This is a genomic window from Streptomyces sp. NRRL WC-3742, from assembly GCF_000720635.1.
GTDB lineage: Bacteria > Actinomycetota > Actinomycetes > Streptomycetales > Streptomycetaceae > Kitasatospora.
The window spans coordinates 1-57,671 of the sequence record NZ_JOCF01000065.1; the positions used below are offsets into that span (position 1 = coordinate 1).

The following is a 57,671-nucleotide window of genomic DNA, read 5'->3' on the forward strand; positions in this document are numbered from 1 at the left end:
CGCCACCCCGCCGCCACCCGGAGCCCCGCATGAGCCTGTGCCTGCCCCCGTCCAGCGTCGCCGTCGTCCTCGGCACCCGCCCCGAGCTGGTCAAGCTCGCCCCGCTGATCCACGAGCTCGGCGACGCCACCCGCCTGGTGCACACCGGCCAGCACTGGGACGAGGCGATGTCCGGCCGCTTCCTGCGGGACCTCGGCCTGCCCCGGCCCGAGCTGCTCACCGGCGTCGGCGGCCGCCCCCGCGCCGGCCAGATCGCCCAGTCCCTCGGCCAGCTGGACGCCGCCTTCGCCGAGGACCGCCCCGTCGCCGTCGTCGTCCAGGGCGACACCAACGCCACCCTCGCCGGCGCGCTGGCCGCCAACGCCCGCGAGATCCCGCTGGTGCACGTCGAGGCCGGGCTGCGCAGCCACGACCGCGCGATGCCCGAGGAGCACAACCGGGTGATGGTCGACCACGTCTCCGACCTGCTCTGCGCCGCCACCGAGGACAACGCGGCCAACCTGCGCGCCGAGGCCCTCGCCGAGGAGCGCATCGAGCTCACCGGCAACACCGTCGTCGAGGTCGTGCGCCGCCGGCTGCCCGACGAGGCCACCCGCGCCGCGCTGCTCGCCGCGCACGGGCTCGCGCCCGACGCGTACGTGCTGGCCACCGTCCACCGCCCGGAGAACACCGACACGGCCGAGGCCCTCGGCGCCGTCCTCGCCGAGCTGGACCGCATCGCCCGCGCCGGCACGCCCGTCCTGTTCCCGATGCACCCGCGCACCCGGGCCGCCGTCGAGCGCTTCGGCCTGGAGGGCCTGCTGGAGCGCCTCGCCGTCACCGGCCCGGTCGGCTACGGCGACTTCCTGGGCCTGGCGCGCCACGCCGCCCTGCTGGTCTCCGACTCCGGCGGCGTCCAGGAGGAGTGCACCGTGCTCGGCCGCCCCCTGCTGGTGGTGCGCCGCTCCACCGAGCGCCCCGAGGCGGTGACGGCCGGGTTCGCCGCGCTGGTGCGGCCCGGCGAGGAGCTGGGCGCGCTCGCCCGCGAGTGGCTGGCCGACGCCCCCGAGCGCCTCGCCCGCCTCGCGGCCACCCCGAGCCCGTACGGCGACGGCCTCGCCTCGGCCCGCATCGCCGCGCTGACCGCCGCGCTCGCCGATCAGCGGCAGGAGTTGCCGCAGGCCGCGTAGCGGCCCTCTTGACAGCAGAATTGGTCTACTCCATTTTGTGAGGCAAGTCTCCTTTCCCGACAGGGACTTGAGTTGTCGGTAGCTCCCGCAAGCGCACCATCGACACCCCGGACGGCGCTCCACCCCCACGAGGACGCCGCCGGGCCTCCCCCACTGGAGATGGAGTCATGCCTCCTGCCCGACACCGGCGCCCACGCGCCGTCCACTCCCTGCTGGCCGGGGCGAGCGCGCTCGCCATCGGCCTGGCCGGGCTCGTCGTCGCCGACACCGGCGCCCACGCCGCCGACGGCGAACTGATCACCAACGGCGGCTTCGAGACCGGCGGCCTGAGCGGCTGGACCTGCACCGCCGGCACCGTCCAGAGCGCCACCGCGCACACCGGCACGTACGCCCTGCAGTCCACCCCGGGCAACAGCGACACCGGCGAGTGCACCCAGACCGTCGCCGTGAAGCCCTCCTCCACCTACGACCTGAGCGCCTGGGTGCAGGGCAGCTACGTCTACCTCGGCGCCCGCGGCACCGGCGGCGGCGAGCCCAGCACCTGGACGCCCTCGGGCGGCTGGAGCCGGCTGAGCACCGGCTTCACCACCGGCCCGAGCACCACCAGCATCACCGTCTACGTGCACGGCTGGTACGGGCAGCCGGCCTTCCTCGCCGACGACGTCTCGCTCGTCGGCCCCGGCGGCACCCCACCCTCCCCCGGCCCGACCGCGACGGACACCGCCTCCCCCAGCCCGTCCCCGACCGCCACCGACACGGGCACCGGCTCGCCCAGCCCGACCGCGACCTCGACCTCCACCAAGCCGCCGGGCCTGCCCAAGCACGTGCTCACCGGCTACTGGCAGAACTTCGACAACGGCGCCGCCGTCCAGAGGATCAGCGACGTCCCCGCCGCGTACGACATCATCGCGGTCGCCTTCGCCGACGCCACCGCCACCCGCGGGGGGCTCGGCTTCACCCTCGACCCGAAGCTCTCCTCCCGGCTCGGCGGCTACACCGACGCCCAGTTCAAGGCCGACATCGCGGCCAAGAAGGCCGCCGGGAAGAAGGTCGTGCTCTCCATCGGCGGGCAGAACGGCACGGTCTGGGTGGGCGACTCCTCCTCGGCCGCCGCCTTCACCGACAGCGCCTGGTCGCTGATCCGGTCCTACGGCTTCGACGGGATCGACATCGACCTGGAGAACGGGATCAGCTCCACCTACATGGGCCAGGCCCTGCACGCGCTGGCGGCGCGGGCCGGCAGCGGGTTCGTCCTCACCATGGCGCCGCAGACCATCGACATGCAGTCCACCGGCATGGAGTACTTCAAGCTGGCGCTGAACGTGAAGGACATCCTCACCATCGTCAACATGCAGTACTACAACTCCGGTGCGATGAACGGCTGCGACGGCAACGTCTACTCGCAGGGCACCGAGAACTTCCTCACCGCCCTGGCCTGCATCCAGCTCAAGGGCGGACTGCGGCCCGACCAGGTGGGCCTCGGGATCCCGGCCTCCACCAGCGCGGCGGGTGGCGGCTACGTCGGCGCCGGCGTGGTGAACTCCGCGCTGGACTGCCTGGCGAGGGGTACCGACTGCGGCTCCTACAAGCCCGACACCACCTGGCCGGGCATCGGCGGCGCGATGACCTGGTCCACCAACTGGGACGCCAGTGCCGGGAACCCGGTCTCCGGCAGCATCGGCAGCCATCTGCACGCCATGCCGTAACCCCGGCGGGAAGGGGGCTCCGGGCCGGTCAGTTCCCGGCCCGGGCCTCCGGCACCTGGCCGCAGCCGCCGCCGTGGCGGCGGCGCAACTCGGCGGTGATCTCGGCCAGTTCGCCCTCGGGCAGCAGCGGCAGCATCATCGCCACGCCCTGCAGCAGCCCGCCGAGCAGGTAGGTGGTGTCCGCCGTCGCGGCGACCAGGGAGCGCACCTCGGCCACCTCGCCGACCGCCACCGCCTCGATCAACTGGGCGGCGTGGGCCGTCTCCTCGTCCACCAGGACCTCGCCCGCCTCGGCCGGGGCCCGGCGGGCCATCGCCCGCAACACCTTGTCGCCGACCTCGGGGGCGTACGCCTTGCGGACGGCCTCGGCCGCGATCCAGGTGAGCAGGGTGGTCACCTCGCGCGCGGCGTGGTCGGCGAGCAGCAGGTCCAGCTCGTGGTCGAACGCGAGCTGGTTGCCGTGCCGGAAGGCGAGCAGCAGCGTCGCCGCCCTGGCCTTGGCCTCCTCGACCGCCTCGGCAGGCAGTTCGTCGACCAATTCCTCGGTGACCACCACGCCGTGCCCTCCCGTCCGTCGCTCGGCAGAACGCTCCGCGAAATCCCACCGCGGAAACCCTCCGCGGAAACTCCGTGCACACCGTACACATCCGTCCTGCAAACTTCCGCGAACGCGCGCGGGCAAGACCGGAATCGATTCGAGCGGAATTGGACCTCACCCGATCCAGGATGAATATTCGCCGGAAGGGAGCAATGTTGCTGCTCTATTAGGCGTAGCCGTGGGTGCGACGAAAAATCCGCGCCCCCGAAAGCGCCCGAGGGGCCGCCCTCCGCTCGTCGCGGAAAGCGGCCCCTCGGGGCGGTTCGTACGGGCTCAGCCCTGCGGCAGCGCCGCGAGCTGGGCGGTGATCCGGGCGATGTCGGCCTCGGCGGCCTCCAGACGGCCCCGGATCTTGGCGACGACCGCGTCCGGCGCCTTGGCGAGGAACGCCTCGTTGCCGAGCTTGGCCGTGCTCTGGGCCTTCTCCTTCTCGGCGGCCGCGAGGTCCTTGGCCAGGCGCTTGCGCTCGGCCGCGACGTCGATGGTGCCGGAGAGGTCCAGGGCGACGGTGGCACCGGCCACCGGCAGCGAGGCGCTGGCCGCGAAGCCCTCCCCGGCGGGGGTCAGCCACAGCAGCGAGCGGATGGCGCCCTCGTGGGCGGCCAGCGCGGTGCCGTCCAGCTCCAGGACGGCCGGGACGCGCTGGCGGTCCTGGAGGCCCTGGTCGATGCGGAAGCGGCGGACCTCGGTGACCACCTGCTGCACCGTGGCGATCTCGCCCTCGGCCGCGGCGTCGCGGAAGCCGCTGTCCTTCGGCCACTCGGCCACGACCAGGGACTCGGCGCCGGTGAGCCTGGTCCACAGGGTCTCGGTGACGAACGGGACGACCGGGTGCAGCAGCCGCAGGGTGAGGTCCAGGACCTCGCCGAGGACCCGGCGCGAGGCGTCGGCCTGCGCGCCACCGGCCGCCAGGGTGGTCTTGGACAGCTCGACGTACCAGTCGAAGACCTCGTCCCACGCGAAGTGGAACAGCGCGTCCGAGACCTTGGCGAACTCGTAGCCGTCGTACAGCGCGTCCGCCTGGGCGACGGTGGCGTTCAGCCGGGACAGGATCCAGCGGTCGGCCGCCGTCATCTCCTCCGGCGAGGGCAGCGGGCCCTCGACGGTGGCGCCGTTCATCAGCGCGAAGCGGGTCGCGTTCCAGATCTTGTTGCAGAAGTTGCGCGAGCCCTTGACCCAGTCCTCGCCGATCGGCACGTCGGCGCCGGGGTTGGCGCCGCGGGCCAGGGTGAAGCGGACGGCGTCGGCGCCGTAGGCGTCCATCCAGTCCAGCGGGTCGACGGCGGTGCCGGAGGACTTCGACATCTTCTTGCCGAACTCGTCACGCACCAGACCGGTCAGGGCGACGGTCTTGAACGGCGCCTCGCCGTCCATCGCGTACAGACCGAACATCATCATCCGGGCGACCCAGAAGAAGATGATGTCGTGGCCCGTCAGCAGGACGTCGGTCGGGTAGAACTTCTCCAGGTCGGCGGTCTTCTCCGGCCAGCCGAGCGTGGAGAACGGCCACAGGCCGGAGGAGAACCAGGTGTCCAGGACGTCCGGGTCCTGGTGCCAGCCCTCGCCGGTGGGCGGCTGCTCGTCGGGGCCGACGCAGACGACCTCGCCGTCGGGGCCGTACCAGACCGGGATCCGGTGGCCCCACCAGAGCTGGCGCGAGATGCACCAGTCGAACATGTTGTCGACCCAGTCGAAGTAGCGGCGCTCCAGCTCCTTCGGGTGGATCTCCACCTTGCCGTCGCGCACGGCGTCGCCGGCGGCCTTGGCCAGCGGCTCGACCTTGACCCACCACTGCAGCGACAGCCGCGGCTCGACCACGGTGTGGCAGCGGGAGCAGTGGCCGACGGCGTGCATGTACGGGCGCTTCTCGGCGACGATGCGGCCCTGCTCGCGCAGCGCGCCGACGACGGCCGAGCGGGCCTCCAGCCGGTCCATGCCGAGGAAGGGGCCGTGCACGGTGATGGCGCCGTGCTCGTCCATGACCGTCAGGTTGGGCAGGTCGTGGCGCTGGCCGATGGCGAAGTCGTTCGGGTCGTGCGCCGGGGTCACCTTGACGGCGCCGGTGCCGAACTCCGGGTCCACGTGCTCGTCGGCGACGACCGGGATCTCACGGTCGGTCAGCGGCAGCTTGATGGTCCGGCCGACGAGGTGGCGGTAGCGCTCGTCCTCGGGGTGGACGGCGACGGCGGTGTCGCCCAGCATCGTCTCGGCGCGGGTGGTGGCCACGACGATCGAGTCCTCGCCGTCGCCGTAGCGGATCGAGACCAGCTCGCCCGGGGTGTCCTCGTGCTCCACCTCGATGTCGGACAGCGCGGTCAGACAGCGCGGGCACCAGTTGATGATGCGCTCGGCGCGGTAGATCAGGCCGTCGTCGAAGAGGCGCTTGAAGATGGTCTGGACGGCCTGGGAGAGGCCCTCGTCCATGGTGAAGCGCTCGCGCGACCAGTCGACGCCCTCGCCCAGGCGACGCATCTGGCCGAGGATGCGGCCGCCGTAGTTGCGCTTCCACTCCCAGACCTTCTCGACGAACGCCTCGCGGCCCAGGTCGTGGCGGGAGAGCCCCGACTCGGCGAGCTGCTGCTCGACCTTGTTCTGGGTGGCGATGCCCGCGTGGTCCATGCCCGGCAGCCAGAGCGTCTCGTAGCCCTGCATGCGCTTGCGGCGGGTCAGCGCGTCCATCAGCGTGTGCTGGAAGGCGTGGCCCAGGTGCAGGGCGCCGGTGACGTTCGGCGGCGGGATGACGATGGTGTAGGCGGGCTTGTCGCTCGTCGCGTCCGCGGTGAAGTAGCCACGGTCCACCCAGCGCTCGTACAGCTCGCCCTCTACGTCCGCGGGGGTGTAGGTCGTCGGGAGGGTTGCCGCATCGTCCCCGGCAAAGGTGCTCACGGGGCGCTGGTTCGTCGTGTCGGTCACGACGCACAGTTTACGTAACGGAGGCGTGGGTCACGAACCGCTTTCGGTACGGTCCGGAGCCCGGCACGAGCGGCTCCGCCGTCGCCCCCGTGCGATAACGTGCCGTGCGCACTGGTCCGATCATCGGGAAGTGTACGGAACTATTCGCGACCGCGGAGGGCCGCGCGAGCGGCGGGGGGGCACGGGCAGATGTACGGGCAGGGGCAGCAGTATCCGCCGGGGCAACCGCCCTACGGCGGCCAGCCTCCGTACGGGGGCCAGCCCCCGTACGGCCAGCCGCAGCCCCAGCCCGGCTACGGAGGCGGCTACCCGCAGCAGCCTCCGTACGGCCCGCCCCAGTACCCGGGCCAGCCCGGCTACCCCGCCCAGCCCGGCTACCCGGGCTACCCGCCGCCGCCCCGCAAGGGCAGGGGCGGCCTGGTCGTGGGGCTGGTCATCGGCGCGCTGGTGCTCGGCGGCGGAGGGTTCGCGGCCTGGAAGTACCTCGGCGGCGGCGCGGACGACAAGCCCGGCACGTACAAGCTCGTCGCGCCCCAGACCATCGGCAACGGCTACGACCGCGGCCTGGTCAAGGAGGACAGCACCGACGTCAGCAAACCCGAGGTGGCGGTGTACGGCAAGAACCTGCACACCCTCGGCGTCGCCTTCGACAAGGGCTCCGACAAGAGCGACTACATCGTGGTGGCGGGCCTCTTCGGCGAGCTCAACGACCCGGACGTGGTCATGGACGAGGCCAAGAGGAGCGCCGGCTCCCTCACCTGGACCACGTCCCTGACGGACTACCCCGCGCGGGACGGCCGGAGCTCCTCCGCACGCCTCGCCTGCGGCGCCACCAACTCCCTCGGCAAGCCCGGTCCGGTCGTCTGCGTCTGGGCCGACCACTCCACGTACGGCCGGGTCAGTTTCATGTCAGGCGCCACCCAAGGGCTCACCCCCTCCCAGGCGGCCGACAAGACCCGGGCGATACGCGACCTCATGAAGGTCGCGAAGTAATCCCGTCATTCCCCAGAAAGGGACTCGCGTGTCCGACCAGAACCCCTACGGCGCCCCGCAGCAGCCGGGCTACCCCGCTGGCACCCCCCAGCCGGGCCACGGCGCCCCCCAGCCGGGTTACGGCGAGCCCCAGCCGCAGCCCGGCTACCCCGGTGCCCCGGGTGCCCCCGGCGCCGAGGCTTACCCCGGCTACGGCGGCGCGTACGCCCCCGTGCCGCCGCAGAAGAAGTCCCGCAAGGGCCTGTGGATCGCCCTCGGCATCGGCGGCGCCGTCGTCCTCCTGGGCGGCGGCGGCGTGGCCTACTTCGCCTACGACGCCGTCAGCAACGCCGGCACCCAGAAGGTCGTCCTCCCGGCCGCCTTCAAGGACATGAAGCGCAACGACGACTCCCCCGTCACCGCCGCCATGGAGAAGGCGATGACGGACAGCCTCGGCAAGGGCGACGGCAACTGGTCCCCCACCGGCGTGGCCGCCCTGTACGAGGACGCCCAGTCCCAGCCGAAGATGATCGTGGCCGGCGCCTACGGCAAGATCCTCAACCCGAAGGACCAGCTCAACCAGGCGTTCGACGGCGTGGCCGCCAAGGGTTCCACCATCGAGGGCCGCCACAGCGTGGACGCCGGCCCCAAGGGCGGCGACATGGAGTGCGGCACCCTCGTCGAGAACGGCGACACCAAGATCGGCATCTGCGCCTGGGCCGACACCAGCAGCCTCGTCATGGTGATGAACACGGACGCCGAGAACGGCGTCAACCCGAACCTCGACACGCTCGCCGCGGACACCCGCGACCTGCGCGCGACCGCCGAGATCGCGAAGTAACGGACGAACGGAAGGGGCCCCGCACCGGTCGGTGCGGGGCCCTTTCCACGTGCTGCCACGTGCTTCCACGTGGGGGGAGCGTCAGGCGCTCTTGTCCCGGCGCTCGCGCTTGATCATGTCGCGCGGGACCAGGGTCGGGATCGCGTGCTTGGAGACGACGTCCCCGGTGACCACCACGCGGGCGACGTCCTGGCGCGAGGGGACCTCGTACATCACGGACATCAGCACCTCCTCCATGATGGCCCGCAGGCCGCGCGCGCCGGTGCCGCGCAGGATCGCCTGGTCGGCGATCGCCTCCAGCGCGTCCCGCGAGAACTCCAGCTCCACGCCGTCGAGTTCGAACAGCTTGCGGTACTGCTTCACCAGCGCGTTGCGCGGCTCGGTGAGGATCTGCAGCAGCGCCTCGCGGTCCAGGTTGTGCACGCTGGTGATCACCGGCAGACGGCCGATGAACTCGGGGATCATGCCGAACTTCACCAGGTCCTCGGGCATGACCTGGCGGAAGTGGTCGCTGGCGTCCGACTCCCGCTTGGAGCGGATGTTGGCGCCGAAGCCGATGCCCTTGGCGCCCGCGCGGCCCTCGATGATCCGCTCCAGGCCCGCGAACGCGCCGCCGACGATGAACAGCACGTTGGTGGTGTCGATCTGGATGAACTCCTGGTGCGGGTGCTTGCGGCCCCCCTGCGGCGGCACCGAGGCGGTGGTGCCCTCCAGGATCTTCAGCAGCGCCTGCTGCACGCCCTCGCCGGAGACGTCCCGGGTGATCGACGGGTTCTCGCTCTTGCGGGCGACCTTGTCGATCTCGTCGATGTAGATGATCCCGGTCTCGGCCTTCTTGACGTCGTAGTCGGCCGCCTGGATCAGCTTGAGCAGGATGTTCTCGACGTCCTCGCCGACGTACCCGGCCTCCGTGAGCGCCGTGGCGTCCGCGATCGCGAACGGCACGTTCAGCATCCGGGCCAGGGTCTGCGCCAGCAGGGTCTTGCCGGAGCCGGTGGGGCCCAGCAGCAGGATGTTCGACTTGGCCAGCTCGATGGCGTCCTCGCGGCCGTTGCCACCGCTGCGGCCCGCCTCGCCGGCCTGGACGCGCTTGTAGTGGTTGTAGACCGCGACCGACAGCGCCTTCTTGGCCAGGTCCTGGCCGACCACGTACTGGTCGAGGAACTCGTAGATCTCACGCGGCTTCGGGAGCTCTTCGAAGCGCACCTCGGAGGTCTCGGCGAGTTCCTCCTCGATGATCTCGTTGCACAGGTCGATGCACTCGTCGCAGATGTACACGCCTGGGCCGGCGATCAGCTTCTTCACCTGCTTCTGCGACTTGCCGCAGAATGAGCACTTGAGCAGGTCACCACCGTCTCCGATGCGTGCCACGAGGTGCTTCCCCTTCGCCAGGGGCCCCGCAGGGGTTCCGGGGCCTGGTGCTGTGGACCGTCGACGCCCGACGGCGATCGGTCTCGCTATCCGAAGGTACTCTGCCGGGCCCGGGATTCCGTCCTCTTCGCCGGGTCTGCCCTACGCCCTGGGCGAATTGATACCGAACAGATGCCGTCTGCAGAGTCCGTCCGAACCGCGGCGGGGCGCACACCAGGGTGCGCGCCCCTTCGCGGAAGGTGCTGACGTTCAGGAGGTCAGCGAGGTCTTGCGGGTCGAGATGATCTGGTCGACCAGGCCGTACTCCACGGCCTCCTCGGCGGTGAGGATCTTGTCGCGCTCGATGTCGTCGCGCACCTGCTCCACCGACTTGTTGGAGTGCTTGGAGAGCATCTCCTCCAGCTGCTCGCGCATCCGGAAGATCTCCCTGGCCTGGATCTCCAGGTCCGACACCTGACCGCGGCCGGTCTCGGTGTACGGCTGGTGGATCAGGATACGGGCGTTCGGCAGCGCCATCCGCTTGCCGGGGGTGCCGGCGGCGAGCAGCACGGCAGCGGCGGAGGCCGCCTGGCCCATGCAGACCGTGGTGATGTCCGGCTTGACGTACTGCATGGTGTCGTAGATGGCCGTCAGGGCCGTGAACGAGCCGCCGGGCGAGTTGATGTACATCTGGATCTCGCGGTCCGGGTCCATCGACTCCAGGCACAGCAGCTGCGCCATGATGTCGTTCGCCGAGACGTCGTCGACCTGCGAGCCGAGGAAGATGATGCGCTCCTCGAACAGCTTCGCGTACGGGTCGTACTCGCGGATGCCCTGCGTGGTGCGCTCGACGAAACGCGGGACGATGTAGCGGCCCTCGGCGCGCATGTCCTCGACGCGGGCCTTGGCGGCCGACAGGCTGGGGATGTTCATGGGGGTCCTTGTCCTCCGGGGCGTTGGGACGGTGGTGTCGTGGGCCGGGCCGAGGCTCAGGCGCCCGTGCCGCCGCCGCCGGGGACGTCCGCGGCGCTGTGCATGATGTCGTCGATCAGACCGTAAGCCTTGGCCTCCTCCGGCGTGAACCAGCGGTCGCGGTCGGAGTCCTGGGTGATCTGCTCGAAGGTCTGGCCGCTGTGGTGCGCGATCAGCTCGGACATGCGCTTCTTGGTCCGGAGCAGCTGCTCGGCCTGGATGCGGATGTCCGTCGCGGAGCCGCCGAGGCCCGCGGAGGGCTGGTGCATCAGGATGTTGGCGTTCGGCAGCGAGAAGCGCTTGCCGGGGGTGCCCGCCGTCAGCAGGAACTGGCCCATCGAGGCGGCCATGCCCATCGCGATGGTGACGACGTCGTTCTTGATGTACTGCATGGTGTCGTAGATCGCCATGCCGGCCGAGATCGAGCCGCCCGGAGAGTTGATGTAGAGGAAGATGTCCTTGTCCGGGTCCGCGGCCAGCAGGAGCAGCTGGGCGGTGATCTTGTTGGCGATGTCGTCGTCGACCTGCTGGCCGAGGAAGATGATCCGCTCGCCCAGCAGCCGGTTGTAGACCTGGTCGCCAAGGCCGCCGAGCACGTCACCAGCGGCGGCGTGCGGCGCCAGCGGGCCAGGCATCTGCATCTGCGGGAACGTCACTTAGGCACCTGCTCAGTCGATTTGGGGAGCCGCTCGGCGGCTCCCGCGGTGTCGCACAGCTTCCGGGTATCACGTCGTGATTGTTGCTGTCCAAGGACCCTAACGCGCAGGCGGGGCCGCAGAATCCCTCACGCAGAACTGTTCGCTGTGAGCGCAGGGTCGCACGCGCGGGGTGGGACGGCAGCGGGCCCGGACACCGTACGGCGTCCGGGCCCGCTGTGAGCCTCGGGGGCTACCGGGGCACTCAGCCCTCGGTCTTCTCCTCGGCGGCGTCCTCGACCTCGGCGGTCTCGGCCTCGGCGGGGGCCTCGACGGTCTCGGCCGTCTCGTCCTCGTCGTCGAAGTTGATCTCGTTGCCCTCGGTGTCGACGACCTTGGCGGCCTCGACCACGGTGGCGAGCGCCTTGCCGCGGGCGACCTCGCCGACCAGCATCGGCACCTGGCCGCCCTGGACGACCTGCTGCGCGAACTGGTCCGGGGTGAGGCCCGAGCCGGCGGCGCGGCGGATGAGGTGCTCGGTGAGCTCCTCCTGGTTAACACCCAGCTCCTCGTCGGCGACGATCTGGTCCAGGACGAACTGGGTCTTGATGCCCTTCTTCGCCTGCTCCTCGATCTCCGCGTCCCACTCCTCGCGGGACTTGCCCTGGGTCTCCAGGTAGGTGTCGAGGTTCAGGCCCATCGGCTCCAGCTGGTGGTGCTCCAGGTTGTGCTTGCGGGTCTGGATCTCGTCCGCGAGCAGCTTCTCCGGGAACTCGATCTCGACCAGGGCGAGCAGGGCGTCGAGCACCTTCTCCTGGGCCTGGGTGGCCTGGTCGTACTCCTTCATGCGCTCGAGGCGCTTGCGGGAGTCGGCGCGCAGGTCCTCGAGGGTGTCGAACTCGCTGGCCAGCTGGGCGAACTCGTCGTCCAGCTCCGGCAGCTCCTTCTCCTGGACGGCCGTCACGGTGACGGTGACCTCGGAGGTCTGGCCCGCCTGGGTGCCGCCCTTGAGCTCGGTCTCGAAGGTCTTCTCCTCGCCGGCCGACAGGCCGACGACGGCCTCGTCGATGCCGTCGATCAGACGGCCCGAGCCGATCTCGTAGCTCACGCCGGTGGCGGTGCCGTCCTCCGGCACCTCGCCGTCGACCTTGGCCACCAGGTCGACGACCACGACGTCGCCCTCGGCGGCGGCGCGCTCGACGTCCTTGACCGAGGAGAAGCGCTCGCGCAGCTGCTCCAGCGACTTCTCGATGTCCTCGTCGGCGACGACGATCGGGTCGACGGTCACCTCGATGGAGGAGAAGTCCGGCAGGGTGATCTCCGGGCGGACGTCGACCTCGGCGGTGAACTTGAGGTCACCGCCGTCGGCGAGCTTCTCGACACCCTCGATGTTGGTGATGTCGGGCTGTCCGAGGACCTCGATCTTGCCCTCGTCGACGGCCTGCGTGTAGAAGCGCGGCAGGGCGTCGTTGACGGCCTCCTCCAGCACGGCGCCACGGCCGAAGCGCTGGTCGATGACACGGTTCGGGATCTTGCCCTTGCGGAAGCCCGGGACCGAGACCTGCTGGTTGATCTTCTTGTACGCCGCGTCGAGGCTGGGCTTGAGCTCCTCGAAGGGCACCTCGACGGTGAGTCGAACCCGGGTCGGGTTCAGAGTCTCGACGGCGCTCTTCACGGTTAGGTCTCCTAGGGGCTTGCGGTCGGGTTGTCTACGCCCGCTCCCGCCGCACGGCCGGAGCCGGTACGGGAGGGTCGGACGAGACGGGCGATGGGCGGTTGGAGCTGCATCTCCCGTGGGGGTGGACGGTGAGCTTGACTCCTCGCCCTCGTGCGGTTGACCTGGGTGGACGCCACAGGGACTACCGCCAGCGCCCCATCCTACCGGTACCACGAAAGGCGGACGCCAGGCGCCACCGTACCCGCCGTCGTACCGTCGTCGTGGAGCGCCCACACAGAACAGGGCCCCGCCCCGGACGGACGAGACCCTGCCGCACTGTCGGGGTGGCCGGATTCGAACCGACGGCCTTCCGCTCCCAAAGCGGACGCGCTACCAAACTGCGCCACACCCCGTGGTGCCGAGAGGAAGCGTACACGCCGGGTAGGGACGGCTCGTGGACTTATTCCGGGGTGGGCCGGGGCGGCATTCGCGCAAATGCGGTGTGCACGAGGGCGGTGGGACCAGGTACGCTGTCCCAGACCTTCCGGGCGGTGACGCCTGGTGGATCGTGCGGGCGTAGCTCAATGGTAGAGCCCTAGTCTTCCAAACTAGTCACGCGAGTTCGATTCTCGTCGCCCGCTCCACCCGACGGCCCCGGTGCACTTCGCACCGGGGCCGTTCGCGTTCGCGAACGCGGTCACAGCCCCAGCCAGGCCGCGCGGGCGGCCGTGCGGTCGAGCAGCTGGTGGACGTCGGCCTGCCGGGTGGCGGGGTGGTCGTTGTAGGCGTCCGGGGAGGCCACCGGGTGGCCGGTGGCGTGCAGCACCTCCATCAGCTGCGCCCGGGCGGTGCGCACCACGGCCGGGGTGCCGTAGCCGTGGGCCAGGACAGCGGCCTGCGCTCCGAGGAGGCAGACCCGGCCGCGCTCGTCCCACATCGCGCCCTGCAGCCATCCGTGGGCCACGAGGTAGCGGGAGGCGAGCCGCAGGTGGTCGGCGGCGGTGACGGGCACCGGGCGGGGCGGGCGGCGCAGGGCCCGGTCCAGCAGGGTGGCGCGGGGCTGCGCGTGGCCGGCCCACCAGGGCTGCGGCGCGCTGCCGTACGGGCAGACGTACGGCGCGGCAAAGGGCGCCGCGTAGGGCGCCGGGGCGCGCGCGGGGGCGGGCAGCGAGGCCAGGTACGCCTCGATCTCGGCGACCAGGCCGGAGCCGTCCGGGCGGACGAGCGGCGCGGGGGGTGCTGGGGCGGTGCGGGGCATGTCGCTCTCCGGGCGGGCCGTGGTGCGGGGTTCCGCTCCCCAAATTGGGGCATAACGGACACTTTCGCGACCGGAGGCCGCTGGTGGCCGTGTGGTTTCCCGGCGGGGGTCCGGGCCGATAGCCTCGGCCCGTTCGAGTGCGGTTCGAACGGGCCTGGACCCGCCGCGCTCCCTAGGTGGAGGAGTCCCGGTGCGTCCCGAGGAGCGACTGGCCGTCATACAGCGCTGTGTGGTGCGGGAGATGGCGCGCCTGGGCCAGGAGTTCACGGTGGACGGCGAGGTGGTGCGCGGCCCCGGCACCACGGCGGTGGCGGTGCGCGAGCACCCGGGCGACGACGGCGCCGGGCACGTCGACCTCGGCTTCGTGCTGCACCTGGGGCGGGCGGACGCGCCCGTGGTCTGGGACTGCGCGGCCGGCCTCGGCAAGACCGAGGAGGAGAAGCTCGCCAACGCGGTGAAGATGTGGGCGACCACCACCGCCTCGGTGCTGGTCGAACTCGCCGACGGGCGCGGGGTGCACGCCGATCACACGGACGTGCCCGAACTGCCGGGCTGGCACGCGGTGCAGGGGCCGGCGGCGGTGTTCGGCTTCGGCAACGAGCACCTGGCGACCTGGCTCGCCGAGAACCGGGTGCTGCCGGCGCTGGCGCCCGCGCTGCGGGCGGAGATCGCCGGGCCGGGGCCGGTGGGGGTCAAGCTCTTCCTGGGCGGGAAGGCGGGCGACGACGTGGCCGAGGTCAGGGTGGGCGGCGAGGTCTCGGAGGCCGCGTCGGCGGCGCTGCGCGCGCTGGACTGGCCGCGCGGTGAACGGCTGTGCTGGGCACGGCTGTTCGTGCTGCTGACGGCCGATCGGGCAACGCCGGAGGAGCCCGTCGCCCCGGCCGCGGTCGCGCGGCCGTCGGTCGTGACGGCCCCGGCGGTACGCCCCCGGGGCCTGTTCGCGCGCTGGCGGGAGACCAGACGGGCCGGCCGGTAGACACGCCCTGACCCCCGTCCCCCTGGGGTCCGGGCGCGGTCCGACCCGGCCGTCAGCCTCCGGTGATGTTGGAGATGCTGTGCGACAGGTTCTGCAGCAGTGATGTGATCGAGCCCGCGACCGTGGTCTCGTGCAGCATGAAGCCGAACAGGGCGGCCACGATGCCGTGCGCGATCTTCATCTGCTTGTTGCGGATGAAGATGATGCACAGGATCGCGAACAGGACCAGCGCGGAGACGGAGAGTGCCACCCGGACTCACTTCCTCGATTTCATAGCGTGGTGCCACCGCCCGGCGACACCTGCGAATGCCGGACCCCGGCCGATCCGACGGTCCCGAGGCGGAATCGCGGACCGTCCGGCGCACCGCCGGTGCGAGAGGCCACGCCCAACCGTCTTCTGCCCTGTCGCACGTGTCACCCCCCACCCCCCGAATCCTGAACAGTCCCGCCCGGACTCAGTGTGGTCGACCGTGCCGATTGCGTAAAGGTCTGACAGTCAGCCCAACGCCGACATCCTGCGATGCGAGACGAGTTTCCGCCGACCGGGACGATAGCCGGTCCGTTCTGACGAATCGTCGGCGGGGCGGTCTGAGCGGCCCCGGAGCGGTGACGGGCGGGGAGCGGAAGCCACTGGTCCGGTCCGCCGACGGCCCGTCCGATTTGGCCGAAGATCGGCCAAGGGGCTTGACAACTGCCGATGGCACATGCGATTACTCGCCCGCTCGCCTCCGGGACGGGGCGGGACAGGACGGGGAACGGTGCGTCAGTCCCGCCAGAGCAGCAGCACCGCGCGGTCGTCGTTGATGTCCCGGGCGACGGTCTCGATCAGCGCGCCGGCCGCGCCCACGCCGGAGCCGCGACCGGCGCCGGGGACCAGCCGGTCGGCCTCCCCCATCAGGCGGTCCATGCCCTCGGTCAGGTCCCGCCCGGGGGCCTCGACCATGCCGTCGGTGCACAGCATCAGCACGTCGCCGCGGCCCAGCCGGCCGCGCACGCCCTCAAACTTGGCGCCGTCGTAGATGCCCAGCAGCGGGCCCTCGGCCTCCTTGACCTCCCAGCGGCCCTCCCCCGCGAGGCGCTGCATGCCCGGCAGGTGCCCGGCCGAGAGCAGCTCGTACTCGCCGGTGTCGAGGTCCAGCACCAGGTGGACGGCGGTGGCGAAGCCCTCCTCCCAGGACTGGCGCAGCAGGTAGCCGTTGGCGGCGGGCAGGAAGTCGTGCGCGGGCAGCGAGCCGACCAGGCCGCCGAAGGCGCCGGAGAGCAGCAGTGCCCGGGAGCCCGCGTCCATGCCCTTGCCGGAGACGTCCGCGAGGACGACCTCCAGCAGCCGCTGGCCGGGGCCGGTGCGGGCGGCGACCACGAAGTCCCCGGAGAAGGACTGGCCGCCGGCCGGGCGCAGCGCCATGTCCGCGTGCCAGCCGTCGGGCAGCCGGGGCACCCGGCTCTGCACCCGCAGCCGTTCGCGCAGGTCGAAGAGCATGGTGGAGCCGCCCCACCAGGGCACGCCGACGCGGGCGCGGAACTGGGCGAGCAGCAGGCCCCCGACGCCGGCGGCGCCGACGACCAGGGCCGCGCCGGGGGTGACGCCGTAGACGTACGCCTCGGGGTTGTCGCTGGCCACCCGCTGGCCGGTGTGGATCACGGACTCGGCGGAGAGGCCGAGCGCGGCCAGCGCGTACAGGACCACCAGGCTGCCGGGGCGCAGCAGCAGGGCGCCGGCCAGGATCGGCAGGACCAGGGCGGTGGGCGGGGCCCAGTCCGGGAGCCAGATGTTGAGCAGGATCATCAGGGGGACGAGCAGGGCGAGCGCGCAGAGCACGGGCCAGTCGGCGGCGCCGCCGCGGAAGTAGTCGACCCCGGCCGTGCGCAGCCTTCGGCGGGCCCGGCGCAGCGTCCTGCGCAACCGGGCCGTCACGGACTCGGACGCCTTGGCGGCGCCGGGCCTCGTCGCAGTCGTCTGGGGCGGTGCGCCCGGCGGTCTGCCAGCCATGGGGTCCGACCCTATCCACGGTGCGGCTCCGCGTCGACGGGCCGGGGGCGGGCGGACGGACGGGGGCCCGGGGAGCTCAGCCGGTTTCGGCCGTTCGCCGTGGTGGCGGGCGCCCCGTCAGGAAGCGTGCGCCGGTTGGCCGTACGGAGCTCGCGGGCCCCGTGCGCGCCCGGCGTGCGGGGGCGTGCGCCGGACGGTCCCTGTGTCCGATCCCACAGGAACGGCGACGGCCGGCCGCACGGGGTGCGGCCGGCCGGGGTGGACGGGGGAGGATCAGCCCTGCGGGTGGTGGGCCGGGATGGGCGGCAGTTCGCCGGTGGTCTCGTACTCGGTCAGCATCTCGATCCGGCGGGTGTGCCGGGCCTCGCCGCTGTAGGGGGTGTTGAGGAAGATCTCGACGAACTTGGTGGCCTCGTCCTCGGTGTGCATCCGGCCGCCGATGGAGATCACGTTGGCGTTGTTGTGCTGACGGCCGAGCTCGGCGGTCTGCGCGCTCCAGGCCAGCGCCGCACGGACGCCCTTGACCTTGTTGGCGGCGATCGCCTCGCCGTTGCCCGAGCCGCCGATCACGATGCCCAGCGCCTCCGGGTCGGCGGCGGTGCGCTCGGCGGCGCGCAGGCAGAACGGCGGATAGTCGTCCTCGGCGTCGTAGATGTGCGGCCCGCAGTCGACCGGCTCGTGGCCGGCCCCCTTGAGCCACTCCACGAGGTGGTTCTTCAGTTCGTATCCGGCATGGTCGGAGCCCAGGTACACGCGCATGGCACGAGTGTGGCATGCGCGTGCGCCCGGGCCCGACAAGGGCCGGTGGTTGCTACCGCTTGCCGAGGAGCTTCCAGGCCAGCGGGAGGGCGCCGGCGGCGAAGGCCGCCTTGAGGGCGTCGCCGACCAGGTACGGGTAGAGGCCCAGCTCGGCGGCGCGGGCGAGGGAGACGTGCAGCGACACGGCCAGGTAGGGGACGCCGACCGCGTAGATCGCCAGGCTGCCGAGGGCCATCGTGACGGCCGTGTTCAGCGGGGTGCGGTCGGCGCCGCGGCGGGCCAGCGCGCCGGTGAGGGCGGCGGCGAGGACGAAGCCGAGCACGTAGCCGAGGGAGGGCATGGCCCAGCCGGAGGCGCCCGCGGCGAACCAGGGCAGGCCCGCCATGCCGGCCAGCAGGTAGAGGGCGAGCGAGGCGACGCCGCGGCGGGCGCCGAGCGCGGTGCCGACCAGCAGGGCGGCGAAGGTCTGGCCGGTGACCGGCACCGGCGAGCCGGGCACGTTGACCGACAGCTGGGCGGCGAGGCCCGTCAGCGCGGCGCCGCCGGCCACCAGGGCCAGGTCGCGGGCCTGGGCGCCGAGGCGGGTGGTGGCGGCGGGCAGCAGGTCGGCGAGGACGGCGCGGTGCGGCGTCGGGGTGGCGGCTGTGGCCATCGGGTTTCCTCCGTGGGGCGTGAGGTCCAGGTGAGTGAACACCTGTGAACCTACGCGGTGATCCACTCCCCGAACGGCACGGATTCGGACAAACACGCGACCGCGGGCGTTGTCGGGTCCGGGCCGAAAGGGACGCTCGGCATCCGAACCATCACGGTGCGTGAACGCCCGGTCCGGATGATGGGCCCGGGGGCGAGCTCCTTGGCATGGACAGGGGTGCCCCCGGATATTGGACAACTCATGTCGCATTCCGCACAGTCTGGAAGTTCCACGCCTATGGCCCCCACCACCGCGCCCCCGGCACCCGGGACCACCGACGCCGACCCGGCCTCCGGTGGCCCGCAGCTCGGCCACGGGCTCAAGCAGCGCCACCTGTCGATGATCGCGCTGGGCGGGGTGATCGGCGCCGGCCTGTTCGTCGGCTCCGGCGCGGGCATCGCGGCCGCCGGCCCCGCGATCATCCTGGCCTTCTCCCTCTCCGGCCTGCTGGTCATGCTGATCATGCGGATGCTCGGCGAGATGTCCGCCGCCCGGCCCGCCTCCGGCTCGTTCTCGGTGCACGCCGAGAAGGAGATCGGCCCCTGGGCCGGGATCACCGCCGGCTGGATGTACTGGGTGATGCTCTGCTGCGGCGTCGCCGCCGAGGCCACCGCCGCCGGGAAGATCGTCAACGGCTGGATACCCGGGGTCTCCTCCTGGGTGTGGGTCGCGCTGTTCATGGCCTTCTTCTGCGCCAGCAACCTCACCGCCGTGAAGAACTTCGGCGAGTTCGAGTTCTGGTTCGCCGCGATCAAGGTCACCGCGATCGTCGCCTTCCTCGTCCTCGGGGGCCTCGGCATCGCCGGGGTCATCGGCCCCGGCTCCCCCGGCACCGTCAACCTCACCGGCCAGGGCGGCTTCCTGCCCACCGGCGTCAGCGGACTGATCGTGGGCCTGCTCGCCTCCGTCTTCGCCTACGGGGGCCTGGAGACCGTCACCATCGCCGCCGCCGAGTCCGAGGACCCCAAGCGCAACGTCGCCAACGCGGTGCGCACCGCCGTGTGGCGCATCGCGATCTTCTACATCGGCTCGATGGCCCTGGTCGTCACCCTGGTCTCCTGGAAGGACCCGGCCGTCGCCGCCGACGGCCCGTACGTCACCGTGCTGCGCCACCTCGGGGTGCCCGGGGCCGGGGCGATCATGCAGGCGGTGGTGCTGATCGCGCTGCTGTCCGCGATGAACGCCAACATCTACGGCGCCTCCCGCATGGCGTACTCGCTGGTCGGCCGCGGCCAGGGGCCCCGGGCGCTGGCCAAGGTCTCCGGCGGGGTGCCGCGCCGGGCGGTGCTGGCCTCCTGCCTGTTCGGCTTCGGCGCCGTGCTGGCCGCCAAGTTCTGGCCCGCCACCGTGTTCACCTGGCTGATGAACACCACCGGCGTGGCCATCCTCGTGGTCTGGCTGTTCATCTGCCTCGTCCAGCTGAGGATGCGCCGGCGGCTGGAGCGCGAGAGCCCCGAGCTGATCACCGTGAGGATGTGGGGCTACCCGTACCTCACCTGGGTCGCGCTGGCCGCCGTCGTCGGCATCCTCGCGCTGATGACCACCACCGAGGGCAACCGGGAGCAGCTGTACGCGGCCGCCGTGCTGGTCGCCCTGCTCAGCGCCTTCGGCGTCCTCAAGCAGCGCCGCGACGCGGCCGCCTGACCTGGGGCGCGTCCTTCGGCTCACGCCCCGGGGCCCCCGGAAGCACCGGCTTCCGGGGCCCTCGCGTACGCATGTCCGGGCGGGCCCGCTGCGCGGGCTGTGCAATGGTACCGACGAGGGGGCTCGTGAAAGGATGCCCCTGCGCGCACGGACCACACGACGACACCGCGCGCGGGACCGCACCACCCACCCCCGCACCACCGTGCGAGCCGGACAAAGGAGTACCGCCGTGCCGGGCAAGAACCTGAGCCGTGAGGAAGCCCAGCAGCGGGCTGGCATCCTGGCCGTGGACGGCTACGAGGTCCGCCTCGACGTGACCTCCGCCCCCGATCCGGCGGCCGCCACCTTCCGCTCCACCACCACCGTCAGGTTCCGCTGCTCCCGGCCCGGCGCGAGCACCTTCCTGGACCTGCTCGCCCCCGCCGTCCGCTCCGTCACCCTCAACGGCCGCGCCCTCGACGCCGCCACCGCCTACGACGGCGCCCGGGTGCACGTGGACGGCCTCGCCGCCGAGAACGTCCTCACCGTCGAGGCCGACTGCGCCTACAGCCGCACCGGCGAGGGCCTGCACCGCTTCGTCGACCCGGCCGACGGCGAGACCTACCTCTACACCCACTACGAGCCGGCCGACGCCCGCCGGGTGTTCGCGACCTTCGAACAGCCCGACCTCAAGGCCCCGTTCACCTTCACCGTGACCGCCCCGGCCGAGTGGGACGTGCGGTCCAACGCCGTCCACGGGAACGTCACCGCCGAGGACGGCGCCCGCACCTGGGAGTTCGCGCCCACCAAGCCGATCTCCACCTACCTCACCGCCGTCGTCGCCGGCCCGTACCACGTCGAGCGCGACCACTACAGCCGCGAGCTCGCCGACGGCACCGTGCTGGACATCCCGCTGTCCGCGATGTGCCGCAAGTCCCTCGCCCCGCACTTCGACGCCGACGAGATCCTCGGCGTCACCAAGCTCGGACTCGACTTCTTCCACGAGCAGTTCGGCTACCCGTACCCCTTCGGCAAGTACGACCAGGCGTTCGTGCCCGAGTACAACATCGGCGCGATGGAGAACCCCGGCTGCGTCACCTTCAAGGAGGACTTCGTCTTCCGCTCCAAGGTCACCGACGCCGCCTACGAGAACCGCGCCAACGTCATCCTCCACGAGATGGCGCACATGTGGTTCGGCGACCTCGTCACCCCCCGCTGGTGGGACGACCTGTGGCTCAAGGAGTCCTTCGCCGACTTCATGGGCGCCTACGCCCTGATCGGCGCCAACACCCGCTACTCCTCCGCCTGGGTCACCTTCGCCAACCAGCGCAAGGCGTGGGCCTACCGCCAGGACCAGCTCCCCACCACCCACCCGATCACGGCCGACATCCGCGACCTCGAGGACGCCAAGCTCAACTTCGACGGCATCACCTACGCCAAGGGCGCCGCCGTCCTCAAGCAGCTGGTGGCGTACGTCGGTTCGGACGCCTTCTTCGAGGGCTCCCGCCGCTACTTCCAGCGCCACGCGTTCGGCAACACCGAACTGGCCGACCTGCTCGACGCGCTGGAGGAGACCAGCGGCCGCGACCTCAAGTCCTGGGCCGCCGCCTGGCTCCAGACCGCCGGTGTCAACGCGCTCACCCCGCAGGTCACCACCGACGCCGAGGGCCGGATCACCGAGCTGGCCGTCCTCCAGGACGGCGAGGTGTCGCGCCCGCACCGCATCGCCATCGGCCTCTACGACCGCGACGCCGACGGCACCCTGGTGCGCGCCGGGCGCCTGGAGGTCGACGTCACCGGCGCCCGCACCGTCGTGCCCGAGGCCGCCGGCCGCACCCGCCCCGCGCTCGTCCTGCTCAACGACGAGGACCTGACGTACTGCAAGGTCCGCTTCGACGAGGAGTCCCTCGAGGCCCTGCGCACGGGCCTGGGCGACATCGGCGACGACCTCGCCCGGGCGCTGGCCTGGTCCGCCGTCTGGAACCTCACCCGCGACGCCCTGATGCCCGCCCGCGACTACGTCGCCCTGGTGCTGCGCTTCGCCGGCCAGGAGGGCAACATCGGCGTGCTGCAGTCCCTGCACACCCAGGCCAAGACCGCCGTCGACCTGTACGCCGACCCGGCCTGGCGCGGCGAGGGCGCCCGCCTCCTCGCCGACGGCGCCCTGCGCGAGCTGCGCGCCGCCGTCCCCGGCAGCGACCACCAGCTGGCCTGGGCCCGCTTCCTCGCCCAGACCGCCGGCGGCGCCGAGCACCTCGGCCTGGTGCGGGGCCTGCTGACCGGCAGCGCCCGCATCGACGGCCTGGACGTCGACCAGGAGTTGCGCTGGGCCCTGTGGCTGGCCCTGGCCGCCTCCGGCCAGGCGAGCGACGAGGAGCTGGCCGCCGAGCTCGCCGCCGACAACACCGCCGGCGGCAAGCGCCAGTACACCGTGTGCCTGGCCGCCCGGCCCACCCCCGAGGCCAAGGCTTCCGCCTGGTCGGCCGTGGTGGACTCCGACGAGCTGCCCAACGCCCTCGTCGAGGCCAACATCGCGGGCTTCGCGCTGCCCTCCCACCGGGACCTCACCGCGCTCTACGCGGCGCCGTACTTCAAGCTGCTGGAGCGCATCTGGTCCGAGCGGACCATCGAGATCGCGATCCGCTTCGTCGGCGGGTTCTTCCCCATCGCCCAGACCGACGAGCCGACCCTCGCCGAGGCCGACGCCTGGCTGGACGGGCACCCGCAGGCGGCTCCGGCGCTGCGCCGCCTGGTGCTGGAGCGCCGGGACGACCTGGCCCGGGCGCTGCGGGCGCAGGCTTGCGACCGGGGCTGACGCACTGATCGAGGGGCCCGCCGTACGCGTGTACGGCGGGCCCCTCCTCCGTACGGTGCTTCCCGTGCGGTGCTGCTGAGCGGTGCTTCCGTGCGGTGCTGCTGAGCGGTGCGCGTCAGTCGCGGCGAAGGCCCCGGTCGAGGGCCGCGATCGCGCTGCCGCGCTCGTCGTCGCCGTCCAGCGACCAGACCATCACGCCGCCGAGGTCGTTCCAGCGCACGTAGCGGGCCTTCTGGGTGAGGACGTCGGCGGTGTCGTAGCTGTAGAAGGTGGTGCCGTCGTACTTCCAGGACGCGCCGTGCTCGCGGTCGTAGTAGACCTTGCCGGGCAGGGCCTCGGCCTCCCGGTAGGAGAGGTCGGGGGCGGAGGCGGTGGCCTTCTGGTAGAGGCCGCCGCGCTGGCCGGGGGCGACGCCCGTCCAGCCGTGGCCGTACAGCGGGGCGCCGAGGACGAGCTGCCCGCCGGGCAGGCCCCGCTCCTGGTAGTGCTCGGCGGCCTTGTCGGCGGAACGCTGACGCGGCTCCGGGTCGGAGGGGTCGGAGTAGAGGTTGGCCTGGTGGTTGGCCGGGCCCTTGCCCTCCCAGGGGCCGTGCAGGTCGTAGGTCATGAGGTTGAGCCAGTCCACGGACTCGCTCAGCTCGGGCAGTTCGAGCCGGTCGGCGACGGTCTCGTTGGCGGCGACGGCGGCGGTGAGCAGGTAGTGCTTGCCGTGCTTGCCCTGCTTCTCGCTGTCCTGCCTGTCGCCGCCCTGCTTGCCGCCGAGTGCGTCGAGCTGGCGGCGGAACTCCCGCATCAGGAGGGTGAAGTTGCGGCCGTCCTCGGGGCGCACCACGTTGCCCGCGTCCCCGCCGCCGCCCGGGTACTCCCAGTCGATGTCGATGCCGTCGAAGACGCCCGCGGCGGCGCCGGCGCCGCCCTCCGGGGAGCCGGGCAGGACGGGCAGGTTGCCCTTGACGTAGAGGTCGAGGCAGGAGGAGACGAACTTCTGCCGGGACGCCTCGGTGGCGGCCGCGTCGGAGAAGTACTTGGACCAGCTCCAGCCGCCGAGCGAGATGACGGCGCGCAGCTGCGGGTTCTTCGCCTTGAGCTTGCGCAGCTGGTTGAAGTGGCCCTTGAGCTTCTGGCCGGGGGCGTCGGCGACGCCGTCCACCGAGGCGGCGGCGGAGAAGGGGCGCTGGTAGTCGTCGAGGGCGTCGCCCTGGCCGGAGTCGTTGGACTCGAAGCAGGTGCCGTCCGCGGAGACGTTGCCGAAGGCGTAGTTGATGACGGTCAGCCTGGAAGCCTGGCCGGACTCCTGGACGCGCTTGGCGGAGCTGTCGGCGCCCCACTGGGTGAAGTAGCCGACCCGCTGGCCCTTCAGCTTCGGGCCGTGACCGTGGCCGCCGTCCGCGGCGTTCGCGGTGGCGGGGGCGGCGAGCAGCGCGGCGACGGTGGCGGCGGCGAGCAGGGCTGAGGCGCGATTGGGCATACCGGACCCGTTCTCTGGGACGTCGTCGAATAATGGTCTGGACCAGATTGCACAGAGGTTTAGTCCATCCGCCGTTCATCGCACAAGGGGGCGGGCGCGGTCGGCGCAGCATGCAAAAGGGGGCCGGGCCCGCGAAGTCGCGGGTCCGGCCCCCTTTTCAGGAGCTACTGAACTTCAGGCTCAGCCGATGAGCGAGCGCAGCACGTACTGCAGGATGCCGCCGTTGCGGTAGTAGTCCGCCTCGCCGGGGGTGTCGATGCGCACGACCGCGTCGAACTCCTTGCTGGTCCCGTCCGCGCCGACGGCCTTGACCTTGACGGTCTTCGGGGTGCGGCCCTCGTTGAGCTCGGTCACGCCGGTGAAGGAGAAGGTCTCCTCGCCGGTCAGGCCGAGGGACTCGGCGTTCTCGCCCTCGGGGAACTGCAGCGGCAGGACGCCCATGCCGATCAGGTTCGAGCGGTGGATGCGCTCGTACGACTCGGCGATGACGGCCTTGACGCCCAGGAGCGCGGTGCCCTTGGCGGCCCAGTCGCGGGAGGAGCCGGAGCCGTACTCCTTGCCGGCCAGGACGACCAGCGGGATGCCGGCGGCCTGGTAGTTCTGCGAGGCGTCGTAGATGAACGACACCGGCGCGTCGGCCTGGGTGAAGTCGCGGGTGTAGCCGCCCTCGGTGCCCGGCGCGATCTGGTTGCGCAGGCGGATGTTGGCGAAGGTGCCGCGGATCATGACCTCGTGGTTGCCGCGGCGCGAGCCGTAGCTGTTGAAGTCGCGCTTCTCCACGCCGTTGGCGGTCAGGTACTGCGCCGCCGGGGTGCCGGGCTTGATGTTGCCGGCCGGGGAGATGTGGTCGGTGGTGACCGAGTCGCCCAGCTTGGCCAGGACGCGGGCGCCGGCGATGTCGGTCACCGGGCTCGGGGTCTTGGCCATGCCCTCGAAGTACGGGGGCTTGCGGACGTAGGTGGACTCGGAGTCCCACTCGAAGGTGTTGCCGGTCGGGACCGGGAGCGACTGCCAGCGGTGGTCACCGGCGAAGACGTCCTGGTAGCCCTTGTCGAACATCGCCTCGTCGATGGAGCCGGCGACGGTGTCGGCGACCTCCTGCTCCGACGGCCAGATGTCGGCGAGGAAGACGTCGTTGCCGTCCGCGTCCTGGCCCAGGGCGTCGCGGGTGATGTCGATGTTCATGTTGCCGGCGAGGGCGTAGGCGACCACCAGCGGCGGGGAGGCCAGGTAGTTCATCTTGACGTCGGGGTTGATCCGGCCCTCGAAGTTGCGGTTGCCGGAGAGCACCGAGACGACGGCCAGGTCGGCCTCGTTGACGGCGGCCGAGACCTCCTCGGGCAGCGGGCCCGAGTTGCCGATGCAGGTGACGCAGCCGTAGCCGACCAGGTTGAAGCCCAGCTTCTCCATGTACGGGAGCAGGCCGGCCTTCTCGTAGTAGTCCATGACGACCTTGGAGCCGGGCGCCAGGGTGGTCTTGACCCAGGGCTTGACGCGCAGGCCCTTCTCCACGGCCTTCTTCGCCAGCAGGGCGGCGCCCAGCATGACGGAGGGGTTGGAGGTGTTGGTGCAGGAGGTGATCGAGGCGATCACGACCGCGCCGTTGTCGATCTCGTAGGTCGAGCCGTCGGCGGCGGTCACGGCGGTCGGCTTCGACGCCTCGGCCGAGTAGGCCGGCAGCGCCTCGGCGAACCTGGTGGCGGCCTCGGCCAGGACCACGCGGTCCTGCGGGCGCTTCGGGCCGGAGATCGACGGGACGACGGTGGAGACGTCCAGCTCGAGGTACTCGGAGTAGACCGGCTCGACCGACGGGTCGTGCCAGAGGCCCTGCTCCTTGGCGTACGCCTCGACCAGGGCGAGCTGCTGCTCGTCGCGGCCGGTGAGCTTCAGGTAGTTGATGGTCTCGGCGTCGATCGGGAAGATCGCGCAGGTCGAGCCGAACTCCGGCGACATGTTGCCGATGGTGGCGCGGTTGGCCAGCGGGATCGCGGTGACGCCCTCGCCGTAGAACTCGACGAACTTGCCGACCACACCGTGCTTGCGCAGCATCTCGGTGATGGTGAGCACCAGGTCGGTGGCGGTGGTGCCGGCCGGCAGCTGGCCGTTGAGCTTGAAGCCGACCACGCGCGGGATCAGCATGGAGACCGGCTGGCCGAGCATCGCGGCCTCGGCCTCGATGCCGCCGACGCCCCAGCCCAGCACGCCCAGGCCGTTGACCATGGTGGTGTGCGAGTCGGTGCCGACGCAGGTGTCCGGGTACGCCTGGCCGTTGCGGACCATGACGGTGCGAGCCAGGTGCTCGATGTTGACCTGGTGGACGATGCCGGTGCCCGGGGGGACGACCTTGAACTCGTCGAAGGCGGTCTGGCCCCAGCGCAGGAACTGGTAGCGCTCCTTGTTGCGGCCGTACTCGATCTCGACGTTCTGGACGAAGGCGTCCGGGGTGCCGAACTTGTCGGCGATGACGGAGTGGTCGATGACCAGCTCGGCCGGGGCCAGCGGGTTGATCTTGGCCGGGTCGCCGCCCAGCTCCTTGACGGCCTCGCGCATGGTGGCGAGGTCCACCACGCAGGGCACGCCGGTGAAGTCCTGCATGATCACGCGGGCCGGCGTGAACTGGATCTCCTGGCTCGGCTGGGCCGTGGCGTCCCAGTTGCCGAGGGCGCGGATGTGGTCGGCGGTGATGTTCGCGCCGTCCTCCGTGCGGAGGAGGTTCTCCAGCAGCACCTTGAGGCTGTAGGGCAGCCGCTCGGAACCCTCGACGGCGGAGAGCTTGAAGATCTCGTACGACTCGTCGCCCACCTGCAGCGAGCTGCGGGCGTCGAAGCTGTTCGCGGACACGACTGACTCCTTCATGGGTGCTTCGTGCGGTATCCGGCCGTCACGCAGTGGTAAGGTCAGCCTTACTTAGGCTTGCCTCACCCGCATCGCCGGCGAGCGCCTCTCGGCAAGTATCTTGATGTCGAGATATATCCTACGGGCCAGGTATCTCGATGTCGAGATAAACCATAGTGCATGGCGCCTCCTCCACCATCGCAGCCCCACCCCTTCCGGGCGACGTCGGCACCCCTCTCCCCCGCGGGGCGAGACGGCCGTCGGCGGTGTCCTCGGCCGCCCGGGGGCGTTAGGCAGGGGGACGCTCGACCCGCCGCCCGTGGAAGGCCCGTCCGATGACCGCTCCGTTCGCCGCCGCCCTGCTGCCGCTGGCGCTGCTCGCGCCCGCCGCCTCGCCCGTCTCCGTCGTCGAGGCGGACTTCGACCCGGCGACCGCCTTCGTCCCGCCCGCCGCGATCAGCTACGCGCAGGACCTGGTCCCGTACGGTTCGCACGCCCGGATCGTCACCGACCGCTCGGTGCCCGGGCGCACCGGGCTCACCCTGACGGTGCGCGGGCTGGCCGCCGACCACACGTTCCCGGTGCACCTGCACACCGGCACCTGCGGGGCCGACCCGGCCTCCTCCGGGCCGCACTACCAGGACGTCGTCGACCCGGTGCGGCCCTCCACCGACCCCGCGTACGCCAACGAGCGCAACGAGCTGCGGCTGGTGCTGCGCACCGACGCGGACGGGGAGGGCACGGCCTCGACGACGGTGGCCTGGCAGCCCCGGCCGGGCGAGGCGCGCTCGCTGGTGCTGCACGCGGGCACCCCCGCCGACCGCCACGCGGCGGGCGACCGGGTGGCCTGCGTGAAGCTGTAACTGCCGCTCCTGCCGCAGCCCTCTCAGGAACCCAGCGTGGCGACCAGGACGGCCTTGATGGTGTGCAGGCGGTTCTCGGCCTGGTCGAAGACGATGGAGTGCGCCGACTCGAACAGCTCGTCGGTGCACTCCAGCTCGCTCATGCCCGTGGCCTCGTACATCTGCCGGCCCAGCGCCGTGCCGAGGTCGTGGAAGGCCGGCAGGCAGTGCAGGAAAGCGACGTCCGGGTTGCCGGTGGCCCGGACGGTGTCCATCGACACCTGGTACGGCTTGAGCAGCTCGATCCGCTCGGCCCAGACCTCCTTGGGCTCGCCCATCGAGACCCAGACGTCGGTGTAGAGGAAGTCGGCGCCCGCCACGCCGGCGGCCACGTCCTCGGTGAGGGTGATCCGGGCGCCGCTGCTCTCGGCCAGGGCCTGCGCGGCCTTCTGCACGTCCTCGGCCGGCCAGAGGGCGCGCGGGGCGACGATCCGGATGTCCATGCCCAGCAGAGCGCCGGTGACCAGCAGCGAGTTGCCCATGTTGGAGCGGGCGTCGCCGAGGTAGGCCAGGGCGACCTCCGTCAGCGGCTTCGCGGTGTGCTCGGTGATCGTCAGCACGTCGGCCAGCATCTGGGTGGGGTGCCACTCGTCGGTCAGGCCGTTCCAGACGGGGACACCGGCGTACTCGGCCAGTTCCTCGACCACCTCCTGGCCGTGGCCCCGGTACTCGATGCCGTCGAACAACCGGCCCAGCACCCGGGCGGTGTCCTTGACGGACTCCTTGTGGCCCATCTGCGAACCGGACGGGTCCAGGTAGGTGGTGGTGGCGCCCTGGTCGTGGGCGGCGACCTCGAAGGCGCAGCGGGTGCGGGTGGAGGTCTTCTCGAAGATCAGCGCGATGTTCTTGCCGCGCAGCCGGGGCTGCTCGGTGCCGGCGTACTTGGCCGCCTTGAGCGAGGCGGCCAGGTCCACCAGGAAGCGGAACTCCTGGGGCGTGAAGTCGAGCTCCTTGAGGAAGTGCCTGTTCCGGAGGTTGAAGGCCATGCCGGGCTCCTGGGGTGACGGGGCGGACCGAACGAAGCGGCAAGTGTATACGAGAGTTCGAATTTATATGCAGGATGGGTGGTGAACGAGGGGAAGTCCCTGGTGGAACTCCCCCTCGTCCGGTGCGCCACAGGCGGGGTCAGTGCGTCACAGGCGGGGTCAGTGCGTCACAGACGCGGGTCGACCGGCTCCGACTCCAGCGCCAGCACCGCGAACACCGGCTCGTGCACCCGCCACAGCGGCTCGCCCGCCGCCAGCCGGTCCAGCGCCTCCAGGCCCAACGCGTACTCGCGCAGCGCCAGCGAGCGCTTGTGGCCGAGCGCGCGCTCGCGCAGCCGGTCCAGGTGCCCGGTGTAGTCCGGGCCGTAGATGATCCGCAGGTACTCGCGCCCGCGCACCTTCACGCCCGGCTGCACCAGCCCGCCGGGGCGGCCCTCGCCGCGCTGCGCGCGCACCAGCGAGGCCAGCGGCTTGACCACCATGCCCTCGCCGCCCGCGCCGGTCAGCTCCTCCCACCAGGCGACTCCGGCGGCCACCGACGCCTCGTCCCCGGTGTCGACCAGCAGCCGGCCGGTGCGGTGGAGCAGCTCCCCGCCGTCGGCCTCCACCAGGCGGTCGATCCAGGCGAGGTGCTCGTCGTGCGGGCGCACGGCGAGGTTGGCGCCCTCGGCGGCGAGCACCTGGAACGGCGCCAGCCGGATGCCCGACAGGCCCTCGGTCGGCCAGCAGTAACGCCGGTACGCCTCGGTGAACGCCCGCGCGTCGGCGGCCCGTCGGCGCTGGCGGCCGGTCAGCTCCTCGACGTCCAGGCCGCGCCCGGCCGCCCGCTCCAGGGCCTCCAGCGCCTCCGGCAGGGCGGCGCCGGCGGCCGCGCCGACCGCCGCGTACTGGCGGCGCAGCAGCTCCACCGCCTTGAGCGACCAGGGCATCAGCTCGGCGTCCAGCAGCAGCCAGTCCGTGCCCAGCTCCTCGAACAGGCCCGCCCCCTCGGCCGCGTCGCGGACGCGGCCCAGGGCGGCGGCGGCCAGCCCGTCGTCGGAGAGGAAGGCCCGGCCGGTGCGCGTCCAGATCGCGCCCGGGCCGGCGGTGCCGAAGCGCCGCTCCAGCGCCTTGTCCTCCCGGGAGACGAGCAGCACCGCGCGCGAACCCATGTGCTTCTCCTCGCAGAGCACGTGGCGCACGCCGTCCGCGCGGTAGCCCGCGAACGCCTCCTCCGGGTGCTCCAGGTACCCCTCGCGGCGGGAGGTGGCGCTCGGCGCCATCGTCGCGGGGAGGTAGGTGAGCAGCCTCGGGTCCAGCGCGAAGCGGCTCATCACCTCCAGCGCCGCCGCCGCGTTCTCCTCGCGGACGGCGACCCGGCCGTGCAGGGCCGTCTCCACGACCCGGCGCCCGGCCACGTCGGCGAGGTCCAGCGGACGGCCCTCGCGGGCGCCCGGCGCGTCCGTGACCAGCGGGCGCACCGGGGCGTACCACTCCTGCTCGGCCTCGACGCTCACCAGCTCGCGCTCCGGGTAGCGCAGCGCCGTCAGGCTGCCGCCGAAGACGCAGCCGGTGTCCAGGCAGATGGTGTTGTTGATCCAGCTCGCGGTCGGCACCGGGGTGTGGCCGTAGACGACCATCGCGCGGCCCCGGTACTCCTCCGCCCACGGGTAGCGCACCGGCAGGCCGTACTCGTCGGTCTCGCCGGTGGTCTCCCCGTACAGGGCGTGCGAGCGCACCCGGCCGGAGGTGCGGCCGTGGTAGCGCTCCGGCAGACCGGCGTGGCAGACCACCAGGGCGCCGCCGTCCAGCAGGTAGTGGCTGACCAGGTCGCGCATGAAGGTGCGGACCCGGGCCTTGAACTCCTCGCTCTCACCCGCCAGCTGGTCCAGGGACTCCTGGAGGCCGTGCGAGACGGTGACCGTCCTGCCGGCCATCGCGCGGCCGAGCTTGTTCTCGTGGTTGCCGGGCACGCAGAGCGCGTGACCGGCCGCGACCATGCCCATCACCAGGCGCAGCACACCCGGGGTGTCCGGGCCGCGGTCGACCAGGTCGCCGACGAAGACGGCGGTGCGGCCCTGGGGGTGCGCGGCGTCGACCGGGCGGCCCTCGGCGTCCCGGGTGAGCACGTAGCCGAGGCGGGTGAGCAGGGTCTCCAGCTCGGAGCGGCAGCCGTGGATGTCGCCCACGATGTCGAAGGGGCCGGTGAGGTGGCGCAGGTCGTTGTAGCGCTTCTCGATCTCGATCCCGGCGGCCGCGACCTCGGCCTCGCCCCGCAGGATGTGCACCTTGCGGAAACCCTCGCGCTCCAGGCCCCTCAGCGACCTGCGCAGCTCGCGGTTCTGGCGGGGGATCACGTGGGCGGGCAGCTGGCGGTCCGGGCGGGAGCGGTTGCGCTCGGCGCACACGCCCGGCGGGACGTCCAGGACGATCGCGATCGGCAGCACGTCGTGCTCGCGGGCGATCGCGACCAGCTGCCGACGGGACTCCGGCTGGACGTTGGTGGCGTCCACGACGGTCAGGCGGCCGGCGGCCAGGCGCTTGCCGACGATGTAGTGCAGGACGTCGAACGCCTCGGCGGAGGCCGACTGGTCGTTCTCGTCGTCGGCGACCAGGCCACGGCAGAAGTCCGAGGAGACGACCTGGGTGGGGAGGAAGTGGCGGCGGGCGAAGGTGGACTTGCCGGAGCCGCTGGTGCCGATCAACAGGACGAGGGAGACGTCGGTGACGGGGAGGAGGCGGCTCGGGGCCCGGTTCTCCGTGGTGGTGTCGTCGGTGTCGGTCATCGGGGGTCGCCTCCTTCGGGCGTGGTGGCTTCGGTGGCTTCGGTGGCTTCGGTGGTTTTGGTAATTCCGGTGGTTTCGGTGGTTCCGGTGCTTTCGGCGCGGAACAGGGCCAGCTGGGTGGGTGCGCCGACCTCCTCGTCCAGCGGGCCAACCGGGCGCAGCTCCACCGTGTAGCCGTACGCGGCGGCGACCTTCTCCGCCCACGCGCGGAACTCGGCGCGGGACCACTCGAACCGGTGGTCGGCGTGCCGGACGGAGCCCGCCGGCAGGGCCTCCCAGCGGACGTTGTACTCGGCGTTGGGCGTCGTCACGACGACGGCCCTCGGCCGGGCCGCGCCGAACACCGCGTACTCCAGGGCGGGCAGGCGCGGCAGGTCCAGGTGCTCGATCACCTCGCAGAGCACCGCCGCGTCGTAGCCCTTGAGCCGGGCGTCGGTGTACGTCAGCGCGCCCTGCGCCAGCGCCACCCGGGCCGACTGCCGCTCGGGCAGGCGGTTCAGGCGCAGCTTGCGAAAGGCCGCCTGGAGGGCGCGCACGGAGACGTCCACGCCGAGGATCTCGGTGAAGCGGGCGTCCTTGAGCAGGGCGCCGATCAGCTCGCCCTGGCCGCAGCCGAGGTCGGCGACGCGGGCGGCGCCGGTCTCGTGCAGGGCGGCGAGGATCGCGGTGCGGCGCTGCTCGGCGAGGGACGGGGGCTTGGGGGCCTGCTCCTCCTGGGCCTCGGTCTCCTGGGCCTCGGTGTCCTGGACCTCGGTCTCCTGGACCTCGGTCTCCTGGACCTCGTCCTCCGGCCGGTCGTCGACGGCGTTGTCGATCTCCTCGACCTCGCGGTCGTCCGCCTCCGCCAGGCGGGCCAGCTCCAGGCGCTCCATGGCGAACCTGGTCAGCGACCAGCGCCGGGACAGGTAGCGGCGGGTGATCAGGGCGCGCTCCGGATGGCCGGCCAGCCAGCCCTCGCCCGCAGCGAGCAGCTTGTCGACCTCGTCCGGGGCCACCCAGTAGTGCTTGGCGCCGTCCAGCACCGGCAGCAGCACGTACAGCTGGTGGAGCGCGTCCGCCAGCCGTATCGCGTCGGAGGCCAGCTCCAGGCGGACGTAGCGGGACTCGCCCCACTCCGGGAAGCTCTCGTCCAGCGGGATCGCCGTGGCCTCGACCCGCCAGCCCAGCGGCTCGAACAGCCGGACCACCATGGCCACCGGGCCGTCCTCGCCCGCGCCGTTGGCCGGCACGGCGGGCAGCGAGATGCGCAACGGCCGTACCCGGCCGGGCAGTTCGGGGCGCAGCTCGCAGGAGCCCTTCATCGCCGAACGGAACACCGTGCGCAGCGCCACCGCGAGCAGCGAAGAGGCAGCGTACGGGCGGTCGTTGACGTACTGGGCGAGCGCGAAGTCCGGCGAGCCGCCGCGGCCCTTGCCACGGCCCTTGCGGACGAGCGCGATCGGGTCGACCTCCAGCAGCAGCGCCGCCGTGCACAGCTCGTCCCCCGCCTCGGGGTAGAAGACGTGTGCCTCGCCGTGCGACGTCATGAACCGCTGGACCTTGCCCGGGTGCTTGTGCAGCAGGAATCCGAGATCGGTCGCCGGGCTCTCGGTGCTGCCGGTGGTGGAAATCGACATGAACACCCGAGCGAGTATTGCCGACGGGCGGGCGGCCGGACACCGGGTTTTCCGGCAGGGCCGCGCCATGACCTGCGCGTCTGTCGGCGGCGGCCCGGGCGGGGTACGGGCGGGGTGCGGGAGCGTCCGGCCGGCGGGCGCGGTCGGCAGCGCGCCCCCGCATTGGTTACCGTGCTCGGTGTGACTGCTGAAACCTCCTCCTCCCTCCCGAGTGGGGCCGTGGCCGCCGGCCTGGCCACCATCGCCGCCGACGGCACCGTCCTCGACACCTGGTACCCCGCGCCCGCGCTGGCCGCCGAGCCCGGCCCGGCCGGCACCGTGCGACTGACCGCCGAGCAGGCCGAGGCCGAGCTCGGCATCGGCGCCGCCGACGCCCTGCGCGCCGACGCCCGCCGGGGCGTCGAGGTGGTCGCCGTGCGCACCACCATCGCCTCGCTCGACGAGAAGCCGCTCGACACCCACGACATCTACCTGAGGCTGCACCTGCTCAGCCACCGGCTGGTCCAGCCGCACGGGCAGAACCTGGACGGCATCTTCGGGCTGCTCGCCAACGTCGCGTGGACCAGCATCGGCCCGGTGCCGGTGGACCAGGTCGAGCGCGCCCGCCTCGCGGTGCGCGCCCAGGGCGGCCAGCTGGCCGTCTACGGGATCGACAAGTTCCCGCGCATGACCGACTACGTCGCCCCGTCCGGCGTGCGCATCGCCCACGCGGACCGCGTCCGCCTCGGCGCCCACCTCGCCGCCGGCACCACCGTGATGCACGAGGGCTTCGTCAACTTCAACGCCGGCACGCTGGGCACCTCGATGGTCGAGGGCCGCATCAGCGCGGGCGTCGTCGTCGGCGACCACAGCGACATCGGCGGCGGCTCCTCGATCATGGGCACCCTCTCCGGCGGCGGCAAGCAGGTCGTCTCGGTCGGCGAGCGCTGCCTGCTCGGCGCCAACGCCGGCATCGGCATCTCGCTGGGCAGCGACTGCGTCGTCGAGGCCGGCCTCTACGTCACCGCCGGCACCCGGGTCACCACCCCGGACGGCACCGTGGCCAAGGCCGTCGAGCTGTCGGGCCAGGACAACCTGCTGTTCCGCCGCAACTCGCAGAGCGGCGCGGTCGAGGTCATCGCCCGCTCCGGCTCCTGGGGCGGCCTGAACGCCGACCTGCACGCGCACAACTGACGTTCGGAAGGGTCCGGCCGCCGCCTTCCGCGGCAGCCGGGCCTTTCTCTTTTCCTCTTCTGTTCCTTCCCCTCTTCCTTCTTCACCCGACCGAGCGACGGCCGAGGCCGTCCTCCTACTCCCCGGCGGGGGAGAGCTCGGCGGCGAGGCGGCGCAGGTCCGGCCCGTACTCGGGGTCGGCGAGGGCGGCGGCGAACTGGGCGCGCAGGTACGCGGCCGGGTTGCCGGTGTCGTACCAGGTGCCGTCGATGACCTGGCCGTAGACGGCGCGCCGGGTCGCGTAGACGTTGATGGCGTCGGTCAGGTACACCTCGTCCTCCGGCTTCTCGTGCCAGCGGCGGGTGAGCTCGCGGATCTCGTCGACGATGCCCGGAGTGATCACGTAGCCGCCGATGGCCGCGTACTCGGACGGCGCGTCGACCGGCTTCGGCTTCTCCACCAGGCCGCTGATGCGCAGCGAACCGCCCCCGAGGTCCTCCTTCACCACCGGCACGCCGTAGCGGTACGAGTCCTCGGGCGCCATCGGCATCAACGCCAGCACCGGCGCGTTGGTCTGCTCGTACGCCCGGATCAACTGCTGCGCCCGGGGCACCTCGGCCACGAACACGTCGTCCGGCCACAGCACCAGGAACGGCTCGTCCCCGAAGTGCCGCGCCGCGTTCAGCACCGGCGTGCCGTTGCCGTACGGGCCCTGCTGGTACAGGTAGCTGATGTGCCCCTTGCGGGACAGCTCCCCGATCTCCTCCACCGCGTCCGCGAACGCCGTCTTGCCGTCCCGGCGCAGCTGCTCCACCAGCACCGGGTTGGGCCGGAAGTGCTCCTGGATCAGGCTCTTGTCGCCCGACACGACGATCGTGATGTCGGTGACCCCGGAATCCACCAACTCCCGCACGGTGTGCTCGATCACCGGCTTGTCCCCGACCGGCAGCATCTCCTTCGGCGTCGCCTTGGTCAGGGGCAGCAACCGGGAACCCAGCCCGGCCGCCGGGATGACGGCACGGCGAATCGTCTTGGGAGCCATATGACCCTCTTTCGCGCTCTCGCTTCGCTGACACTCACTCAGCCGCCGACGCTACCAACGCCACACCCAAGATCATCCACCCCCAGGAGTCGCCCAGTTGAACACCACCACACCGCCGGCCCAACACCCCAGCCACCCGGTTGACCACCCCACCCGGGGCCCAACTTTGACCCCCGAACCCCCTCCTCCTCACCAGGGGTCCAACCTTTGCCCCTCACCTCCTCATCGACGGGCCAATATTTGCCCCTGCCCCCGTGCCGCGAACTCGCGGCGCGGGGGCTAATACTTGCCCTCCTCCTACTTTCCCCGCCCCTCCCCCTCCCCCACCCCGCCCACCCCGCCCCGCTCCCGGGTTGCTGGGCGCTGGGGCATGCCCCAGCGCCCAGCAACCCACCCGCCGCACACCCGCTGCACACCCACGGGGCTCCTGCGCTCTCCCGCCGGCCCGCGCCGTAGCGCGGGCCGGCGGGATCTTCGCGTGTTGCTCCCGCATCACGCGCCCGGGGCCACCCACCACGCCTTTCCCAGGGCCCCGCGCCGCGAGTTCGCGGCGCGGGCCCAACGCCTACGCCTCGTAGGCCCCTTGGCTTGCTCGGCGCCGTGCATGCCCGGCGCCGAGCCACCATCCGCAGGCCGTCCAGCGCGCCCGCCACTCGTCCACTCACCCCGCCACCCATCGGACGGCCCGCTCACCCACTCACCCGCGCGCCTCGCGCGCGCCCCGCCACCCTCCTCCGCCGCTGCGGGCCCCGCCCGCACGCGCGCCTTACCGATGCCGTCTCCCGACGGCAACCCCGGCTCACCCGGGAGGCTTACCCCGTACCGGGGTTGGACCGCATCGGGTGGTGATCGGTGACCCGCTGTCGGAACGGTTCGTTGGTTGCTGCGGCGGAGGTGTGTGCCCGCGGTGGCCGGGCAGCAGCCACCTCCGTCGCTACGGCCGAGCCACCGCCGGCCGTTTCTCACCGCGCTACCGATCCGAAGAGGTCCCGTCATGTCCGAAACGTCTGCCACGCCGCAGCTCCCGAGCAGTGCGCCCAAGAGTCTGCTGGAGCAGATGCAGGAACTGCTCGCCTCGGTGACCGCGGACCTCGCCGAGCTCCAGTCCTCCGGTCCTCTGAGCGCCGGCTACCGCGCCGGCACCGACACCTCCGAAGCTCCAGCCTCACCCGGTACTCGATGACCCGGCGGCGCCTGCGCCTCCTCCTTCGGCCCGTCCTCACCCGGCGGGCCGAGCCGGACCACGAGTAAGGGTGACCCCCGGTCGGCCCGCTCCGCCCGCGCCCCGCCGAGCGCCGCGACCTCCCCGACCCCGGCCCCGGAGCGGCACGCGGCCTCCCGCAGCCGTCCGGCCAGGTCCTTGCAGTCCGACACCGCGTCCACGCCGTCGATGCACGTCCAGTAGAGGCTCTCGGTGTCGGCCCCGCAGGCCAGCACCACCAGCGTCTCCCCGACGTCCCGCAGCAGGCCGTCCAGCGCACCCAACGCCGGCCCTAGATCGCCGAGTTCGGTGAGCCTGCCGACCCTTCCGCCGCTCACCAGGGCGGCCCGCACGACGGACCGGTCCAGGCAGACCGCCGCGTGCGCGCCCGCCTCGGAGAGCTGCTGGCCCAGGCCCGTCAGCTCGTCGTCGTCCAGGTCCGCCAGCCGGGCACCGACCGCCTCCGTCAGCAGCGCGGCCTGCCGCGCCTCCGCCAGGACGTCGGGTACGTGTCTCGCCTCGGCCAACGCGTGCCGGGCCGTCTTGATCAGTCGCAGCGCCTCCATGGCCACCGCTCCTCTCGCTCGCCGTCTCCGTCGGCCACCGTCACCGCCGACCGGCGGTTCAGGTGGTCACGGCGAAAGCGTGCGGAAAACGGCGGGGTCCCGCATCCACCATCGCGAATCCTGTGGATAACCCGGGGGTGTGGATAACTTCCGTCCCTCACAAGGGTTGATCGCCCACATCCGGATTGACCTCCGGGTTGACGTTCGGGTTGGCACCGGCGCCGGCCGCAGAGCCCCCCGGCACCGGGAAGCGGTGCTCGTTGCGCTCGATCTTGGCCGCGAGGGCCGCCAGCGGGTCCACCCCCACCACCGTGCAGAACTGCACCAGGTACGCGAGCACGTCCGCCACCTCGTCGCGCACCCGGTGCGCCCGCTCCGGGTCGGACATCACCTCGGCCGCCTGCTCGGGCGTGAGCCACTGGAAGATCTCCAGCAGCTCACCCGCCTCCACGCTCAGCGCCGCCGCCAGGTTCTTCGGCGTGTGGAACGGCTCCCACCGCCGCGCCGCCGCGAAGTCCACCAGCCGCTGCCGCAGTTCCTCCAGGGTCGGCGCACCATCGGAGGCAGCGGGCCCCGTCACTCGTTCGCTCATTCCCCCAGGTCTACCCCATCCGCCCCCGCCACCCGCTGCCCCGGTACCCGGGCCGAGGAGGCGGGCCCCTCCGGCCGCAGCACCGTCAGCCCCGACGCCGGATCGCGCCGGCACTCCACCAGCACCACCCCCTCCCCGCCGCGCGCCTCCGACGCGGCCTCCCGCGCCGCCTGCGGCTCCTGGAGCGCCGCCACCACCCGCAGCTGGTTGCGCCCCGCCATGTCCCGCGCCAGCCGCAGCAGCGATCCGGTCTGCTCGGTGGAGAGCCCGGCCCCGAGGTCCTCCGCGAGCACGGTGAGCTGCCGGTGCGCCCACGGCACCTCGGCGGCCACGTCGAGGTCGAGCACCCCGGCCCCGGTGAGCAGCACCGCCGCGAACGCGAGGTGGCGCAGCATCCCGTCCGACGCCTGGTCGGCCCGGGTGCGCCCGCGCAGCCCCTCGTCGAAGACGGTGAGGACCCGCCGCCCGGCCGCCGTGTCGCGGTGGTCGAGGTCGAGTCCGAGCAGCGAGTACGGCGCGGCGGCCTGCGCCGCGCGCAGCAACTTCCCGTACCGGCGCGGGCATTCGTTGCTGAGCCGGTCGATGACGGCGGAGATGTTGGCGGCGTTGCTGCGCAGCCTGGCGTTCGGGTCGGCGCGGGCCCAGCCGCGCATGAGGGCGGGCACGGGGTGGAGGGGGAAGACCTCGCGCAGCGCGGTGAGGAGGTCCTCGGCGGCGGCGAGGACCTTGCGTTCGCCGCGCGAGGAGCCGGCGACCCGCAGCGGCAACTGTGCGGTGATCATGCTGCCGCTGGGCAGTGGCGCCCGGATGTCGCCCTGGCGGCTGTCGTTGTGCCAGCAGACGTTGATGCGCCGCCGCCGCAGGTCCTGTTCGCCGGTGTCGACGAGGGTCCGCCCGTCGAGGGTGAGCGTCTCGCGGACGATGCGGACCGGCGCGTCGGGGCGGATGACGAGGTCGAGCTCGATCACCCCGTGCGGCGAGCGGACGGTGCAGCCGAGGCCGATCGCCGCGCCGCCGTGCGGGAGGCACCCGTCGAGGCCCCCGCGGACGGGCGTGGCGAGCGGGCCGGGGCGGTCGGGCAGTCCGTCGAAGGAGTCGGCGATCTCCTCGCCGAGGGCGAGCCGGGAGAGCACGGCCAGCGCGTCGAGGGCGTTGGACTTGCCGACCCCGGCGGGCCCGTGCAGCACGGTCAGGGGCGCGAGCGGCAGGGTCGCGCGCCGGTAGGACTTGAAGGAAGCGAGCCGCAGCCCCTCAAGGGTCGGGCGCGGTACGGACGGCGCGGGGGCGTCGGGCGGCCCTCCGGGCTGCGGGGCGGACGGTCGGGGGTGGGCCGGCGCGGCAGGCCGGCTGGCGTCGCGGTTCACCCGTCGGACGTTAGCCCCGGCCCGCCACCGGCCCGTCGGCCGAAACGATTCGGCACAAACAAAACGCGGCCGGATTCATCCCAACGTGGCCACCGCCACCCCGACGGCACCCGAACCGGTGACGCCCAGCACCGGTACTCAGCGCCGGTACTCCGCGACCGTCACCGAGGCCGTCACCTCGACGGGATCGGCGAGCCCCGCCAGCGCATCCTCGAGCCGCCGCGCGTCGGTGTGCCAGGCGCTCGGCCCCATCCCGACGACGGTGCGCACGTCCGCCGCCCCGAGCCGCAGGGTGAACTCCACCTCCTGCCGCCCGACCGGCGTCAGATACGGCCCGAGCTTGTCGTCGATCCGCCGCTGCTTGTCCTCGTCGACGGACAACAGCCCCAGCGCGCCGACGAGTTCACGCAGGTGCCGCCCGGTCGGGGCGACCAGCAGCAGGGTGCCGCCGGGCCGCAGGACGCGCCGGATCTCGGGCCCGTTGCGCGGGGCGAACACGTTCAGCATCAGGTCGGCGCAGCCGTCGCGCAGCGGCAGCGGGCGCCAGGCGTCGCAGACGACCGCGCCGATCCGGGGGTGGGCCCTGGCGGCGCGGCGCAGCGCGAACTTGGAGATGTCGAGGGCGGCCCCGGCCCTGCCGGGCAGGGCGTCGAGGACCTGCGCCAGGTAGTACCCCGTCCCGGCCCCGAGGTCGGCGACGAACCCGGCCCCGTCCACGTCCCTGTCCCCGTCGACAGCGGCGGCGGCCGCCGCCGAGGCCAGCGCGTCCGCGATGGGCCGGTAGTGCCCGGCGGCGAGGAAGTCGGCCCGGGCGGCCACCATCTCGGCGGTGTCGCCGGTGCCGGTGTGGGCGTCACCGGCGAGGAGGCTGACGTATCCCTGCTTGGCGAGGTCGAAACTGTGCCCGGCGGCGCAGCGCAGGGTGCGCTCGTGCAGGGCGAGGGCCTGTGCGCAGTGGGGGCAGGCCAGGTGGCGCTCGATGTCCTGCAGCAACGTTCCGTCTTCCCTCGCCGTTCAACCCGACCCCGACCGTACGGGCCGAGGCACTGGTCAGCCAGCCTAGACGCCCGACGAGACCGGACCCGACAAGGCCGGACCCGACGAAACCGGACCCGATGAGGCCGGCCCCGACGCCGCGATCCGCATCGCCAGCCCCGCCAGCGCCTCGGGCGCGCCCTGCTGCCCCCGGATCCCGGGGAAGGCGTTGACGTCCACGATGACCGGCGCCCCGGCCCCGTCGAGCAGGTCGACCCCGTAGACGTCGAGCCCGAACACCTCGCCCGCCCGCAGCGCGAGCTCCGCCCGCTCGGCCGGCGGCTCCCATGGCCCGGCCGCGGGCGGGGCCGCGGCCCAGAGCTCGGAGCGCCGCCGGGCCGCGAACACCCGGCCGTCGACGACCCACAGCTTCTGGTCCCACCCCGTTCCCGGCAGGAACGGCTGGACGACGACCGGCTCCTCCGCCCACCGCCCGAGGAGCTCCCGCAGGCCCGCCGCATCCTCCACCCGCGCGACCAGGTCGTCCCGCCGGCTGTGCCGGCTCTTGACCACGAACGGGTAAGCGGGAGCGGCGAGTTCACCCAGCCGACCGACGAAGTCCGTCGGGGCGAACGGCAGCCCGCCCTCCCCCGCACGCCGCGCCATCAGCACCCGGTCCTGACAGAGCTCCGTCGCCGCCGCCGAGTTGACCACGGGCACGCCCCGTGCCTCCAACTCCCGTGCCAGCGCCAGGAACTGCGGCCCGTGAGCCTTGAGCAGGCACACATCCACCGCCTCCCCCGCCTCCTCGACCCGGACGAGCTCGCAGCCCCGCCGGCCCAGCAGCTCCGCGGTCGCCGCGAGCACCGGATGCCCGGGGTCGACGGCGATCAGCCCGACCCTCACAGCGCCGCCCCCAGCCGCCCGTACGCCCCGAGTCCGGGCACCAGCGAACCGGGCTCCCCGACGCCCGACCCCACCACACCCGACCCCACCACACCCGGCTCCACGCCGCCCGGCTCCACCACGCCCGGCTCCACGACGGCGGGCACCGACACCGCCGTCCCGCTGCGCGCGAGCCGCAGCACCGCCCGCGACACCCGCGCGACCGCGTCCGGCACCTGCCGGAAGCTCGGGAAGTCGTTGACGTCCACCACGACCGGCCCGTCCGGCCCGAGCAGCACGTCGACCCCGTACAGGTCGAGCCCGAACACCTCCCCGACCTGCGCCGCGATCCGCGCGACCTCCGCCGACAGCGGCACCTGCCGCTCGCGCACGCCCTGCCCGGGGTGCAGCGGGGAGGAACGTTCCGTCGCGAAGAGTTCGCCGTCGACGCAGTACACCTTCAGGTCCGTCCCCGAGTTCGGGACGTACGGCTGCGCGATCAGCAGCCCCTCCCCGGCGAGCGCCGGCCCGAGCGCGAGCAACTCCTCGGGGTGCGCGACGAGGTGGACGGCCCGCCCGGAGCTGCCGTCGGCGGGCTTGACCACCAGCGGGTACTCGGCGGCGGGTATCTCGGCGAGCCGCTCCCAGCGCGCCGCCGCGTACGTGACGGGCACGGGCAGCCCGCGGGTGCGGGCGATGACGGCGGCGAGCGCCTTGTCCCGTACGCCCCGGATGGAGCGCACGTCGTTGACGGTGGTCAGGCCGACGGCGGCGGCCGCCTCCAGGAGGGTCAGCCCGGGGCCGCCGGAGACGGTCTTGAGCACCCACGCGTCGTGGCTGCCGGCCCGGACGGCCTCGGAGATCGCCATCAGCGAGTCGCCGGGGCGCAGCACGTCCACCCTGTGCCCCCACGCGGTGAGCCGGCGCGCCACGTCCAGCGGCATGCCGTCGCGCCGGTAGTGCTCCTCCACCAGAAAGCAGAGCCTCATGGGCCTGACTTCCCCCCCTCTCCCTCGGCTTCGACGCCCTCCGCCCCGCCTTCCCCGGCGGCGCGGCGGGAGTCCCGGACTGAATAGCCCCGGCTTGAAAACCCCAGCTTGAAAAGCCTCAGCATGCCACGCGCTCTCCCCGCAAGATCGCCGCGATCTCGTAAGCGTTCGGCAACAATAGGCGTACCAAGAACTCCCCAAGGAACGCCAAAGATCCCCGGTCAGACCGGTCCGGCCAAAGCGGTGGCGGTCGTTCCATGCGCCTGGTTGGATACGGTCCGTGACTACTTCCGATCATGAACACGACGTCGACCGCGCCCTGTTGGACGAGATCGAGCACTACTACGACGCCGTGCCGCGCGGCGGCGCCCGCACCGAGGACTTCGGCCCGCTGACCCTGTTCGTCCGCGAGGGCACCGGATGGCCGTTCTACGCCCGCCCCACCCTCGGCCACGACGGCCCGGCCGTCACCGTCGCGGACGTCCGCCACGTGCTGGAGCGCCAGCGCGAGTTGGGCATCCCGGAAGCCTTCGAGTGGGTGGCCGAGCACAACCCCGAGCTGCGCGCGGCGGTGGAGGCGGCGGGGCTGACGGTGCACGAGCACCCGCTGCTGGTGCTGGGCCCGCAGGACGAGACGGCCCCGGCTCCCGCCCTGCCCGAGGGCGTCGAGGTGCGCGTACTGCCCTTCGACGCGCCGGAGTTGGCGACCGCCGTCGCCGTCCCGCACCTGGCCTTCGGCGAGCCCGGCACGGCCATCGGCACCGCGGGGACGGCCGAAGTGGCCGCGACCGCCGAGAAGTTGACGGCCGAGGGCTGGACCGAGCGCACCTCGGGGCGGATCGCCTCGGGCGCCACCGCCCTGGCCGCCGCGATCGAGCGGACGGACGGCGCCGCCCCCGTCGTGCTCTGCGCCGGCCAGCACAACCCGGTGGGCGCGGTCACCGAGGTGGTCGGCGTCGGCACCCTCCCGGCGGCGCGCCGGCGGGGCCTGGGCCTGGCGGTCACGGCCGCCCTGGTCGCCCACGCCCGGGCCAACGGCGTACGGACGCTCTTCCTCTCCGCCTCCGACGAGGACGTCGCCCGGATCTACCGCCGCATCGGCTTCCGCCCGTTCGCGACGGCCCTCATCGCGGAGCCCGCTCCCCAGGGCTAGGCCGTGTCTTTCGGATCACGCCAGGCGGTCGCCGCCGGGGCACGCACCTCGACGGCTTCTCGTCGGTCACCAATGCTCCGCAGTGGCTCCCTCCTCTGACCTCCTCCCCCTCGGCCTCGTCGACCACCCAGGCCGCCAGCCTCTCCGCGACCCCCGACACCCCGAGCCGCCCCTCCCGGATCGCCCGGGACAGGCTGCGCACCTCGCGGGCCGTGGTGGCCACGGTGCATCCGCTGGCGACGAGGTAGGCGTACGCGACGGCGGTGGCGAACAGTTCGTTGGTCTTCTCCAGCGCCGGCACCCGGATCAGCTGGTGCATCAACGCGGCGGCGCGGTCCTGCGGTTCGGGGTAGACGGCGATGTCGAAGATCTCCGCCTGGTGCCGGGTGACGGCCGCGAGCAGCGAGCCGTAGTCGGTGACCTGCGGGTCACCGGGGGTGTACTGCTCCGCGGTCATGAGCAGCCACGAGAGGTCGATCTCCAGCTTCAACGGCGCACGTCCTGGAGGTCGCCGGGCTCCGCGAACTCGGCGAGGAAGGCCGTCTCGTACTCCTTCATGAACTGGGCGGCGGCGTCGACGAAGGCGCGTCCGGACTCGCCCATGTCGTGCTGGACCAGGCGCTCGATGTACTGGTTCATGCTGATCCCCTGCTGCTCCGCCCGTTCCCGGGCCATCTCAGCGGTCGTGGCGTCGACCCTCACGTTCAGCTGCTTCTTACCCATACCCTTCAAGCTAGCGCCGATGTGCTAGCACAACAAGGGCGCGCGCACACCGCCCGCACACCTCCCGCACGCCCCTGGGCTACCTGCCCGTCATCGGGGCCCCCGACACGCGAAGGGGCCGGGTCCGCGGCGAACCGCCACGGACCCGGCCCCGGAGCACGACGGGAGGATCAGAACTGGGTGCTGACCGTCACCCCGCTGAAGTCGGTCTTCGCGTAGAGGCTCACGTAGCGGTACCCGGCGGTCGGGTTGCTGACGGTGATGCTCTGCGCGGTCCCGGCGTTGGTCGAGGAGGCGGTGAAGGAACTCGGCGAGGCCCAGGTGGACTCGCTGTAGTACAGGTAGGCGGTGCCGGTGCCCCCGGTGGTGGTGATCTTCAGGGTGCTGGTGCCGGCCGGCAGGTAGACGTACAGGTAGTCCACGTTGCCGGCGGTGGCGGACAGGCCCGGCCGGGAGCAGTTCTTGCCGAGCGCGTCGGTGCGCTGGTCGGTGCAGGTCGGCGGGGTGGTGGCGCCGCTGCCGGTGGCGACGGTGACGGTCGCCGGGGTGCTGGCGGTGCGGCCGGTGTCGTCGGTGACGGTCAGGGCGACGGTGTAGGCGCCCTTGGCCGCGTAGGTGTGGCTCGGGTTGCGCTCCCCGGAGGAGGTGCCGTCACCGAAGGTCCAGTGCCAGGAGGCGATCCGGCCGGAGCCGGTCTGCACGGACTTGTCGGTCAGGGCGACGGTCGCGCCGCTGACGGACTGGCCGAACAGCGCGGTCGGGCCGTCCGCGTAGCAGGCCCCGCCTGCGCACTTGTCGAGCCAGGCGTCGAAGTCGGCGTCGTAGGAGGTGCCGAGGCCGTTGTAGACCGCGTAGCCGCCCTGGTAGTCACCGGTGCGGAAGTGGCCGAGCATGGCGTAGATGTCGGCCGGGTGCTTCTCGAACATGTACCGCACGGCCAGGTAGCCCCACGGGTAGGTGCGCACGGTGTCCGAGTTGCCGTACGTGTTCTGGAAGACGGTGCTGAGCTTGTACGTGTGCTTCGCCGCCTCCTCCATCGCCTGGGTGTCGGTGGTGCCGCGGTAGGCGTAGGACTCGTACTCGGCGACGCCCTCGATCCACCAGATGTTCGGGACGGAGATCTCGGTGGAGAAGTTGCCCTTCATGTCGTAGATGCCGTCGAGGTAGTGCGTGTACTCGTGGTTGAGGTTCCACACGTTGGCGGTGAAGCCGTCGTTCCACGCCTTCTGGTACATCACGCAGACGGCCCGGTTGTTCGGGTCCGTCGGGTCCATGACGGTCTGTCCGCCGTTGTCGGTGGAGTTGTTGAAGATCGCCCAGGAGTACGTCAGGTAGTCGGCCCGGGTGGCGAAGACCGCAAGGGTGATGTTCTTGTCGTACTGGCCGGGGACCGGGCCGTTGTCCTTCACCAGGTTGTGGAAGAAGGTGTCCTCACCGCGCAGGCTGGCGCAGACGGCGGCGAGGTCGGCGGGCGAGAGCGCCTCGGTCAGGATGGTGCGGTTGTCGCAGACCAGCTGGTTGGGCAGCACGGCCGCGGTCAGCTTCGCCGGCAGGTTGCAGGTGCCGTAGTACGAACACAGGCCGCCGTCGTAGTAGTTGGCGTTGAACGCGGTGTGGACGTACAGCGGGCCGGTGGTGCCGGTGATCTGCGCGCCGTCGAGGACGGCCTTGACCTGCCCCTTGACGGCCGCCTCGACCTTCGGCCCGTCGCCGGCCATCCGGCCGAGGTCGTTGCCCGCGTTGACGTCCAGGTACTCGTTGGCCGTGCCGAGCAGGTCCGTGTGGCCCAGCGCGAAGGAGCCCAGCGCGGTGGCCACGCTCGGGTCCGCGGCGACGGCGGCCGCGAAGTCGGGGTTCCAGTTGCCGCGCCACAGCGGCGCGGACAGCATCGAGTTGACCGCCTTGAGCATCTTCGGGAAGGCGTTGTACGAGTTGTCGTAGCTGCTCAGGACCTGCTTGTAGACGTCCAGGTAGCTGCCCTGCACGTTGGCGCTGTCGGTCAGGACGAGCACCTCGCTGAGCACCGTGCCGTTGGCGTCGCTGACGTCCTTGCGGTGCGGGTTCGCGAAGAACGCGTCCAGCGCGGCACGCGAGGCGGTGGTGAGCGCGCCGTCGTACGGGCCCACGGCGTCCGCGTTGTTGGACTGCACGAACCAGCCGGCCCGCAGGAAGAGCACCAGCTGCAGGATGCCGGTGGAGTTGTCGCCCGTGTAGCCGGGCGCCTGGGCCTGGAGGGCCTTGGTGACGGTGAGCATCTTGTCTTCCTTGAAGATGCTTCCCGCGTCGGCGCCGGTGACGTTGAACAGGGTGTTGACGCAGTCCGTGCTCGCCCCGGTGAGGTACGAGACCAGGTCGGCCCCGCTGCGGCCGCCGAAGTCGGCGGGGGTACAACCCGCGGCGGCGGCAGCCGTACGGGCGGCGGCCGCCGGCTTGGCCACCGGCGACGAGGCCGAGGAAGCGGAGGACGGCCGGGCGGAGGTCTGGACGGTCGTGCCGGCCGGCTGGCCCATCACGACCTGCCCGAGCAGCGCCGGCGGCAGCGGGGCCGCGACCGGCGCGAGCTCCTCCGAGGAGGGGGAGGCCGTGAGGAAGGCCCCCAGCGGCTTGGGGAGGACGGAGGCCGGATCGGCCTTCGCCGCAGGGCCCGCTGACGGCGTACCGGACGGGACGGGAGCTGCGGAGGCCACCGCCGGCAGCAGGGTCGCGGCGGCGCAGCAGCCGGCGACGAAGCCGGCCAGCAGGGTGGGGAGGGGTATCCGATGGCGCACTGGTGGGGCCCTTCTCCTGGGGGGGGAGGCGCGGGGAGGACGTGCCGTGGGGGCATGGGGGGAACGGTCGTGATCCTGCCAGCGAGTACCTGTCAGAACAATGTCACAGGTCATATGACATCAGTGCCGACGGCCATAACACGTCGCCCGTCCCCGGAGCCCCCGCTACGACCGGTACGTCCGCGCGGCCCACGCCTGGAAGGTCGGCGCCGCCGCGATGAGGTCCCGGTACGCCGCGGCCGCCGCCCCGAACAGCGTCTCCACGACCTCCCCGCCCACCCCGGCCGGCCGCCACACCAGCAGCTGCCGCATCCAGATCGGCGTCCCCACCAGCGGTTTGACGACCACCTCCGCCAGCGGCCGGGTGGTCGCCTGGACGACGGAGACGCCGAGCCCGGCGGCGATCATCTCCTGCAGCTCCAGCCGCCCGCCGAGGTACTCGTGCACCGTCGCCGGCGCGAACCCGGCCGCCGCGCACGCCCTGTGGAACACCCGGTGCCAGCCGGCCCCGTCGTCCGGGGTCAGGAACCACTCCTCCCCCGCGAGGTCCACCAGCGCCACCTCCGTGTTGTGGCGCAGCCGGTGACCGGCGGGCAGCGCGACGAAGGCCGGCTCGGTGACGATCCCCCGGTGCGCGACGGCCTCGGAGTGCCGCAGCTCCCGCCCCGGGTAGTCCACCGCCACGGCCACGTCGGCCTCGCCCCGCTCCAGCAGGTCGACGATGTCCGAGGAGCGGTAGACGGAGGACAGGGTGAAGCGCTGCCCGGGCCGCTGGTGCCGGGCCCGGGTGACCAGGCCCGGCAGGATCGGCGAGTTGGTGGCCGCCAGCCGCAGCTCGCGCGGGACTGGTTCGGCGCCCTGCGTCCGGCGGCCCAGGCAGTCGGCCCGGGTGAGCAGTTCCCGGGCGGCGGCCACCACCTCCGCCCCGAAGCCCGTCGGCGCCACCCCGGCGGCCGTCCGCTCGAACAGCGGCGCCCCCAGGTGGCGCTCGATCCGGCGCAGCTGGGTGCTGGTCGCCGGTTGCGAGGCGCCGAGCAGGGCGGCGGCCCGGCCGACGCTCCCGGTGTCGGCGATGGCACACAGCACCCGAAGGTGCCGCAGCTCCAGCTCCATGACGCTCCCCCACCCGCTCCCCACGACAAACCGACGACGCGACGACAATCACGCGGCCTCTGCCGGGGACGGATGGTGCAACGGCACACATGACATGTCAGCGGCTTACCTTCGCCCCGGCGAATTGCCTCGTCAAGCCCCTGTCGCGGCCCGATCGGCCCTGCGACCGTCATCCTTTACCCGGGCATTGCCCTCTCCGGGACATCCCCGGGGCATCCCCGGGACATCCGCGGAGCCGACCCGGGCCCGGCCGCGCCCCGCCCGGGAGGCGGGAGACTTGAAGAGTCCTTCACCATCCGAGACCCTGAACACTCCTGAACGCTCATGAACACTCCTGAGCGTTCCCCGAGCGGCACCGACCGGTGCGGAGGCCGGCAGATGACAGCCATGTTCGACCAGGAGTTGCGCGAGCAGCTCGCCCAGGCCCGGCAGGACCTCGCCGCGGCCCGGGCCGCAGGGGACGCCGACGGCGTCCAGGCGTACGAGGGCCGGGTCGCCTCGCTCCTGCGGCTCGCCGCTCAGCACGGCATCGACCTCCCGCACCGCGCCGAGGAAGAGGAACACAACGACTAGCCGCACATACGAAAGGAGGCGGTCACCCCCAGGGGTGACCGCCTCCTCCGTCTCACCGGATCACTTCCCGGCCGGCTCCAGGATCGCCACGCACTCGAAGTGGTGCGTCATCGGGAACAGGTCGAAGGCCCGCAGCGACACCGGCCGGTACCCGCCCTCGCGGAAGAACGCCAGGTCCCGCGCCAGCGCCGCCGGGTCGCAGGCCACGTACGCGATGCGCCGCGCCTCCAGGCCCGCCAGGTGCGCGACGGTCTCCCGCCCGGCGCCCGCGCGCGGCGGGTCCAGCACGATCAGGTCGGTGGCGGTGATGCCGGTGCGCGGCAGCAGCGTCTCGACCCGGTCGCACTCGATCCGCACGTTCTCCAGCACGGCCAGGTTGTGCCGGGCGTCGGCCACCGCCTGCTTGGAGGACTCGATGCCGAGCACCGCGCCGTCCTCGCCGACCCGGTCGGCCAGCGCGCCCGCGAACAGGCCGACGCCGCAGTACAGGTCGAGCGCGCTCTCGCCCCACTGCGGGTCCAGGCCGTCCAGGACCGCGTCGACCAGGGTGTCCGGCGCCTCGGGGTGGATCTGCCAGAAGCCGCCGTTGCTGATCCGCCAGGTCCGCCCGGCGGCGCGCTCGCGCACGAAGGAGCGCCCGTGCACCTTGTGCACGCCGCCGTGGTCGTCCACGCGGGCGATCGAGACCGGCTTGTCCAGCTCGACGATCGGCAGCTGTGCGCCGTCGCGCGGGGTCAGCACCACCTGGCGGTCCGAGGAGCCGGACGCGGCGACCACCTCGACCGTGGCGACGCCCGGCCAGTCGCGGGCCTCGACGCCCAGCTCGGTGACGCCCTCGGCGGCGATCAGACAGCGGTCGATCGGCTGCACCTCGTGCGAGCGGTGCTTGCGCAGCCCGACCTTGTCGCTCTGCGCGTCCACCGTGTACTGCACCCGGGTGCGCCAGGCCGGCACCTGCCCGGCGGGCAGCTTGCCGCCGACCGGCTCGACGCTGCCGTCCCAGCCGGCCTCCTCCGGGGTGAGCCCGGCCAGCTTGGCCAGCTGCTCGGTCAGCACCGACGCCTTGAGCTTGCGCTGCCCGCCCGGGGTGACGTGCTGCCAGTCGCAGCCGCCGCACTTGCCGGGGCCCGCGAACGGGCACGGCGCCTCGATGCGCTCCTTGGCCGGTTCCAGGACCTCCACCGCGTCCGCGCGCAGGAAGCGCGAGGTGCTGGTGCCCTCGGTCACCTGCGCGACGACCCGCTCGCCGGGCAGCGCGTGCCGCACGAACAGCACCCGCCCCTCGTGCCGGGCCACGCAGTGCCCGCCGCCGTGCGCGACCGGGCCGACCTCGACCTCGTAGCGCTCACCGACCAGCGGCTCCCCGGACGGCGCCTGCGGCCGCTGCGGCCGTACGGGGGCGGCGCCCGCCCGCAGCGCCTTCGGCGGCCGGACCGCCTGCTTGCGCGGCGCCCTGCGCCCGGCGCCACCCGCGTCGGCGGAGGTCTTCGCCGCCTTCGCGCCCTTGTCCGCCTTCACCGGCTTCTCGGCCTTCGCCGGCTTCTCGGCCTTGCGCGGCTCCGGCTCCCCCGGCACGACCGGCGCGGTGCGCGCCGTCAGCCCGTCGCGGTCGGTGGCCTCCGGGCGGGCCGGCCGGCCCCAGCGCGGCCGAGCCACCTGCCCGGGCTGGGAGCCGCCCCGGCGGGCGCCGCCCTTGCCCTTGCCGGAGGAGGAACCCGAGGAACGGGACGGAGTGTTGCGGGTCACAGATCGGAGTCCTTGCTGCGGTCGGTGGGCGCGTCGCCGGGCGAACCGGTGCGCACTGAATCCTTCGACTGTACGGCCTTCGGCGCCCGCGGCTCGCCACGGCGGACGGCGCCCGGCGCCGACCAGGCCCTCTGCGGCTTGCGGCGCTCCGAGGACTCCAGCTGCCACGGCACCGAGGTGACCATCACACCGGGCTTGAAGAGCAGCCGCCCCTTGAGCCTCAGCGCGCTCTGGTTGTGCAGCAGGTGCTCGTACCAGCGGCCCACCACGTACTCGGGGATGTACACCGACACCACCTCGCGCGGGCTGCTGCGGCGCAGGTTCTTCACGTAGTCCAGCACCGGCCCGGTGATCTCCCGGTACGGCGAGTCCAGCACCTTCAGCGGCACCTCGATGCCCCGCTCGTGCCACTCCCGCCGCAGCGCCGCCGTGTCCTCCGGGTCGACGTTGACGGTGATCGCCTCCAGCGTGTGCGGCCGGGCGAGCCGCGCGTACGCGATGGCCCGCAGCGCGGGCTTGTGCAGCTTGGAGACCAGCACGATCGCGTGCACCCGGGTGGGCATCAGCGTGTCGTCCGCCTCCTCGACCGCGAGGAGCTCGTCGGAGACCCGGTCGTAGTGGCGGCGGATGCCCTTCATCATCACGAACAGCACGGCCATCGCCGCGATCGCGATCCAGGCGTGGCTGATCTTGGTGACGAGCACGACGATCAGCACGGCCATGGTCATCACCAGGCCGAAGGTGTTGATCGCCCGGCTGCGCTGCATGTGGCGGCGCGCGGCCGGGTCGGTCTCGGTGCGCAGCAGCCGGGTCCAGTGCCGGATCATCCCGGACTGGCTCATGTTGAAGGAGACGAAGACGCCGACGATGTACAGCTGGATCAGCCGGTTCGGGTCCGCGTCGAAGGCCAGGACCAGCACGATCGCGGCGATCGCCAGCAGGATGATGCCGTTGGAGAAGGCCAGCCGGTCGCCGCGGGTGTGAAGCTGCCGGGGCAGGTAGCGGTCCTGGGCGAGGATCGAGCCGAGCACCGGGAAACCGTTGAAGGCCGTGTTGGCGGCCAGCACCAGGATCAGGCCGGTGACGGCGGCGACGAAGTAGAAGCCGGGCGTGAAGTTGGAGAACACGGCCTCGCTGATCTGCGCCAGCGCCGTCTTCTGGTGGTAGCCGGGCCCGGAGCCGACGAGCTGCTCCGCCGGGTTCTCGGCCATCTGCACGTGGGTGAGGCGGGCCAGCCAGATGATGCCCATGAACATCACCACGGCGATGGAGGCCATCATCAGCAGGGTGGTGGCCGCGTTCTTGCTCTTCGGCTTGCGGAACGCCGGCACGCCGTTGGAGATCGCCTCCACACCGGTCAGCGCGGCGCAACCGGAGGAGAAGGACTTCAGCAGCAGGAACACCATCGCGAACCCTGCCAGCGAGCCGTTGCCCGGGGTCGCCTCGAGCGCGAAGCCGGAGCTCTCGGAGGGCATGTCCTGCCCGAGCACGACGCTGCGGAAGAACCCGTAGCCGACCATCCCGACCACGCCGATCATGAAGGCGTAGGTGGGGACGGCGAACGCGGAGCCGGACTCGCGCACGCCGCGCAGGTTCATCCCCATCAGCAGCACGATCACGATCACCGCCACCAGCGCCTCGTGCCCGCGCAGGGCCGGGACGGCGGAGACGACGTTGGCGACGCCCGAGCTGGTGGACACGGCGACGGTCAGCACGTAGTCGACCATCAGCGCACTCGCCACCACCAGGCCCGAGTTGGGTCCGTGGTTGACGGTGGCGACCTCGTAGTCGCCGCCGCCGCTGGGGTAGGCGTGGACGTTCTGCCGGTAGGAGGCGACAACGGCCAGCATCACGATCGCCACGACGAGGCCGATCTGCCAGGAGAAGTGGATCGCCGAGGCCCCCGCGACGGAGAGCGTGAGCAGGATCTCCTCGGGGGCGTACGCGACCGAGGAGAGCGCGTCCGAGGCGAAGACGGGCAGCGCGATCCGCTTGGGCAGGAGCGTTTCGCCCAGCTTGTCGCTGCGCAGCGCACGCCCGATCAGGATGCGTTTCGGAAGGTCAGTCGGCATAGGCACGTTAAGGAATCGTAGGGGTTCCTCCTGAGCGCTTGCGCCGGAGCTACCCCCCTTCATCGCGACTGCGATGTACGGACCGGCTAGCGTGTCGGATACGAGCCGGCGGGCAACACTGACGTTGTCGACCGTCGTCGACGCCGTTCGGAGCGTCCCCCGGGTCGGCCCCCACCAGAGCACTCGCCGCGGAAACAGCCGGGCGGGAAACGGAGATGATCGGTGTTTGCGCAGGTCAAGACCCCTACGGAACGGGTGAGGTAGCACCGGTGCACATCGTCATCATGGGCTGCGGCCGCGTGGGCTCGGCCCTGGCCAGAGCGCTGGAGAAACAGGGTCACTCGGTGGCCGTGGTCGACCAGGACCCGACGGCGTTCCGCCGTCTGGGCGCCGGGTTCAACGGGCGCCGGGTGACCGGTGTCGGCTTCGACCAGGACACCCTGCGCGAGGCGGGCATCGAGGAGGCCGGCGCGTTCGCCGCCGTCTCCAGCGGTGACAACTCCAACATCATCGCCGCGCGGGTGGCCCGGGAGACCTTCGGCGTGGAGAACGTCGCGGCCCGGATCTACGACCCCCGCCGCGCCGAGGTGTACCAGCGCCTGGGCATCCCGACCGTCGCCACCGTCCGCTGGACGGCCGACCAGATGCTTCGCCGGCTGCTGCCCAGCGGCGCCGAGCCGCTGTGGCAGGACCCGAGCGGCGGCGTGCAGCTCGCCGAGGTCGCGTACGACCCGGCGTGGGTGGGCCGGCGCCTCGGCCTGTTGGAGGAGGCGTCCGGCGCCCGGGTGGCGTTCGTCACCCGGCTCGGCGAGGGCGTGCTGCCCTCGCCGCAGATGGTGGTGCAGGAAGGCGACCTGGTGCACGTGATGCTGCGTCGGGGCGACCTGACGGCCGTGGAGGCCGCGTTCGCGCAGGGGCCGAAGGAGGAGGGTCACTGATGCGGGTCGCCATTGCCGGGGCCGGTGCCGTGGGCCGCTCGATCGCGGGCGAGCTGCTGGAGAACGGCCACGAGGTCCTCCTGATCGACAAGAACCCCAACTCCATCTCGGTGGAGCGGGTCCCCATGGCCGAGTGGCTGCTCGCCGACGCCTGCGAGATCACCTCGCTGGACGAGGCCGCCCTGCAGCGCTGCCACGTCGTCATCGCCGCGACCGGCGACGACAAGGTCAACCTGGTCGTCTCGCTGCTCGCCAAGACCGAGTACGCGGTGCCGCGGGTCGTCGCCCGGGTGAACAACCCGAAGAACGAGTGGCTCTTCAACGAGTCCTGGGGTGTGGACGTCGCCGTCTCCACCCCGCGCCTGATGTCCGCGCTGGTCGAGGAGGCCGTCAGCGTCGGCGACCTGGTGCGCCTGATGCGCTTCAGCCAGGGCAACGCCAACCTGGTCGAGCTGACCCTGGCCGCCGACACCGAGCTGGTCGGCACCCGCGTCGGCGACGTCGCCTGGCCGCAGGACACCGCGCTGGTGACCATCATCCGCGAGGGCCGGGTGCTGGTACCGGGCAAGGACGACACCCTGGAGGGCGGCGACGAGCTGCTCTTCGTCGCCGCGCAGGAGCGCGAGGAGGAGTTGGAGCGGCTGCTCCTGTCGTCCTCCGGCGGCCAGTAGGACCCACGGCACGCGGCAGGGCCCGCACCCCTTCGAAAAGGGGTGCGGGCCCTGCGTCCGTTCGTGGGCCCCGTTCGTGGATCCCGTTCGTGGACCCCGTTCGTGGCCCCGGGGAGCCCGGCTACTTGGCCGGCTCCTCCTCGTCCTCCTCCAGCTGCGCCTTGATCGGCGGCGGCGCCTTCAGCAGGATCTGCCAGGTGACGTACATCGCCAGCAGCATCGGCGGGATGCCGAGGGCGACCTTCAGCCAGCCGAGCAGGTTGACGTTGTGGGTGAAGTACAGCGGGAAGAGGATCACCGGCTTGAGGCCCATGATCACCACCCAGGCCCAGGTCGCCTTGGTGTAGGCGCGGAAGCGGCCCGGGTTCTCCTTGCGCCAGGTGAACATCTCGCCGGTGATCGGACCGAGCATCAGGCCGATCATCGGCCAGCGCACCAGCGCGGAGAGCGCGAAGCCCGCGCAGTAGGCGACGTTCCACAGCAGGCCCGGCAGGTAGAAGTCCTCGGCCTTTCCGCTCTTCATCGCGATCCAGGCGCCCAGGGCGACGCCGAAGACGCCGCTGAAGGCGTGCTGGATGGTCTCCCGCCTCGCCAGCCGGGCCACCACGAACAGGGCGCTCAGACCGAGCGCGGCCCAGGCGGCACTGCTGACCTGGTGGGTCAGGTTGTACGTGACGATGAAGACCAGGCCGGGCAGCGTCATGTCGATCATGCCGCGCACGCCGCCGAAAGCCTTCAGGACGGTGTCGGCGGCCTCCTTGGAGGCGGCGGCCCTCCGAGCCTCCTCCTCCTCGGGGGTCAGCGGCGCCGGGGCCTCCTGGGCGGGGACGGCGGTCCCCTGGAGGGCGGCCGTGTCGAGGCCGAGCCGGGTGGCGGCGTCACCGCCGGGCTGGTTGCTCACGCTCATTCGCTCCCGTGTCCGACCGGACGCAACTCGTATCGAGGGTTGAACAGCACGCGGCGCCCGCGTGCGTGGCTGATCCGGCCGCTGGCGACGAGCCGGCGACCGGGTTCTATGCCCGCGATCGAGCGGCGGCCGAGCCAGACCATGTCCAACGCCTCGGTGCCGTCGAAGAGTTCGGCCTCCAGCGCCGGTACCCCGGCCCGCGGGCGGAGCGTCACCGTGCGCAGCGTGCCCGCGACGGTGACCAGGTCGCGGTCGCCGCAGGCGGCGATCGGACGGCTGCCCGACTCCGCGGCGCTCTCCTGGCGCAGCTCCTCGGCCTGCAGCTCCTCGGTCGAGGAGGTCAGCCGGCTGAGCATGCGGCGCAGGCGGCCCTGGGGCTGGTCGCCGTTCTTGTCACCACTCATGCCGGAAGGGTACCGGTTTCCGGCCCCCCGACGGCAGGCGTCTGCCGCCGGGGGTCACTCTCCGGGACGGACCCGAACCGGCCTGTCGGGCTCTAACCCTCGAAGCGGTAGCCCATGCCCGGCTCGGTGATGAAGTGGCGCGGGTGGGAGGGGTCGCGCTCCAGCTTGCGGCGCAGCTGGGCCAGGTAGACCCGCAGGTAGTTGGTCTCGGTGCGGTAGGCGGGCCCCCACACCTCCTGGAGCAGCTGGGTCTGGCTGACCAGCCGGCCCGCGTTGCGGACCAGCACCTCCAGCAGGTGCCATTCGGTGGGGGTGAGGCGCACGTCGGTGCCGTCCCGGTTGACCTTCTTCGCGGCGAGGTCGACGGTGAAGCTCTCGGTGACGACGAGCGAGTCGTCCTCCCCCGCGACGGGCTCCGCGCGCCGGACGGCCGCCCGCATCCGGGCGAGCAGCTCGTCCATGCCGAAGGGCTTGGTGACGTAGTCGTCGGCGCCTGCGTCCAGGGCTTCGACCTTCTCGTCGGAGGCGTGCCGGGCCGACAGCACGATGATCGGCACCCGCGTCCAGCCGCGCAGGCCGCGGATCACCTCGACGCCGTCCATGTCGGGCAGCCCCAGGTCCAGGACGACGACGTCCGGATGGCGGGCGGCGGCCAGCTCCAGGGCGCCGGCGCCGTCATGGGCCGCGTCGACCTCGTACTTGCGGGCCTTGAGGTTGATCACCAGCGCGCGGACGATCTGCGGTTCGTCGTCCACGACGAGGACCCGGGTCATTTACGGGCTCCGCCTTTCAGTGCGGTCTGAGCTGTCTGACTCGATGACGGTGGAACTAACTGACGGTACGACTTTCGCCGTCTCCTGCTCCGACGGCTCGTCCGACTCGACCCGCTCGACCGACACGATCGGCTCGGGCACCTCGTCCGGCTCGGGCGCTTCCGGGGGCCACTCGACGGCGGGCAGGCTGACGACCATCGTGAGGCCGCCACCCGGGGTGTCCTCGGCGGTGACGGTGCCGTCCATCGCCTCGACGAACCCGCGCGCCACCGCGAGCCCCAGGCCCACCCCGGCGCCGCGCGGGGCGTCCCCGTAGCGCTGGAACGGCGCGAAGATCCGCTCCTTGGCCTCCTCGGGCACCCCCGGGCCGCGGTCGACGATTCGCAGCTCCACCCGGCCGGGCCCGCCCGGCCGCCGCAGCGCCTCGGCCTTGACCAGCACCTTCACGCCCTCCGGGCTGTACTTGACGGCGTTCTCGACCAGGTTGGCGAGCGAGCGCTCCAACAGCCCGCCGTCGGCCCGGATCATCGGCAGGGTCTCCGGCACCTCCAGCCGCACGGACTCGGGCGCGACGCCGCCGAGCGCGTACGGGACCACCTCGTCGAGGTCGGTCTCCTGGATCAGCGGGGTGACGGTGCCGGTGTGCAGCCGGCTCATGTCCAGCAGGTTGTTGATCAGGTGGTCCAGCCGGTCGGCCCCCGCCTCGATCCCGGCGAGGAGCTCGGCCTCGTCCTCCGGGTCCCAGTCGACGTCGGCCGAACGCAGCGAACTCACCGAAGCCTTGATGCCCGCCAGCGGGGTGCGCAGGTCGTGCGAGACCGCGGCCAGCAGCGCGGTGCGGATGCGGTTGCCCTCGGCCTCCCGCCTGGCGGCGGCGGCCTCCCCGGCCAGCCGGCGGCGCTCCAGCACCACGGCGGCCTGGGCGGCGAAGGCGCCGAGCAGCCTCCGGTCCGCACCGGGCAGCACCCGGCCGCGCAGCACCAGGGCCAGGCTGTCGCCGACCGGCACGTCCACATCGGCGTCGTCCGGCCGCTCCGGCGGACGCGCTCCGGCGGACGCCACCGGCACCCAGGGGCCCATCGGCTCGGGGCGCTCCAGCAGCGCGGCGCTCTCCTGCCCGAAGGTCTCCCGCACCTGCTCCATCAGCGCCGTCAGCACACCGTCCCCGTTGGGGGCGCCGCGCAGCACCGTCCCGGCCAGCGCGCTCAGTGTGCGCGCCTCGGTCTGGGCGCGGGCCGCCTGGTGGGTGCGGCGGGCGGCGAGGTCGACCACCGAGGCGACGGAGATGCCGACCACCGTGAAGATCGCCACCGCCATGATGTTCTGCGGCTCGTTGATGGTGAAGGTGTGCAGCGGCGGCGTGAAGTAGTAGTTCAGCACCGAGGAGCCGACCAGGGCCGAGGCGATGGCGGGCAGCAGGCCCCCGACCAGCGCGGCCAGCACCGTCAGCGACAGGAACAGCAGCATGTCCGTCGACAGGCCCAGCCCGCCGATCGCCGTCAGCACCACCGCCAGCAGCGGCGGCCCGGCCAGCCCGATCAGCCAGCCCGCCACCGTCCGGCGCCGC

At 72.3% G+C, this 57,671-nt stretch carries 45 protein-coding genes, 2 tRNA genes and 1 pseudogene (1 of these 48 running past the window's edge); 14 read left to right on the plus strand and 34 right to left on the minus strand.

What is annotated here, in order from left to right:
* The first annotated feature begins 29 nt into the window (after positions 1–29).
* The gene (gene wecB, locus IH61_RS0130150; RefSeq protein WP_031075601.1) at positions 30–1,169 is read left to right on the plus strand and encodes a non-hydrolyzing UDP-N-acetylglucosamine 2-epimerase; all 1,140 of its coding nucleotides are present in this window, start codon (positions 30–32) and stop codon (positions 1,167–1,169) included.
* 167 nt (positions 1,170–1,336) lie between these two features.
* Positions 1,337–2,875 carry a chitinase gene (locus tag IH61_RS0130155; protein WP_031075603.1) on the plus strand — a complete coding sequence of 513 codons (1,539 nt, stop codon included), beginning with the start codon at positions 1,337–1,339 and terminating at the stop codon, positions 2,873–2,875.
* Positions 2,876–2,903: 28 nt separating this feature from the next.
* Here the strand turns inward: IH61_RS0130155 and IH61_RS0130160 are convergent, their stop codons facing one another.
* A complete protein-coding gene (locus IH61_RS0130160; protein WP_031075605.1) occupies positions 2,904–3,431 on the minus strand; it encodes a hypothetical protein in 528 nt (175 codons plus the stop codon).
* Between the two features lie 315 nt (positions 3,432–3,746).
* Entirely contained in the window at positions 3,747–6,386 is a 2,640-nt protein-coding gene (locus tag IH61_RS0130165) for a valine--tRNA ligase (protein WP_031075607.1), read from the minus strand.
* Between the two features lie 189 nt (positions 6,387–6,575).
* Here IH61_RS0130165 and IH61_RS0130170 point away from each other — a divergent pair, with 189 nt between their 5' ends.
* Together IH61_RS0130170 and IH61_RS47930 are read left to right on the plus strand one after the other, a co-directional pair.
* Positions 6,576–7,379 (plus strand): hypothetical protein, encoded by an 804-nt coding sequence (locus IH61_RS0130170; protein WP_031075609.1) that lies wholly within the window; start codon positions 6,576–6,578, stop codon positions 7,377–7,379.
* 28 nt (positions 7,380–7,407) lie between these two features.
* On the plus strand, positions 7,408–8,199 hold the full coding sequence (locus IH61_RS47930; protein WP_031075611.1) for a hypothetical protein: 792 nt from the start codon (positions 7,408–7,410) through the stop codon (positions 8,197–8,199).
* Between the two features lie 81 nt (positions 8,200–8,280).
* On the opposite strand, the gene clpX is transcribed toward IH61_RS47930, so the two are convergent.
* The 5 genes from clpX to IH61_RS0130200 form a co-directional block, all read right to left on the minus strand.
* On the minus strand, positions 8,281–9,570 hold the full coding sequence (gene clpX / locus IH61_RS0130180) for an ATP-dependent Clp protease ATP-binding subunit ClpX (protein WP_030058268.1): 1,290 nt from the start codon (positions 9,568–9,570) through the stop codon (positions 8,281–8,283).
* Positions 9,571–9,819: 249 nt separating this feature from the next.
* Positions 9,820–10,482, minus strand: coding sequence for an ATP-dependent Clp protease proteolytic subunit (locus IH61_RS0130185; RefSeq protein WP_031075615.1), 663 nt, complete (start codon positions 10,480–10,482; stop codon positions 9,820–9,822).
* 56 nt (positions 10,483–10,538) lie between these two features.
* Entirely contained in the window at positions 10,539–11,162 is a 624-nt protein-coding gene (locus tag IH61_RS0130190; protein WP_031075616.1) for an ATP-dependent Clp protease proteolytic subunit, read from the minus strand.
* A gap of 259 nt (positions 11,163–11,421) precedes the next feature.
* Positions 11,422–12,831: a trigger factor gene (gene tig, locus IH61_RS0130195; RefSeq protein ID WP_031075619.1), complete on the minus strand. Its 1,410-nt coding sequence runs from the start codon at positions 12,829–12,831 to the stop codon at positions 11,422–11,424.
* 321 nt (positions 12,832–13,152) lie between these two features.
* A tRNA-Pro gene (locus tag IH61_RS0130200) sits at positions 13,153–13,226 on the minus strand.
* Positions 13,227–13,383: 157 nt separating this feature from the next.
* Here IH61_RS0130200 and IH61_RS0130205 point away from each other — a divergent pair.
* A tRNA-Gly gene (locus IH61_RS0130205) sits at positions 13,384–13,457 on the plus strand.
* 53 nt (positions 13,458–13,510) lie between these two features.
* Here the strand turns inward: IH61_RS0130205 and IH61_RS0130210 are convergent.
* Positions 13,511–14,071, minus strand: coding sequence for a DUF6197 family protein (locus tag IH61_RS0130210; protein ID WP_031075621.1), 561 nt, complete (start codon positions 14,069–14,071; stop codon positions 13,511–13,513).
* A gap of 190 nt (positions 14,072–14,261) precedes the next feature.
* Here IH61_RS0130210 and IH61_RS0130215 point away from each other — a divergent pair, with 190 nt between their 5' ends.
* The gene (locus IH61_RS0130215) at positions 14,262–15,047 is read left to right on the plus strand and encodes a DUF6348 family protein (RefSeq protein WP_158845427.1); all 786 of its coding nucleotides are present in this window, start codon (positions 14,262–14,264) and stop codon (positions 15,045–15,047) included.
* A 52-nt stretch (positions 15,048–15,099) separates the two neighbouring features.
* On the opposite strand, the gene IH61_RS0130220 is transcribed toward IH61_RS0130215, so the two are convergent.
* The 4 genes from IH61_RS0130220 to IH61_RS0130235 all read right to left on the minus strand — a co-directional run bounded on the left by IH61_RS0130220 (position 15,100) and on the right by IH61_RS0130235 (position 18,448).
* Positions 15,100–15,297, minus strand: coding sequence for a hypothetical protein (locus tag IH61_RS0130220; protein WP_031075624.1), 198 nt, complete (start codon positions 15,295–15,297; stop codon positions 15,100–15,102).
* A gap of 513 nt (positions 15,298–15,810) precedes the next feature.
* Positions 15,811–17,037, minus strand: coding sequence for a PP2C family protein-serine/threonine phosphatase (locus IH61_RS0130225; protein ID WP_078911504.1), 1,227 nt, complete (start codon positions 17,035–17,037; stop codon positions 15,811–15,813).
* 273 nt (positions 17,038–17,310) lie between these two features.
* Complete coding sequence (locus IH61_RS0130230; protein ID WP_031075629.1) at positions 17,311–17,796, minus strand: ribose-5-phosphate isomerase; 486 nt, start codon at positions 17,794–17,796, stop codon at positions 17,311–17,313.
* 52 nt (positions 17,797–17,848) lie between these two features.
* Positions 17,849–18,448 carry a biotin transporter BioY gene (locus IH61_RS0130235; protein ID WP_031075632.1) on the minus strand — a complete coding sequence of 200 codons (600 nt, stop codon included), beginning with the start codon at positions 18,446–18,448 and terminating at the stop codon, positions 17,849–17,851.
* A 276-nt stretch (positions 18,449–18,724) separates the two neighbouring features.
* On the opposite strand from IH61_RS0130235, the gene IH61_RS0130240 reads away from it, so the two are divergent.
* Positions 18,725–20,131, plus strand: a complete 1,407-nt coding sequence (locus IH61_RS0130240; RefSeq protein WP_031075634.1) for an amino acid permease — start codon at positions 18,725–18,727, stop codon at positions 20,129–20,131.
* Positions 20,132–20,360: 229 nt separating this feature from the next.
* Entirely contained in the window at positions 20,361–22,925 is a 2,565-nt protein-coding gene (gene pepN / locus IH61_RS0130245) for an aminopeptidase N (RefSeq protein ID WP_031075636.1), read from the plus strand.
* A gap of 115 nt (positions 22,926–23,040) precedes the next feature.
* On the opposite strand, the gene IH61_RS0130250 is transcribed toward pepN, so the two are convergent.
* Complete coding sequence (locus IH61_RS0130250) at positions 23,041–24,393, minus strand: glycoside hydrolase family 18 protein (protein ID WP_031075638.1); 1,353 nt, start codon at positions 24,391–24,393, stop codon at positions 23,041–23,043.
* Between the two features lie 180 nt (positions 24,394–24,573).
* Positions 24,574–27,249: an aconitate hydratase AcnA gene (gene acnA, locus IH61_RS0130255; protein ID WP_199823411.1), complete on the minus strand. Its 2,676-nt coding sequence runs from the start codon at positions 27,247–27,249 to the stop codon at positions 24,574–24,576.
* Between the two features lie 314 nt (positions 27,250–27,563).
* Between acnA and IH61_RS0130260 the strand changes: the two genes are divergently transcribed.
* Entirely contained in the window at positions 27,564–28,091 is a 528-nt protein-coding gene (locus IH61_RS0130260) for a hypothetical protein (protein WP_037973556.1), read from the plus strand.
* A 23-nt stretch (positions 28,092–28,114) separates the two neighbouring features.
* On the opposite strand, the gene argF is transcribed toward IH61_RS0130260, so the two are convergent.
* The 3 genes from argF to IH61_RS0130275 form a co-directional block, all read right to left on the minus strand.
* Positions 28,115–29,116 carry an ornithine carbamoyltransferase gene (gene argF / locus IH61_RS0130265; RefSeq protein WP_031075644.1) on the minus strand — a complete coding sequence of 334 codons (1,002 nt, stop codon included), beginning with the start codon at positions 29,114–29,116 and terminating at the stop codon, positions 28,115–28,117.
* A gap of 167 nt (positions 29,117–29,283) precedes the next feature.
* Entirely contained in the window at positions 29,284–31,881 is a 2,598-nt protein-coding gene (locus IH61_RS0130270; protein WP_031075646.1) for a polynucleotide kinase-phosphatase, read from the minus strand.
* Positions 31,878–33,503 (minus strand): 3' terminal RNA ribose 2'-O-methyltransferase Hen1, encoded by a 1,626-nt coding sequence (locus tag IH61_RS0130275; RefSeq protein WP_031075648.1) that lies wholly within the window; start codon positions 33,501–33,503, stop codon positions 31,878–31,880. The genes IH61_RS0130270 and IH61_RS0130275 overlap by 4 nt, the downstream gene beginning before the upstream one ends.
* A 174-nt stretch (positions 33,504–33,677) precedes the next feature.
* Between IH61_RS0130275 and dapD the strand changes: the two genes are divergently transcribed.
* The gene (gene dapD / locus IH61_RS0130280; protein ID WP_031075650.1) at positions 33,678–34,670 is read left to right on the plus strand and encodes a 2,3,4,5-tetrahydropyridine-2,6-dicarboxylate N-succinyltransferase; all 993 of its coding nucleotides are present in this window, start codon (positions 33,678–33,680) and stop codon (positions 34,668–34,670) included.
* A 115-nt stretch (positions 34,671–34,785) separates the two neighbouring features.
* On the opposite strand, the gene IH61_RS0130285 is transcribed toward dapD, so the two are convergent.
* The 7 genes from IH61_RS0130285 to IH61_RS0130315 all read right to left on the minus strand — a co-directional run bounded on the left by IH61_RS0130285 (position 34,786) and on the right by IH61_RS0130315 (position 42,263).
* The gene (locus tag IH61_RS0130285; protein ID WP_031075652.1) at positions 34,786–35,691 is read right to left on the minus strand and encodes a UTP--glucose-1-phosphate uridylyltransferase; all 906 of its coding nucleotides are present in this window, start codon (positions 35,689–35,691) and stop codon (positions 34,786–34,788) included.
* Positions 35,692–36,819: 1,128 nt separating this feature from the next.
* Entirely contained in the window at positions 36,820–37,458 is a 639-nt protein-coding gene (locus tag IH61_RS49755; RefSeq protein WP_051838363.1) for a DUF6099 family protein, read from the minus strand.
* Positions 37,459–37,615: 157 nt separating this feature from the next.
* Positions 37,616–38,050, minus strand: a complete 435-nt coding sequence (locus IH61_RS0130295) for a nucleotide pyrophosphohydrolase (RefSeq protein WP_078911507.1) — start codon at positions 38,048–38,050, stop codon at positions 37,616–37,618.
* Positions 38,047–39,414: an AAA family ATPase gene (locus tag IH61_RS0130300; RefSeq protein ID WP_051838364.1), complete on the minus strand. Its 1,368-nt coding sequence runs from the start codon at positions 39,412–39,414 to the stop codon at positions 38,047–38,049. Before IH61_RS0130300 ends, IH61_RS0130295 begins: the two co-directional genes overlap by 4 nt.
* Positions 39,415–39,552: 138 nt before the next feature.
* Complete coding sequence (locus IH61_RS0130305; RefSeq protein WP_031075662.1) at positions 39,553–40,407, minus strand: putative RNA methyltransferase; 855 nt, start codon at positions 40,405–40,407, stop codon at positions 39,553–39,555.
* 66 nt (positions 40,408–40,473) lie between these two features.
* A complete protein-coding gene (locus IH61_RS0130310; RefSeq protein ID WP_031075664.1) occupies positions 40,474–41,295 on the minus strand; it encodes an ATP-grasp domain-containing protein in 822 nt (273 codons plus the stop codon).
* The gene (locus IH61_RS0130315) at positions 41,292–42,263 is read right to left on the minus strand and encodes an ATP-grasp domain-containing protein (protein WP_078911508.1); all 972 of its coding nucleotides are present in this window, start codon (positions 42,261–42,263) and stop codon (positions 41,292–41,294) included. The genes IH61_RS0130310 and IH61_RS0130315 overlap by 4 nt, the downstream gene beginning before the upstream one ends.
* A gap of 280 nt (positions 42,264–42,543) precedes the next feature.
* Between IH61_RS0130315 and IH61_RS0130320 the strand changes: the two genes are divergently transcribed.
* Positions 42,544–43,416 (plus strand): GNAT family N-acetyltransferase, encoded by an 873-nt coding sequence (locus IH61_RS0130320; RefSeq protein WP_078911509.1) that lies wholly within the window; start codon positions 42,544–42,546, stop codon positions 43,414–43,416.
* Between the two features lie 219 nt (positions 43,417–43,635).
* Here IH61_RS0130320 and IH61_RS0130325 read toward each other — a convergent pair.
* From IH61_RS0130325 to IH61_RS0130340, 4 genes and pseudogenes are all read right to left on the minus strand, one after another.
* Positions 43,636–43,873: pseudogene (locus IH61_RS0130325) on the minus strand (fic family toxin-antitoxin system, toxin component); the annotation flags it as partial.
* A 29-nt stretch (positions 43,874–43,902) separates the two neighbouring features.
* A complete protein-coding gene (locus IH61_RS0130330) occupies positions 43,903–44,139 on the minus strand; it encodes a toxin-antitoxin system HicB family antitoxin (protein WP_031075669.1) in 237 nt (78 codons plus the stop codon).
* A gap of 170 nt (positions 44,140–44,309) precedes the next feature.
* The gene (locus IH61_RS0130335) at positions 44,310–46,907 is read right to left on the minus strand and encodes a collagenase (RefSeq protein ID WP_031075672.1); all 2,598 of its coding nucleotides are present in this window, start codon (positions 46,905–46,907) and stop codon (positions 44,310–44,312) included.
* A 165-nt stretch (positions 46,908–47,072) separates the two neighbouring features.
* The gene (locus IH61_RS0130340; RefSeq protein WP_031075673.1) at positions 47,073–48,020 is read right to left on the minus strand and encodes a LysR family transcriptional regulator; all 948 of its coding nucleotides are present in this window, start codon (positions 48,018–48,020) and stop codon (positions 47,073–47,075) included.
* A gap of 378 nt (positions 48,021–48,398) precedes the next feature.
* On the opposite strand from IH61_RS0130340, the gene IH61_RS0130345 reads away from it, so the two are divergent.
* Positions 48,399–48,593 (plus strand): hypothetical protein, encoded by a 195-nt coding sequence (locus IH61_RS0130345; RefSeq protein WP_158845430.1) that lies wholly within the window; start codon positions 48,399–48,401, stop codon positions 48,591–48,593.
* Positions 48,594–48,653: 60 nt separating this feature from the next.
* Here the strand turns inward: IH61_RS0130345 and IH61_RS0130350 are convergent, their stop codons facing one another.
* Both IH61_RS0130350 and IH61_RS0130355 read right to left on the minus strand, forming a co-directional pair.
* On the minus strand, positions 48,654–50,009 hold the full coding sequence (locus IH61_RS0130350) for a class I SAM-dependent RNA methyltransferase (protein ID WP_031075677.1): 1,356 nt from the start codon (positions 50,007–50,009) through the stop codon (positions 48,654–48,656).
* A gap of 326 nt (positions 50,010–50,335) precedes the next feature.
* The gene (locus IH61_RS0130355) at positions 50,336–52,411 is read right to left on the minus strand and encodes an APC family permease (protein WP_051838365.1); all 2,076 of its coding nucleotides are present in this window, start codon (positions 52,409–52,411) and stop codon (positions 50,336–50,338) included.
* A gap of 269 nt (positions 52,412–52,680) precedes the next feature.
* Here IH61_RS0130355 and IH61_RS0130360 point away from each other — a divergent pair, with 269 nt between their 5' ends.
* Together IH61_RS0130360 and IH61_RS0130365 are read left to right on the plus strand one after the other, a co-directional pair.
* Positions 52,681–53,349: a potassium channel family protein gene (locus IH61_RS0130360; RefSeq protein WP_031075680.1), complete on the plus strand. Its 669-nt coding sequence runs from the start codon at positions 52,681–52,683 to the stop codon at positions 53,347–53,349.
* On the plus strand, positions 53,349–54,020 hold the full coding sequence (locus IH61_RS0130365; protein WP_031075682.1) for a potassium channel family protein: 672 nt from the start codon (positions 53,349–53,351) through the stop codon (positions 54,018–54,020). The genes IH61_RS0130360 and IH61_RS0130365 overlap by 1 nt, the downstream gene beginning before the upstream one ends.
* 121 nt (positions 54,021–54,141) lie before the next feature.
* Here the strand turns inward: IH61_RS0130365 and IH61_RS0130370 are convergent, their stop codons facing one another.
* From IH61_RS0130370 to IH61_RS0130385, 4 genes are all read right to left on the minus strand, one after another.
* A complete protein-coding gene (locus IH61_RS0130370; protein WP_234327399.1) occupies positions 54,142–54,921 on the minus strand; it encodes a DUF3159 domain-containing protein in 780 nt (259 codons plus the stop codon).
* Positions 54,922–54,923: 2 nt separating this feature from the next.
* Positions 54,924–55,331, minus strand: a complete 408-nt coding sequence (locus tag IH61_RS0130375) for an OB-fold nucleic acid binding domain-containing protein (protein ID WP_031075686.1) — start codon at positions 55,329–55,331, stop codon at positions 54,924–54,926.
* A 92-nt stretch (positions 55,332–55,423) separates the two neighbouring features.
* Positions 55,424–56,104, minus strand: a complete 681-nt coding sequence (locus IH61_RS0130380) for a response regulator (protein WP_031075688.1) — start codon at positions 56,102–56,104, stop codon at positions 55,424–55,426.
* On the minus strand, positions 56,105–57,671 hold the 3' portion of the coding sequence (locus IH61_RS0130385) for a sensor histidine kinase (RefSeq protein ID WP_078911511.1). The gene runs 1,130 nt beyond the window's last position; only the last 1,567 of its 2,697 coding nucleotides appear in the window; the start codon falls outside the window, past its right edge; the stop codon is at positions 56,105–56,107.

Bases quoted from the DNA above. Each gene is read 5' to 3' on its own strand.
- IH61_RS0130380 (WP_031075688.1), bottom strand. From the start codon at position 56,104: ATGACCCGGGTCCTCGTCGTGGACGACGAACCGCAGATCGTCCGCGCG.
- IH61_RS0130230 (WP_031075629.1), bottom strand. From the start codon at position 17,796: ATGCGCGTGTACCTGGGCTCCGACCATGCCGGATACGAACTGAAGAAC.
- wecB (WP_031075601.1), top strand. From the start codon at position 30: ATGAGCCTGTGCCTGCCCCCGTCCAGCGTCGCCGTCGTCCTCGGCACC.
- argF (WP_031075644.1), bottom strand. From the start codon at position 29,116: ATGGCCTTCAACCTCCGGAACAGGCACTTCCTCAAGGAGCTCGACTTC.
- IH61_RS0130365 (WP_031075682.1), top strand. From the start codon at position 53,349: ATGCGGGTCGCCATTGCCGGGGCCGGTGCCGTGGGCCGCTCGATCGCG.
- IH61_RS0130355 (WP_051838365.1), bottom strand. From the start codon at position 52,411: ATGCCGACTGACCTTCCGAAACGCATCCTGATCGGGCGTGCGCTGCGC.
- IH61_RS0130315 (WP_078911508.1), bottom strand. From the start codon at position 42,263: ATGAGGCTCTGCTTTCTGGTGGAGGAGCACTACCGGCGCGACGGCATG.
- IH61_RS0130170 (WP_031075609.1), top strand. From the start codon at position 6,576: ATGTACGGGCAGGGGCAGCAGTATCCGCCGGGGCAACCGCCCTACGGC.
- IH61_RS0130190 (WP_031075616.1), bottom strand. From the start codon at position 11,162: ATGCAGATGCCTGGCCCGCTGGCGCCGCACGCCGCCGCTGGTGACGTG.
- IH61_RS0130295 (WP_078911507.1), bottom strand. From the start codon at position 38,050: ATGAGCGAACGAGTGACGGGGCCCGCTGCCTCCGATGGTGCGCCGACC.
- IH61_RS0130345 (WP_158845430.1), top strand. From the start codon at position 48,399: ATGACAGCCATGTTCGACCAGGAGTTGCGCGAGCAGCTCGCCCAGGCC.
- acnA (WP_199823411.1), bottom strand. From the start codon at position 27,249: ATGAAGGAGTCAGTCGTGTCCGCGAACAGCTTCGACGCCCGCAGCTCG.
- IH61_RS0130240 (WP_031075634.1), top strand. From the start codon at position 18,725: ATGGCCCCCACCACCGCGCCCCCGGCACCCGGGACCACCGACGCCGAC.
- IH61_RS0130235 (WP_031075632.1), bottom strand. From the start codon at position 18,448: ATGGCCACAGCCGCCACCCCGACGCCGCACCGCGCCGTCCTCGCCGAC.
- IH61_RS49755 (WP_051838363.1), bottom strand. From the start codon at position 37,458: ATGGAGGCGCTGCGACTGATCAAGACGGCCCGGCACGCGTTGGCCGAG.
- IH61_RS0130185 (WP_031075615.1), bottom strand. From the start codon at position 10,482: ATGAACATCCCCAGCCTGTCGGCCGCCAAGGCCCGCGTCGAGGACATG.
- IH61_RS0130285 (WP_031075652.1), bottom strand. From the start codon at position 35,691: ATGGCTCCCAAGACGATTCGCCGTGCCGTCATCCCGGCGGCCGGGCTG.
- IH61_RS0130375 (WP_031075686.1), bottom strand. From the start codon at position 55,331: ATGAGTGGTGACAAGAACGGCGACCAGCCCCAGGGCCGCCTGCGCCGC.
- IH61_RS0130330 (WP_031075669.1), bottom strand. From the start codon at position 44,139: ATGGGTAAGAAGCAGCTGAACGTGAGGGTCGACGCCACGACCGCTGAG.
- IH61_RS0130260 (WP_037973556.1), top strand. From the start codon at position 27,564: ATGACCGCTCCGTTCGCCGCCGCCCTGCTGCCGCTGGCGCTGCTCGCG.
- IH61_RS0130340 (WP_031075673.1), bottom strand. From the start codon at position 48,020: ATGGAGCTGGAGCTGCGGCACCTTCGGGTGCTGTGTGCCATCGCCGAC.
- IH61_RS0130225 (WP_078911504.1), bottom strand. From the start codon at position 17,037: ATGGCTGGCAGACCGCCGGGCGCACCGCCCCAGACGACTGCGACGAGG.
- IH61_RS0130250 (WP_031075638.1), bottom strand. From the start codon at position 24,393: ATGCCCAATCGCGCCTCAGCCCTGCTCGCCGCCGCCACCGTCGCCGCG.
- IH61_RS0130270 (WP_031075646.1), bottom strand. From the start codon at position 31,881: ATGACCGACACCGACGACACCACCACGGAGAACCGGGCCCCGAGCCGC.
- IH61_RS0130155 (WP_031075603.1), top strand. From the start codon at position 1,337: ATGCCTCCTGCCCGACACCGGCGCCCACGCGCCGTCCACTCCCTGCTG.
- IH61_RS0130210 (WP_031075621.1), bottom strand. From the start codon at position 14,071: ATGCCCCGCACCGCCCCAGCACCCCCCGCGCCGCTCGTCCGCCCGGAC.